This is a genomic window from Microcoleus sp. OTE_8_concoct_300 (genome assembly GCF_031383065.1).
In the GTDB taxonomy this organism is placed as follows: Bacteria; Cyanobacteriota; Cyanobacteriia; order Cyanobacteriales; family Microcoleaceae; genus Microcoleus.
Genome location: NZ_JANMZH010000130.1, coordinates 1 through 45,271, shown reverse-complemented (window position 1 = coordinate 45,271; position 45,271 = coordinate 1). Strand labels below are relative to the sequence as shown.

31 protein-coding genes and 1 pseudogene are annotated in these 45,271 nt (G+C 46.2%); 19 read left to right on the top strand and 13 right to left on the bottom strand.

What is annotated here, in order from left to right; genetic code table 11:
- Positions 1-2,551: pseudogene (locus tag ACUVJL_RS06400) on the top strand (Ig-like domain-containing protein); the annotation flags it as partial.
- Here the strand turns inward: ACUVJL_RS06400 and ACUVJL_RS06395 are convergent.
- Complete coding sequence (locus tag ACUVJL_RS06395) at positions 2,543-6,511, bottom strand: PAS domain S-box protein (RefSeq protein ID WP_445245092.1); 3,969 nt, start codon at positions 6,509-6,511, stop codon at positions 2,543-2,545. The pseudogene ACUVJL_RS06400 and the gene ACUVJL_RS06395 sit on opposite strands and share 9 nt — an antisense overlap.
- 296 nt (positions 6,512-6,807) lie before the next feature.
- On the opposite strand from ACUVJL_RS06395, the gene ACUVJL_RS06390 reads away from it, so the two are divergent.
- Both ACUVJL_RS06390 and ACUVJL_RS06385 read left to right on the top strand, forming a co-directional pair.
- Complete coding sequence (locus tag ACUVJL_RS06390) at positions 6,808-7,020, top strand: hypothetical protein (RefSeq protein WP_445245091.1); 213 nt, start codon at positions 6,808-6,810, stop codon at positions 7,018-7,020.
- Between the two features lie 128 nt (positions 7,021-7,148).
- Positions 7,149-7,736 carry a cytochrome b gene (locus ACUVJL_RS06385; protein WP_445245090.1) on the top strand — a complete coding sequence of 196 codons (588 nt, stop codon included), beginning with the start codon at positions 7,149-7,151 and terminating at the stop codon, positions 7,734-7,736.
- Between the two features lie 85 nt (positions 7,737-7,821).
- On the opposite strand, the gene ACUVJL_RS06380 is transcribed toward ACUVJL_RS06385, so the two are convergent.
- Positions 7,822-11,388 (bottom strand): alpha-mannosidase, encoded by a 3,567-nt coding sequence (locus tag ACUVJL_RS06380; RefSeq protein ID WP_445245089.1) that lies wholly within the window; start codon positions 11,386-11,388, stop codon positions 7,822-7,824.
- 166 nt (positions 11,389-11,554) lie between these two features.
- On the opposite strand from ACUVJL_RS06380, the gene ACUVJL_RS06375 reads away from it, so the two are divergent.
- The 4 genes from ACUVJL_RS06375 to ACUVJL_RS06360 all read left to right on the top strand — a co-directional run bounded on the left by ACUVJL_RS06375 (position 11,555) and on the right by ACUVJL_RS06360 (position 17,993).
- The gene (locus ACUVJL_RS06375) at positions 11,555-13,537 is read left to right on the top strand and encodes a hypothetical protein (protein ID WP_445245088.1); all 1,983 of its coding nucleotides are present in this window, start codon (positions 11,555-11,557) and stop codon (positions 13,535-13,537) included.
- Positions 13,538-14,146: 609 nt separating this feature from the next.
- A complete protein-coding gene (locus ACUVJL_RS06370; RefSeq protein ID WP_039887172.1) occupies positions 14,147-14,263 on the top strand; it encodes a photosystem II reaction center protein I in 117 nt (38 codons plus the stop codon).
- A gap of 398 nt (positions 14,264-14,661) precedes the next feature.
- Positions 14,662-17,190 (top strand): DUF3769 domain-containing protein, encoded by a 2,529-nt coding sequence (locus ACUVJL_RS06365; RefSeq protein ID WP_445245087.1) that lies wholly within the window; start codon positions 14,662-14,664, stop codon positions 17,188-17,190.
- Between the two features lie 131 nt (positions 17,191-17,321).
- The gene (locus tag ACUVJL_RS06360) at positions 17,322-17,993 is read left to right on the top strand and encodes a hypothetical protein (RefSeq protein ID WP_445245086.1); all 672 of its coding nucleotides are present in this window, start codon (positions 17,322-17,324) and stop codon (positions 17,991-17,993) included.
- Between the two features lie 149 nt (positions 17,994-18,142).
- Here ACUVJL_RS06360 and ACUVJL_RS06355 read toward each other — a convergent pair whose 3' ends face one another.
- Positions 18,143-18,658: a phycobiliprotein lyase gene (locus ACUVJL_RS06355; RefSeq protein ID WP_445245085.1), complete on the bottom strand. Its 516-nt coding sequence runs from the start codon at positions 18,656-18,658 to the stop codon at positions 18,143-18,145.
- Between the two features lie 701 nt (positions 18,659-19,359).
- Between ACUVJL_RS06355 and ACUVJL_RS06350 the strand changes: the two genes are divergently transcribed.
- A complete protein-coding gene (locus tag ACUVJL_RS06350; protein ID WP_445245084.1) occupies positions 19,360-21,591 on the top strand; it encodes an outer membrane protein assembly factor BamB family protein in 2,232 nt (743 codons plus the stop codon).
- 281 nt (positions 21,592-21,872) lie between these two features.
- On the opposite strand, the gene ACUVJL_RS06345 is transcribed toward ACUVJL_RS06350, so the two are convergent.
- Complete coding sequence (locus ACUVJL_RS06345; RefSeq protein WP_445245083.1) at positions 21,873-22,295, bottom strand: Uma2 family endonuclease; 423 nt, start codon at positions 22,293-22,295, stop codon at positions 21,873-21,875.
- A gap of 573 nt (positions 22,296-22,868) precedes the next feature.
- Between ACUVJL_RS06345 and ACUVJL_RS06340 the strand changes: the two genes are divergently transcribed.
- From ACUVJL_RS06340 to ACUVJL_RS06325, 4 genes are all read left to right on the top strand, one after another.
- The gene (locus ACUVJL_RS06340) at positions 22,869-23,225 is read left to right on the top strand and encodes a hypothetical protein (protein ID WP_445245082.1); all 357 of its coding nucleotides are present in this window, start codon (positions 22,869-22,871) and stop codon (positions 23,223-23,225) included.
- A 163-nt stretch (positions 23,226-23,388) separates the two neighbouring features.
- Positions 23,389-23,628, top strand: a complete 240-nt coding sequence (locus ACUVJL_RS06335; protein ID WP_445245081.1) for a hypothetical protein — start codon at positions 23,389-23,391, stop codon at positions 23,626-23,628.
- A gap of 167 nt (positions 23,629-23,795) precedes the next feature.
- The gene (locus ACUVJL_RS06330; RefSeq protein WP_445245080.1) at positions 23,796-24,404 is read left to right on the top strand and encodes a hypothetical protein; all 609 of its coding nucleotides are present in this window, start codon (positions 23,796-23,798) and stop codon (positions 24,402-24,404) included.
- Between the two features lie 598 nt (positions 24,405-25,002).
- Complete coding sequence (locus tag ACUVJL_RS06325) at positions 25,003-26,103, top strand: SDR family NAD(P)-dependent oxidoreductase (protein WP_445245079.1); 1,101 nt, start codon at positions 25,003-25,005, stop codon at positions 26,101-26,103.
- A 316-nt stretch (positions 26,104-26,419) separates the two neighbouring features.
- On the opposite strand, the gene ACUVJL_RS06320 is transcribed toward ACUVJL_RS06325, so the two are convergent.
- Positions 26,420-27,976: a hypothetical protein gene (locus ACUVJL_RS06320; RefSeq protein WP_445245078.1), complete on the bottom strand. Its 1,557-nt coding sequence runs from the start codon at positions 27,974-27,976 to the stop codon at positions 26,420-26,422.
- Between the two features lie 220 nt (positions 27,977-28,196).
- Here ACUVJL_RS06320 and ACUVJL_RS06315 point away from each other — a divergent pair, with 220 nt between their 5' ends.
- Positions 28,197-29,216, top strand: coding sequence for an NADP-dependent oxidoreductase (locus ACUVJL_RS06315; protein ID WP_445245077.1), 1,020 nt, complete (start codon positions 28,197-28,199; stop codon positions 29,214-29,216).
- Between the two features lie 228 nt (positions 29,217-29,444).
- A complete protein-coding gene (locus ACUVJL_RS06310; RefSeq protein WP_445245076.1) occupies positions 29,445-30,407 on the top strand; it encodes an aldo/keto reductase in 963 nt (320 codons plus the stop codon).
- A 53-nt stretch (positions 30,408-30,460) separates the two neighbouring features.
- Here the strand turns inward: ACUVJL_RS06310 and ACUVJL_RS06305 are convergent, their stop codons facing one another.
- The gene (locus ACUVJL_RS06305) at positions 30,461-31,378 is read right to left on the bottom strand and encodes an alpha/beta hydrolase (RefSeq protein WP_445245075.1); all 918 of its coding nucleotides are present in this window, start codon (positions 31,376-31,378) and stop codon (positions 30,461-30,463) included.
- A gap of 131 nt (positions 31,379-31,509) precedes the next feature.
- Entirely contained in the window at positions 31,510-32,040 is a 531-nt protein-coding gene (locus ACUVJL_RS06300) for an HAD hydrolase-like protein (RefSeq protein ID WP_445245074.1), read from the bottom strand.
- An 831-nt stretch (positions 32,041-32,871) separates the two neighbouring features.
- Here ACUVJL_RS06300 and ACUVJL_RS06295 point away from each other — a divergent pair.
- Both ACUVJL_RS06295 and ACUVJL_RS06290 read left to right on the top strand, forming a co-directional pair.
- Complete coding sequence (locus ACUVJL_RS06295) at positions 32,872-34,404, top strand: MFS transporter (RefSeq protein ID WP_445245073.1); 1,533 nt, start codon at positions 32,872-32,874, stop codon at positions 34,402-34,404.
- 736 nt (positions 34,405-35,140) lie between these two features.
- Positions 35,141-36,619: an MFS transporter gene (locus ACUVJL_RS06290; RefSeq protein WP_445245072.1), complete on the top strand. Its 1,479-nt coding sequence runs from the start codon at positions 35,141-35,143 to the stop codon at positions 36,617-36,619.
- Positions 36,620-36,658: 39 nt separating this feature from the next.
- On the opposite strand, the gene ACUVJL_RS06285 is transcribed toward ACUVJL_RS06290, so the two are convergent.
- The 3 genes from ACUVJL_RS06285 to ACUVJL_RS06275 form a co-directional block, all read right to left on the bottom strand.
- Positions 36,659-37,909: an RNA-guided endonuclease InsQ/TnpB family protein gene (locus ACUVJL_RS06285; protein WP_445245071.1), complete on the bottom strand. Its 1,251-nt coding sequence runs from the start codon at positions 37,907-37,909 to the stop codon at positions 36,659-36,661.
- A 199-nt stretch (positions 37,910-38,108) separates the two neighbouring features.
- Positions 38,109-40,295, bottom strand: coding sequence for a KAP family NTPase (locus ACUVJL_RS06280; protein WP_445245070.1), 2,187 nt, complete (start codon positions 40,293-40,295; stop codon positions 38,109-38,111).
- A 379-nt stretch (positions 40,296-40,674) separates the two neighbouring features.
- Positions 40,675-40,890 (bottom strand): hypothetical protein, encoded by a 216-nt coding sequence (locus ACUVJL_RS06275; protein WP_445245069.1) that lies wholly within the window; start codon positions 40,888-40,890, stop codon positions 40,675-40,677.
- Between the two features lie 117 nt (positions 40,891-41,007).
- On the opposite strand from ACUVJL_RS06275, the gene ACUVJL_RS06270 reads away from it, so the two are divergent.
- Both ACUVJL_RS06270 and ACUVJL_RS06265 read left to right on the top strand, forming a co-directional pair.
- Complete coding sequence (locus tag ACUVJL_RS06270) at positions 41,008-41,814, top strand: RNA-guided endonuclease InsQ/TnpB family protein (protein ID WP_445245068.1); 807 nt, start codon at positions 41,008-41,010, stop codon at positions 41,812-41,814.
- A gap of 71 nt (positions 41,815-41,885) precedes the next feature.
- Positions 41,886-42,140 carry an RNA-guided endonuclease TnpB family protein gene (locus tag ACUVJL_RS06265; RefSeq protein ID WP_445245067.1) on the top strand — a complete coding sequence of 85 codons (255 nt, stop codon included), beginning with the start codon at positions 41,886-41,888 and terminating at the stop codon, positions 42,138-42,140.
- 47 nt (positions 42,141-42,187) lie between these two features.
- Here ACUVJL_RS06265 and ACUVJL_RS06260 read toward each other — a convergent pair whose 3' ends face one another.
- The 3 genes from ACUVJL_RS06260 to ACUVJL_RS06250 are packed head-to-tail and all read right to left on the bottom strand — an operon-like array spanning position 42,188 to position 43,167.
- Complete coding sequence (locus ACUVJL_RS06260) at positions 42,188-42,385, bottom strand: alpha/beta fold hydrolase (RefSeq protein ID WP_445245066.1); 198 nt, start codon at positions 42,383-42,385, stop codon at positions 42,188-42,190.
- A 10-nt stretch (positions 42,386-42,395) separates the two neighbouring features.
- Complete coding sequence (locus ACUVJL_RS06255) at positions 42,396-42,746, bottom strand: hypothetical protein (protein ID WP_445245065.1); 351 nt, start codon at positions 42,744-42,746, stop codon at positions 42,396-42,398.
- 28 nt (positions 42,747-42,774) lie between these two features.
- Positions 42,775-43,167 carry a hypothetical protein gene (locus ACUVJL_RS06250; protein WP_445245064.1) on the bottom strand — a complete coding sequence of 131 codons (393 nt, stop codon included), beginning with the start codon at positions 43,165-43,167 and terminating at the stop codon, positions 42,775-42,777.
- A 1,218-nt stretch (positions 43,168-44,385) separates the two neighbouring features.
- Here ACUVJL_RS06250 and ACUVJL_RS06245 point away from each other — a divergent pair.
- The gene (locus ACUVJL_RS06245) at positions 44,386-45,144 is read left to right on the top strand and encodes a transposase (RefSeq protein WP_445245063.1); all 759 of its coding nucleotides are present in this window, start codon (positions 44,386-44,388) and stop codon (positions 45,142-45,144) included.
- Positions 45,145-45,271 lie beyond the last annotated feature (127 nt).

The following is a 45,271-nucleotide window of genomic DNA, read 5'->3' as shown; positions in this document are numbered from 1 at the left end:
CATTTCCCTGCGTCCCAGAGGCATCGCCCTCACAAATTTAGATACAACAAACGGCAGTTGGCAGTATACGACAGATGGCACAAGTTGGAATAATATTACTACTGTTCCTACGACTGCAACTGCACTGTTGTTAGCAGCCGACGCGACAACCCGCCTCCGCTTCGTTCCCAATAGCAACTACACCGGAACAGTTACTAACGGCATTACCTTCAATGCTTGGGATAGAATTACCGGCACTAACGGCGGCACGGCTAATGTCACAACAGACTTAACAACTAACGGCGTTTCTAGTCCTTTTAGTACCGCCAGCGAAACTGCCAGCATTACAGTTAGTCCTTTACCTACTATTACTAATATCACATCAACTCAGGCAAATGGAAGCTACGCGATCGGTGCAACAATTCCCATTACCGTCACATTCAATCAACCAGTTACTGTTACAGGCGCGCCGCAGCTTACCTTAGCCACAGGCGGTGCAGGTACTGTCATTAATTATGCCAGCGGCAGCGGCAGCAATACTCTGACATTTAATTACACAGTAACAGCCGGCAATAGCAGTCCCGACTTAGATTATATCTCCACAACTGCCTTATCTCTCAACGGCGGTAGTATTAGGAATTTGACTAATGCTGATGCTGTCTTGACTTTGCCGAATCCGGGTGCTGCTAATTCCTTGGGCCAAAATAAGGATCTTGTAATTGATGGCATTGCGCCAACTGTAAATCCGACCACTATTGCTGATATTACGGCGGCGGGGGGAACCAGTCAAAGTTTTAGTGTTACTTTTAACGATAATAGTGCGATCGATGTTACAACTCTCGACAGTTCTGACTTTTTAATCAATTGGTCAGGCGGTGGTATTCCTGTTAGCTTTGTCAGTGTTGATACTAATACTAATGGCTTGACGCGAACCGCGACTTATTCATTTACTCCGCCTGGGGGAAGTTGGAATATTGCAGATAATAATCCAACTTACAGTATTAATCTGCAAGGTAACCAAGTTAAAGATACTGCTGGGAATCCTGTAGATGCTACGACTTTAGGAACCTTCCGCGTTGATATCGCGCCAAGTCCGACTACGACTCCGGCTCCGACTCCGGCTCCGACCCCGACTCCGACGCCAACTCCAACGGGAACCCCGACTCCGACTCCAACGCCGACGCCCACTCCAACGGGAACACCAACTCCGACTCCGACTCCAACGGGAACACCAACTCCGACTCCAACGGGAACCCCGACTCCGACTCCAACACCGACGCCCACTCCAACGCCGACGCCCACTCCAACGGGAACACCAACTCCGACTCCGACTCCAGCGGGAACACCAACTCCGACTCCAACGGAAACTCCGACGCCGACTCCAACGGAAACTCCAACACCGACTCCGACGGAAACACCGACTCCAACTCCGACTCCAACTCCAACTCAAACACCAACTCCGACGCCAACGGAAACTCCCACTCCAACGGGAACACCAACTCCGACGCCAACGGAAACTCCCACTCCAACGGGAACACCTACTCCAACTCCAACTCCGACTCCAACTCCAACGGCAACACCTACTCCGACGGGAACACCTACTCCAACGGAAACACCTAGTCCAAGCGGAACGCCGACCCCAACCGGAACGCCTACGCCCACGCCCACTGAAAGCGATTGCATTTGCGATACTATTCCTGGGCCCAATTTCCACCAACAAAATCAAGTTGACAATATTATCAACAGCAATGGTAGCGGTGAAATTCAGTTTGGCACTGCTGGAAATGATGCTTTTTACGGCAGTCCAAATCCGAACCTTTTCGATGGGGAAAAAGGCGACGATAACCTCTACGGCGGTGAAGGCAACGATATCCTTTACGGCAACCAAGGCAAGGATTTTATTGAGGGGAACAAGGGAGATGATATCCTGTTGGGAGGCAAAAATAATGACATCATTGTTGGGGGCGAAGGTGAAGATATCATTTTTGGCAATCGTGGCAACGATTCCATAAATGGCAAGGGAGATAACGACTTAATTTTTGGTAATGAAGCTGCTGATTTTATCCACGGCGGTAAAGGTAATGATTCTGCATTTGGCGGCCAAGGTAATGATATTGTGTTCGGCGGCCAAGGCAATGATCTTCTCTACGGTAATTTAGGCAGCGATACTCTCTGCGGAGGGGCTGGCAATGATTTCTTAAGCGGGAATCAAAGTAGCGATTTGCTAGATGGCTGCGAGGGAAATGATACTATCTTTGGCGGGGCTGGTAGTGACTCTCTCATTGGCGGTTTGGGCGATGACATTTTAATCGGAGGTTTGGAGAATGATAGTCTAGTTGGAGGTCTAGGAAATGACACGTTTGTGTTAGAAAGTAACGCCGGATTTGATGTTATTTCTGATTTCACGAAAGGGCTGGATGTGCTACAATATAAAGGCGCAAGTATTGGGGAATTGGCAATCAGTCAAATTCCCGAAGGCACTTTAATTAGTAAAGCAAGTGGGGAAGGTTTGGTGCTGTTGGTAGGGGTGCAAGCGAGTACGATCGCACTTAGCGATATAATTTCACTTTAGTGAGTAGTCGATCGCCACTCGATCGCGTCCGCCAGACTTAGCTCGATAAAGTGCCTTATCCGCCGCTTCAATCAACATTTTCGGGGAATTTTGACTTTTGGAAAGGCCCGCAACTCCCAAGCTGAGAGTCACACAATCGCTGACAACAGACTTGATGTGGGGAATTGCTAAGGCTTTGACGCGCTGGCGGATTCCCTCAGCAATAGCCTGTGCAGCCACGATATCCGTATTTGGCAAAATTACCCCAAATTCCTCGCCACCGTACCTAGCAGCCAAATAGAGGCGTTCTGCGGGTGCGTTCGTGCAAGCATCCCCGATCGCCCGCGCCACTTGCTGCAAACAAGCATCCCCGGCTTGGTGGCCGTAATTGTCGTTGTAAAGTTTAAAACAGTCAATGTCGCACATAATCAAAGATAGCGGTTCCAAAGAGCTCGACTGCTCCCATTCCCGGTTGATCACCTCGTCAAATCGGCGGCGGTTAGCTAATTGAGTCAGACTGTCCAAATTCGCCAACCCGTCCAACCGCAGGTTAGCAGCAGCTAACTGCTGGTAAAGTAAAGATTGTTCGATCGCGATCGCCACTTGAGTGCCCAACTGACTCAGCAAATCCACGTCAAACTGCTGCCACGGGCGGGGTGCCGAACAGTGGTGGGCAATCAGCAAACCCCACAACTGCGGCACTTGACAAGAAGGATTGCCATCGCGGTGTTCTATTCCCTGCTGGACAATCGGCACTACCAAATTTGCCTTCACCTGACACGCCACCAAAAAATTAATGTGACACTCGGTCAAATTAGAAGCATGAATATCCTCTATGGCGCGAATGCGGCCCTTTAAATACTGTCCGATGTAAGTATTGGCAAAACAGCAATCGTCAATTGCCATCTCCTTTAGTGGCATCCATCCTTCTCCAACCGACTCCACCACCACATCTCCGTTCCAGTCGGGTCGGAAGCGGAAAATCAGCACGCGATCGGTTGCCAAAAACTCCCGCACTTCCGCTACTGTAGTGTTGAGAATATCTTGGAGATCCAAAGAAGAACGGATGCGCGATTGAATCTGTGCAATCAGGCGTTCCCGTTCTATTTGTTGCCGCAGCGCGACTTGGGCTTGCTTACTTTGAGTAATGTCCCTACCTTCCGGCAGCAGCAATACTATTTTGCCAGTTTCATCCGCGACCGGTTTGAGAGAAAAATCAACAGTTGCCGTCCGATTTACACCTTGAACTTCCACTTCATAGCGGACAAATTCACCTTTTGCCGATCGAGAAATCGCATCTTGCAACTGTTGGCGAACTTCCTCAGAATCTCCCCACCACGGCAACAGCCAAAACGGTCTATTTGCCACATCCCGCAGCTTAATTCCCGCGAAATCCAGAGAAGTTTGGTTAGCTTCCAGGAGAGTGCCGTCCGGTTTCAACAAGCTCACAAATTGGAAAGAAGAATCAAAAATTGCCCGAAAGCGCCTTTGAGAATCTCCCAACATTGCCGTCACCTTTTTGCGAGAGGTAATATCGCGGAAGCGCCACACCCTGCCAATAATATTATGTCCGACTCTAATCGGCTGCGTGTAGCGCTCAAAAGTACGGCCGTCTTTAAATTCTAGAATATCGCAGCCTTCGGACTCCGCATCGCTATAAATTTCTTTAACTCTCTGCAAAAAAGCGCTCGGATCTTTAACTTGCTTGGTGAGAAATGTCAGCCGCACCGTTCGATCCATTGAGTTTCTAACTTCTTCATAAATTCCCCACATTTGGACTAACTTTTCGTTAAAACTAATCAGTTCTCCGGCGGTAGTAACGGCGAGAATACCGTCTGCCGTTGCTTCCAAGGTAGCGTGTAGTAGAGAGCGCGATCGCTCTAATTCTGCTGCGATTAATTTGCGTTCCGTGAGGTCTCGCACTGCTTTCACCTGCACTAAACGACCTTCCCAAAATACAAATTTGCTGCGCACGTCAGCGGGAAAAGTAGTCCCGTCTCGCCTAATAAAAATCGTTTCACAGACTGTATTGCTAGCTGCAGAAATCATTTGCGGCGCCTGTTTGTATGATTTCGGCGACAGCAGTTCCAGCAAGCTCATTCCCGCCATGGACGCAGGTTCGTAACCGAACAGTTCGGCAAACTTGCTGCTGACGCTCAAAATTGTGTCGCGGTCAGCCACGGCAACTGCTTCAAAATAATCTTCGCATTCGAGCAAGCGCGCTGCTGAGCTGCTGCTGCCATTTTCGCCGGAATAGCTGTTGTTAATTAGCTGTTGTAATTGCGTATTTGCCGAGTACAAAGCGGTCATGGCTTGCCTGTACATAGCAGTGCGCTTTTCGACTTTTGCTTCAAGTCTATTGCGATATTCTCGCAGTTTTTTTTCTACTCTAATTAAATCAGTAATATCTACTGCAAACACGATTACACCAACGACTTGACCTGTTTCGTCGCGGTAAGGTATTTTATCTGTCCGCACCCAGCATTTTTGGCCCGAGACAGTTGGCAGCAGTTCGATTTTGCCATGTTTGGGAAGACCGGAATGGATTACTTCCAAATCTTCTAAATAATATTGCTCTGCTTCGTCGGGATAGATTTCATAAAAAGATTTACCTTCTAATTGAGCTGCGGGCAAACCTCTCGAGGCAGCGGCGGCTTTATTAATTCGCAGCAGACGGCTTTCGGTATCTTTGTACCAAATCATCGCCGGCACGGAATCAAAAATAATTTGCTGTTCTTGTTGCTGCCGACGGATTTCTGCTTCGGCTTGTTTTCTTTTAATTATTTCTTTTTGCAGTTTTTGGTTGGCTTTTTTAAGTTCAGCAGTGCGTCTGTCTACTCTTTCTTCTAGTTGATCGTAGTATTGGGTCAGCAAGCTTTGCTGCTGTTCGCGTCGCATTGCTTCTAATTTAAAGCTTTCGCTATCTAACAAACTTGAGGATACAAAGTCGGCTAATATTTGGGTTAATTCCTGTTCTTCTTGAGTCCAATCGCCGTCGGAACCGTGGCGTTCAGCGCTGACTATTCCGGCCATTTGACCTGCCAGCACAATCGGTACGTTTAACAGGGAAGTCGTGTCCCGATCTGCCAAATAAATACCGACAAGTTCTTGTGTTCTCGGGTCAGTTTCTGCGGCCACTGTGGCGATCACACTTGCGGATTTTAAAGCTTGAAAATAGGCCGGACAGTCGGCGGCTGTGATGATTATTTGTACGGAATGGAGTTTAGTATTTTGTTCGTAAAGGTCGATACAGTGAAGCTGCGTTTTGTCTTCACCGTACAGCCAAATACTAGCTCGATCGCAGTTGACAATACTGACAGCAGTTTCTGTTACTTCGCGGATGAATTGTTCTATATTGTTGCGTTCTTTAATTTGAATTTGGGCTAATTTTGCGATCGCCAAAGTTGGACGGCACCAATTTTCTCTCTGTTTGGACGGCGCCGATAGCGTGGATGACTGCCAAGCGGGCTTAATTTCTTCGCAAACTAACAGTACAGCCGGCCCTTGGAAATTGGGAATTGAGCGACCATTAGTATTTTTCTCTATTTTCCACTCTACCGCAGGCATTGCGCGCGCGGTTGCTTTTACCGTGATAATCCTGCCGTCTTTGCAAGTCAAATAACCTTCCCAACAGGCAACTTTTGGAGTTGACGTACCGTTTTCCGACAGGGCTAATCCGGCAAATTCTGCCTGCATTTTCCCTTGATATTGGCAGTAAAATATGTTAAAAACTGAATGACAAATTAATTCCTGCGATTTGTAGGCGAGGCGAGACTCGCCGAATTGATTGAGCGAAAAAACTCTTCCCAAAGCATCTAGGACGAAGTAAATGCCAGGAAAATTGTCGTAGAGAGTTCGATACCAATCCTGTGGGACTTGTTGGCTGTACGAAAGTTTTGCTGCCGCGAGCTCGTCCTCCGTGCCGGTTAAGTAAGAATTGTTGGTTTCTGGGTTGCTTGAATGACTTTTTTTAGCAAACACTTTTATCTTAACTCGACTGTAATTAATTTTACTTTCTGGAATTTAACTTCCTTGTGAAACTAAATTAAACCTGTTGTTATAAAAAAGTTACAAGTTGTAACAAAATTACAACTTGCCCAGCACCCTTCTTTTCGCTTCCGAATGCAACCACTGTGTTTGTTTGTAGTTGGTAGACCCTCTGCAGGCGATATTTCCCGCTAGTTGCAATGCCAGCAGGTTTAGCTGCAATTACCCAGTCTGTACTTTGAGCATCCTAGACAATGGAAAAAACCGACTATCCCTGATTTTAAGTATATATGATAACACTCAAATATTTAGTATTGGGAGTGACCTACTTGGGATTCGGTTTGGGATATTTGCCCGGGCTGCGGATGAACCGGGTGGCGGTTGCAATTGTTGGGTCAGCTTTTGCGGTGGTTTTGGGGATACTCGACCTGAAAACTGCTTGGCGGGCGATCGACCCCAGTACGATGTTTTGTGTTGGGAATGACGATCGTGAATATAGTTAATTTGACTGTTTAATAAATATTTGCAATATTTAAGTTAAGTATATCTTATAATGCACAATCGGTCACGGGCTTTAGTCCGATAGTTTTTACTTAATTTTGTCCAGCAAACGCTAAGGAGGTAAGGAAGAATGATCACTCAACCCGCTGCGAAACCCAGACTTAATTCTGCGTTCAAACAACTGATGTCTTTACACTGGGCGATGGCAGCTTGCTATTTAGTGCTGTTTATTACCGGTCCGTTTATGTCTGAATTGCCGAGAGAATTCTTTATCCGAAATCCGCTTTACGCTTTTCACAAATCCGTAGGGGTGCTGACAATGGCTTTCCTGACGTTGCGAATTTTGACTCTGCTGCGGGTATGGTGGAAAAAATATACAAAACGCCTGCCAAAGTTTACCAAGGAATGGTACAAAAATTTTGCTCTGCACGCAACTTTGTACGTTTTTATGTGGCTAGTTCCGGTTGCTGGTTTCTTACTTTCTAACTCTATCAGAAATAAGAATGTGCCATTTTTCGGAATTGTTGTCCCGGATATGTTTCCGAAGAATCCCGCAATGGTTGAGGTGGGAAGGAGTTTGCATTTTTGGCTGTCGTACACGTTTTTAGCCTTCGTAATTTTGCATCTTTTAGATCAGAAGAAAGTTGTGAGAGCTAATTGGCGCAGGTTGACAAATTTTGTTGGCACTAAGTTCCCCAAGTCTCAAAAGGTTGGATAAATTTGCGATGGGGTATTATTCTGAATTGGTAGCGGTAGGTGCAGGCTGCCTACCGTACATAATTAGTTGATACGTCCAGGACTATTTATGATAAATTGACTGCAAAACTCGCTATTTTCCACGGTGATATTCTGAAACTTGCCCCATCGTCTGACTTTTGGGGCAAATTTATGGGTTGTTCTAATAAATCGACGGGGTGACTAATCGCCAAACCCAAATGGCTCTTTAATTGCAACTTCGCCTCTTCACCGTGACACTCGTAACACCGCAAAATCCAGACATTAGAATCATCTTCCGATTGTTTGAATGCCATCAGCACTAAGTTTTCGGCGGACAAATCCAAAAACTTGCCAACTGCGGGCAGAGTCTTGTGGCCATTTTTCTCTAACTTGGGTAAAACCTTTACTAGCAGTGGTAAATTCAACTCGTACCCCTGTCGAACAGTACCTGCCTCCTGCCAATTTCCGCTGTGGGGATAGACTGCACAAGTAAATTCGGAAACTCCTACATCTGCTTGTTCATCCGGCCAAGTCGAACCCCGAAGCAATGTCAGGCGAATTTGATTTGGTTGAAGGTCGCAACCGTATTTGCAATCATTGAGTAAACTCACTCCAAAACCGTCATTGCTGATATCAGTCCAGCGCAAAATCGGCACTTCCCATTTGGCTTTTTCGGCGGGTGTTTGCGGCTTGGTTGTGCGATCGATCGCACCTGCGGGAATTTCGCAAGTTGCAAAATCTGCTTCTACATTTAACCCAAAGGCTGCTTTTACTAAAACGTGACTTTCTTGCCAATCTGCAACTGTCTTGATTTTCAGCAGCGGCGAACCTATTTCTACTATATAATCTTGGCAAAACTCCGATTTGCCAATTTGTCGGACTACGCGCAAACTCTGCCGCAATTCCCCCTGCTCTACCCAAGAAATATCTTTGAGTGTGGGCGCGGGTAATTGATGTTTTTCATAATTTGGATCGATGTTCCAAGCATCCCAATATTGACCGCTGTCTTGAAATGCTTGCAGTTGATTGCCGCCTGCTGCATTCAGGACTTCTCTGTTATTTACTTTATCCCAAATACTGGATAAATCCCCGGTTTTTCCGTCTACTGTTGCCCGAATAAATTCATTTTCTAAACATATTTCTGCGGCTGCAAAATGCGTTTCTTGACAAGGTGTATTTTTTTGTGCTATACCGTATGTAAGTTTTGATAAATCTGTCTTTTTGTCGGTTTCTGGACTCGCGCAGGCATTATCCACAGTTTGAGCGTCTTCGTGACAGAGCCAAAACACCTGGTAGCCAACGGCGGGGATATTATTTGCCGAAAATAACAGTGTAGAGTGCGATTGCGGTCGATCGCCCCTGACAATCTGCGACACCAATCGCCGTCGGGAAAAATCGTAGATTTGCCAAGCTGAATCAGTGGCATCGGGAAGGGGTACGGCGACAACCTCAGAGCGCGACCAATTGAGGGTATTGAAAATCAAAATTGGTTGAGCGTCGGGCCCAGGAGGGGAAGGGAGAGAAATTTGAGCCGAGATTGCATCCAAAGATTTTATCAGGATTTCGCGACAAGTGCGATCGACCTCGGCAAAGGCTAGATTAGCATCCGCATAAACTTGGGCGATCGCAGAACCGGGCAAAATATCGTGAAACTGGTTAAACAAAATTTGTTTCCAAGCTGATTCTAATTCTGATTTCGGATAAACCGCACCAGTACAAATCGTTGCCAGGGAAGACAGCAACTCTGCTTGGTAGAGCAATTCTTCGCAGCGGCGGTTTTGGCGTTTTTGGTCGGCGCGAGTCGTGTAGCAACCCCGGTGGAATTCTAAATAAAGTTCATCTTTCCAAACAGGGAGAGTGCGGGGAAGAGTTTTGAGTTGTGAGAAGGGAGGATTTGCATCCTTCATTGCCGACAAGTTTGAAACTTCTAGCGCCCGCAAATTCTCCTGATTGTCGGATTCTGGAACATCCTTTTCAGAGGAACTTTCCGCAACTTGAGGTAAAAACTGACTCTCAATCAAAGACAAATAATCAACCGCTTTCGCAAACTCCAACCTTGGGAAAAAAGGCGACATTTTCCAGCGTTTCGCCACCTCCAACATATCACGAGTCGGGCCACCGCCGTGGTCGCCAACCCCAGGCAACCAAAGAGCATCTTGCAAATTAGTTTTAGCTTGCCATTCAAAAGCATGACTTGCCATTTTTACAGATTCTATGCCTTCACCAATGGGAGAAGACATCATGCTAAATATTTTAGTACCGTCCAACCCTTCCCACCAAAACGCACCGTGGGGAAATTCCGTTGTATCGTTCCAACGCAACTTTTGCGTCACAAAATAGTCAACTCCGCCTTGCCGCAAAATCTGAGGTAACTGCCACCCAAAACCGAAAGTATCCGGTAGCCAAGCTACCCGCATCAATTCTCCAAATTTTTCTTTTGCGTAACGCTGGCCGTAAAAAACTTGCCGCACCATTGATTCAGCGGAAATCAAGTTTAAATCCGGTTCTACCCACAACCCGCCGACAACCTCCCAGCAACCCGCCGCCACCTGTTTTTTAATCGCAGCAAATAAGTCCGGCCGATGTTCTTCCATCCAAGCATAAAGGGCCGGAGTTGAATGGCAGAAAATCAAATCAGGAAACTCCGATTGCAATTTCAATACCGACTCAAAAGTTCGCTCTGCCACTTGCCAAGTTTCCGGGACAGGCCACAGCCAAGCTAAGTCTAAATGAGCGTGACCCACCAAATAGATTTTACCTGTATATATAGATGCCAGAGCACCAAGTTCCCCTATATATATAGATGTAGCATTGCTATTTTCTCCCACCTCAAAAACCTCATCGCTTCTTCCTCCCTCTGTGGTCTCTGCGCCCTCTGCGGTTCCCTCATCTAAATCCCCCGAAAAAGCCCGCAGATATCCCAATAAATTGTGCCGCAAAACAGACAGCGAGCGATCGAACTTTTCGCGATCGCACACCACCGACCAATCGATCAAACCAAGCGCCAAATCAATCTCAGATTTCAGCAATTCCCCCTTGACAATAATTGCGCTATCGCCTATTCTTTGAGTGGGGAGGTATTGGGAATTTAAATTTTCTTGATTACCAAACAGCGAATTCTGCAAAATCTCTAATTCGGCAGCCACAAAACCCGGATCGAAACAAGAAGAGTCAGCAGCTTCGTACAAACAAATCGATCGCACTAAAGCACCGCTATCGTGACCCGGACTTACCAACCGCAAAATTACTAAAAATTCATCTCCGGGATTAGCCGACGAACTCAACAAAACTCGATCGACCGAATCAAATAAATCTCCCTGTCCGACTAACTCGCCGCCCACAAAAATTTGAGCATCTTCTGCCCACCAAGCCAAGCCCAGCAGCAACCGCAAACCAACCACAGGATAGCCGTGCAAATTGTCAGGAATTACAAATTGCTGGCCCAAATACAAAACTTGCTTCCCAGACGGCCAAGCAATATGTCCTTTGCCGTTAAGTTCGGCAACAGGCCAGTTACAAATATTTACTGAAGATACAGCAGAGTCGGAATCGCAGTACCTCCAACCAGACTGAACCTCCACTTGACTGAGGCGGCGCAACTTTTCGACAGTGGCAGAAATATTGTTGCTAGCAGGTGACACAGAAGCGCTCATATTTCGCTAAAATAAAACTTGTGTAGGAATCAAAGATCGGATTGAACCGCGAAGACGCGAAGGACGCGAAGAAATAAAGGTTTCAGAGGGTTTGAAGCGGAGATTGAGATCTCGCTTTGATTTTACAGCAATATTTAGCAATTCCCTGAATTCAATAATTAAACTTATGTCCGACGGTTACTACGGCCCATACCAAAGCCGACTATTAAATTTTATATCGAAACAGTCCCGCCAAATCGCTGACAATTGCGATCGAACTTGGCGTCAAATTAAAGAAGCAACTCTCACGGCTACCCAAATTCTGCTTTATCCAGCTTATTTGCTGGTGCAAAGTTCCCGAATGCTGGGCCGACAGTTGCGGGAATCAAGTCAAAAAGTAGATTTACCGGAACTACAAGAATTTGGCGGTGACGAAAATCCCGATTTGCCACAAAATTGGTATCAGGGCGAAACTTCCGAGGAAAGTTCGATCGCCGAAATTTTGCACCTGGCGGAAAATTTACTAAACTCGTCGCAAACTGCGAAAACTTTAGCCAGCTTCCCGCTGTTAATAAATCAGGGAAATGCTGCTAACAATTTACATCCGGCAGTAAATTTTAGCCCAGAAACCGCAAAGCATCAAATAACTTCAGTCTTAGAACACCCGCTTGCTAAAACTCAATTAAACACTACGTCGGCAATTGTGGGCCAACCGAAAGTTCAGGGAATCGCGAGTTTTATCCCAGCCCGCACTTTAGTATTGGTAGGAAGAGAAAATCAGATATTAGATATTCTGACACCAGAACAGCAGGAAATGCTCGAAGGTCGCATAACTTGGGAAATTGCCAACTCCGGACCAGGGCGGCGGGAAATTGCCCAAAAAGAATTAAAATTTAATCTCGGTTTGGAGTCGGCGGCAAAAAAAGCGCAGTTGCCGCCGGTGCGTCGTTTTTGGGAATTGATGGCATGGGTTCAGACGAGTCCGGTTGCTCTCAAAAGAAATCAGTTTGGAGAATCAATCCTCGCAGTTAAAAAAGCGATCAACCGCAATTCAATCCTAGCCCAAACAGCCAGCGCGCCACTCACATCAAAACCCGCACAGCAGTCGATTGCGGCATCGAATTCGATCGACCACAATACCCCAAAACTCGAAACAAATTTTAACAGTAAGTTCGATCATCGAATCAGCAATCCTCTCTCCTTTGTTACATTACTCGATCGCGCCGCCGTCAACCTCGAAGAACTTACCCTACCGCCATCGGCAAAAACAACCGCCACACCAACAGCAGCCCCCGGAGTAAAAATTAATACATCCGGCCCAGAAGCCAATTCAGATTTGTCCGCCCGCGAAATCCTCGAAAAATACGCTCGAAACATCGAAGGAATTATTTGGTCGTCAGTAGACCACCTCCTAGGTAAAGAAACAGCAGCCAGTGATAATACGGAGAAAGCAGTTGCAATTCAGTATTCTTTGAAACAGCGACGAGAACAAGAAAACACGCAAAAAAGCCCAGAGGTCGATCGACCGTGGCTCAACTGGCAAGACTTATTCGGGGAAGCAGCACCTGGGCATTTAATCGACGGAAGTTCCGAACCCCAGGCAATAGCTCAAAGCCACATATCACAAGCTAGCCCAAAAGTCAAGCAGGAAATGGCAGAATTAGGAGAATTGGCAGAAGGTCGATCGATGCCAGTATCAATATCCCCTTACCCAGAAGCAATTCACCGCCTGCTGGCGCAGCTCAAACAGAGCTTGATTACAAAAGTGTCCTCAAGTCAACCCCAACCAGCACCAAATTCAGCACTTACTCAAAAAAATAGCTCTGCACTCACAGCAGAATCAACCCTAGGGGGCGCGCCGGAAACCCAAGTGTCAAAAAACACAAACCCGAACACCGCAAAAAACAGCCAATCCCCAGCAGCAATCACCGCGCCAACCAGCAGATACACGGCCCGACAACCAAAAAACCAGAGCGCAGGCGTCCAACCAGAGGGCGACTACTTAGAAACAAAAGCAGAATCGATGGGATACATTAAGCACCCGCTAGAACAAGTGCTCGAATGGCTCGATCGAGTCATGCTGCGGCTAGAAAACATCGCGGAGCAACTCTGGAATTGGGCAAAAAGCAACTTGCCAAAAATCCTCAAAAACAAAGAGAAAATTGACTAATCTTTAGCTTATAAGGAATACCCTGAAAACCCCGTGACTTCAGTCCGGGGATGAAAGGGCGTTGCAGGATAAATCCTGCCTGTTCTCTTCACCTCAGTCATGAACCCAAAATCCAATCTTTTTAATTCAATAAACTTCCTTAAAAAGCTTTGGACAAAACGGGACAGTATGGTAAACTGAAACAGTCAGGGTTAAACTCCCTTGCCCGAAGTGAAACAGGACATGAGACACACTTTTAGGCATAAACTGGGGGACAAAGTGCGACGAAAACACTATAAACAGTCGAAACCGAAAATGTAGGTTTCAATCCAGCAAATAAACTTTTTTACTGGGAATTGTTAAGTAGGGTAGGGCATACCCAAACTCTAGGGAAATATCCTAGTACGCTTTTGGAGATAGACCCGCTGGGATGCTTCTGAATTAGGCTCGTCAATTGGTGGTATCCCCACGGTTGAAAGGTTTAAGTATTGCCGTAAGGACAGAACATTTTAAGGTCAGTCGCTGAATTAAGAATCCCCTCGGCTTCAGCCAGGGGAGTGTCAAGATAAAAAAGTTGCCGCAACAGCAGCAAATCAGCTCAGTATTATGCCATCTTTGGAGACTCCCACAGTGCTAACCCTCAAAATCGTAGTTAATGTAGTTGTTTTATTTTTTGTTTCCCTGTTTATATTTGGATTTTTGTCCAATGACCCAGCTCGGAACCCGAACCGCAGAGACATGGAATAAACAAGTTATAGCCTTTATCAGTAACATGAGGTGCTCATAGGGCATAGGGCATAGGGCACAGGCATAGGACTCGCCCCATACCTCACTTTCTAGAGAACCGCTATATCTCGGCCACTTGCTGGGGGCACGCCACTTCTGCCCCCCAGCAAGCCCCCAAACCCGCAAAAATTAGTCGAACAAAACTTGACCTCGCACCATCCGCGAGGTTATCTTGTGGCGGAAGCAAGTTTAGAAAGCAGTTATATTCCGGCGCGCCAAAGCCACTGCAAATTTCAGATGTCAGATTAATGTCTAAACAGTTGCCTTTTAGATGCAAAAATTTTAAATAATTTGCACCCTATAAAATCTAAAATCTAAAATCTAAAATCTAAAATCGGATGACTTAACCTGTTGTAACTATGCCCTATCCGGTACCGCCGCCAGAACCCCCTGCCATCATCTACATCGCCAAGCCAAAAAAAGTGGCCCTCACTGTGGCGGCCGGCGATGGAGACACCCGCAGCAACCCCGCAGAAATACCGGAACCAAGCCCAGATATCGTTCAGGCAGAACCCACACCAGCCCCAGCACCCGCAGCCACACTCCTCGGCACCACCCCAGCCACGGATCAGCCTCCAGAAATCGCCGACCCCCTAGCCTCCGTGGAAAATGGCGAGGCAGTGGTGGGATTTCAGCGTCGGCTTCCTGTCAGAGAACCCGAAACAGCAGCACTTCAGCAAGATTCCTCGTTTACGACTTACCAATTGGGTTCGGTAGAAAATGCCATTGCCATTCGGAATCGGGAACGAACCGCAGAGGCGCAGAGAAAACAAGAGAGAAATCAGGCCCGAAAGCAGGAAAGTTGGTATCAGGCCCAAGGCCGGCAGTTAGAAGATAACTCTCCCGAACCTGCTGAAATTCCCGTTCCCGAACCCGCGTTAGAACCAGCACCCAGCGGGCAACAGGAGTTCGACATTCCCACACCAGGAATCACCCCCGCACCCACAACCCCCCCTGCCCCGACACCGAAACCTAAACCAGCCGGGCCGCCGGGAGTCCGCACCCCCCCCGCAGGGCGGACGGTGCCTTTTCCGGTGAGTCCGGCCGATACTATCGAAGTTAAGGCCGACAGCCAAGAATTCGACGACAAGCAGCAAATTGTGACGGCGGTTGGTAATGTGGTTGTCCGGTTCCGGCAAACAGTGATTGATGCCGATCGGGCGATCGTCAACTTAGTCACCCGCCAAGTGGTAGCATCCGGCAATGTCGCCTATACCCGCGGCGAACAAGTAGTGCGCGGCCAGCGGATGGAGTTCAATCTCGGCCTCAACGCAGGCGCCGTCGAACAAGCAAGCGGCGAAATTTTCTTGCCCACAGCAGGTAGCGAATTGACCCCCACACTGCCGACGGATATCAGTGCTGGGAGGATTCTTGAACAGCCGCTGAGCGATCGAATTACCAGCCAGCAGCCCCTGCGCGGAGTCAAATCCCCCGGAGCTGCTACAGTGACTATTGGCGGCGGCGGACAGCTAACAGCCCCCCAAGTTGTCGGCGCCGTCAACCGCGTCCGCTTTGAAGCAGAACGCCTCGAACTGCTGCCAAACGGCGTGAGGGTAGCAACTAACATTCGGATTACTAACGACCCGTTTTCCCCGCCGGAATTTGAATACAGAGCCCGGACGGCGAGGATTACAAGGATTTCGCCCACGGCTGAGGAATTGGTCACAACTAAACCCCGCTTGGTGTTCGACAACCGGGTGAAAATACCCGTGTATCCCCGCAGGCAAGTGTTTGACAGCAGGCAGCAGAGTGGCCCGTGTTTGACCTTTGGTTACGACGGGGGCGAGCGCGGCGGTTTGTTCGCCGAGTGCGGTTTTGAGGTGTTGCAAAACGGGCCGGTGCGGCTGACTCTGACGCCCCAAATTTACCTTCAGCGCGTCGTCGAAAAGCACGGTGGCAATCCGTTTTTTCCCGACAGCTACGGGCTCAAAGCGAGGTTGCGCACTACTCTGGGCCCGCGCACCAGGCTCGACGGCTCGGCAATCTTTCTGAGTTTGGAAGATTTCCCGAATTTGCCGGAAAACAGCTTTCGGGGCAATTTGCGCCTGGGCCAGTCGATCGGCACTCACTCTCTGGTTGCAGAATACAGTTATCGCGATCGGCTGTTTAATGGTTCTCTGGGCTTTCAAACCGTGCAGAGCAGCCTCGGGGCAGTCCTCACTTCCCCAGTCATCCCACTCTCTGGCACTGGTATCAATCTCAGCTACCAAGCCGGGTATCAATTTATCAATGCTGACACCGATCGACCAGACTTGCTCGAACCAGTGCGGGAAAACAACCGTATCGATCTGGGCCGTTCCCAAGTCAGCGTCGCCTTGAGCCGCGGCTTCAACCTGTGGCAGGGCGAACCCCTGCCCCGGACTCCCACCCAGGGTTTGAGGTATACGCGGACGCCGGTGGTTCCTTTCGTGCAACTGGCCTTGGGAGTCCGGGGAGTTGGCACTTCTTACAGCAGCGGCGATCGACAAAATTCGATCGCCAGCAGCGTCGGCATTCAAGGGCAGTTCGGTCATTTCTCCCGCCCTTTCCTCGATTACACTGGGTTTAACGTGACTTATACCCAGGTGGGGCGGGACGGTATATCTCCGTTTTTATTCGATCGCTTAGTAGATTTGAGAGTCCTGTCTTTTGGACTTGTCCAGCAAGTTTACGGAGGCTTTCGAGTCGGATTTCAAAGTGCTATAAATTTAGAAAGCGGGGAAACAATCAGTACGAATTATACTGTAGAATACAGCCGCCGCAGCTACGCAATTATTTTGCGTTTTAATCCTGAGCGTCAAGTCGGCAGCCTGACTTTTAGAATTAGCGACTTCAACTGGAATGGCACTCCCGAACCTTTTTCCGGGGACGTGCGAACTGTAGAAGGAGGCGTGCGTTTATCCGATTAATTCAATTGGTAATTGGTAATTAGTGATTGGGAATTGGTCATTGGGAATTTGCAACCAACAGAAAACAGTCAACAGTCAACAGTCAACAGTCAACAGTCAACAGAAAACAGTCAACAGTCAACAGACAACACATGACAGAAGTGACCGCAATATCTGCACAAGCAGCGGCTCTGCTGGTTCACTACGGTTTTGACCTAGGTGGCAAAAAAGCCGAGAAATTGGCGGGTGAATGGCTAACCAAGTATCCCGGCTATTGGCTGCGTTTAGCAGTGGTTGAAGCGCTTTATCAAGGGCGCTACAAGGCTGTTTCTGTGGGACAGCTATTGAGTATGTGGCACCGGATAGGTGAACCTCTCTATCATTTCAATCGCGAGTTTGAACGCTTGGTCTGCAACAATTTTCCTCAAAATTTAACCTTGAAAATTGGTGATCAAGTGCCGCAGGAGGATATACTTTTATCGAACCCGGAATCGCAAGTCGGTGTAGCCGAGTTAGATTTGCTATTGCCGTCAGAGGCGCAACTCGATCGGGCGCTTGATGCAGAAGTCCCGAACACAGAAGCCCAGGAAACAGGAAAATTGCCCGCAGCCGATGATGGCACAAAAGAAAATACAGAAGTTGTAGTTTATGAAGATTTGGCTGTTACCGCCCTGGCCGATCAAGCTGAAGCCGATCGCAAATTAGCGGACAAACCTGTGACCATATCATTCCCAGTTGTCAAACACACAGATTTTCACACCAAGTTAAAAGCCATTGCCCGAGAAGGCCGAAGAAAGAAGGGAGAAAGCAGAAATAGGGTGTAAACTTTGGCAACTATAGCGGTTCGATCGCGTGGTGAGGTATGGGGGCAAGTCCTATGCCCTATGCCCACGGAGGCCTATGCCCTATGCCCTATGCCCTATGCCCGCCAGAGCATCTCATGTTACTGAGAAAGGCTATAGATAATTATTTGTCAGTTTTCATTTTTGGCACTTACTCCCATCCGAATTTCCGAACAAAAAGATGCTTGTTCCGTACCGTTAGCTTGCTTAACAACGCTAGTCCGCAGCCGCAGGTTGGGCATGAGATACCACAGCCTTTCTTCGGCATAGAGGGTGTCTGATTCTGTAATTAATGTCAGCACGTCGTCGCCCATCACGTAGCGAGTGTTACCCTTGTCTTGAAACACTTTGCCAACGCTTGGATTGTCGGGATTAGGTACGATCGCTAGTATGGTAGAACCGATTTGTTTAGCTTGGTTGCGATCGGGAATACCTTCCCAAGTAATCCGAACGCTGGTTAGCCCAGTTGAGGCAGGGTTAATCGAGTGTTCTTGGCAAAGTTTGACGACTGCTGCATCGCGCGAGGTCAGTATTTCTATGTTGAGGTCAGATTTACCTGCCTGCAATTCCCCAGAATTGAGATTGTGTACGGTGCGCTGGGAAAACCATTTGCCTGCACTTAACTCGAAAAACTCGATAACATCCATGAAATTTGTCTCTAAAGTCAATACTGCTTTATTTGCGATCGTGACTTGCGCGCTATGGAGTCAGAAACCCCGTTTCTTCCTACGTACCTAGCGGTCAAACCAATGATTTTGTCTAGAAACCCGGTTTAAGAGCGCAAGTCCTTTACTATATTTTAGAGGAAGGGGGCGCGCCTGCAAAGCTTTCGGAGAGCTTTGAGTGAAGCAGATTGCAGATGCGGTTGAGGTACAAAACCCCACCAGGGGGACATCTGCCTCGCTAATGCGACGGAATTGACAGAAAATTAGAGCATCTAGAATCGTGTTTCGTTAAAAAAAGTCTTCCACATCAAGTAGGATTGCGATACCTAAAAATTTTTACCTTGACTGTTTTTATCTCACGACAATCATTACCCTGCCTACCGGCTATGTTAAGAAAAACAACGATATATGTCAGCTTTTGTCGCTCACTCGGTAAATTGGGCGTTACTGAGTTGAATTAGATGGGCGACGATTTATGGTAATTGCACTCCTTGAGAATTCTCAAAGCAAACTCAGACTAAAAAACGAGCAATTCATCGAACCATAACCAAACCGAGAACAGCAGCCCGTAGCACATAGCATTCAAATATGTCATGCTAAGTCAAGAGAAAAGATTCTCGCTCGGGTTTCCGGCAGGGTAGAGATAGCGATCGCATACATTTTAAAAAGACATACGTAAATTTATGAGCGAGTTTACACAAGGGCTGGATAAAATGCAGCCCTCAGAACAGACGCACTACCTGGGAATCCTGCCCCATCAGCTAGCAGCGACTTCAGACTCCGAGAAATTATACAGCTTACTAACAGATTACAATTTTATTGAAGCCAAGCTGTTAGCATCGGGAGTACAGGCGCTAATAGAAGATTACGATTTAGCAACAAATCCCGATATTATTACCTCAGACCAAAAAGCCGACCCAATAAAATTAATCCAAGAAGCAATTCGGCTGTCTGCCCACATTCTAGCCAAAGACAAAACCCAACTAGCCACCCAACTAATTGCCCGCTTGATGCGCTTTGAAAGTCCAGAAATTCAAGCACTGCTAGCACAAGCAAAACACCAAAAAAAACCCTGGCTGCTACCGCTAACGCCCAGCTTTACTCCTCCAGGCGGGAGATTGCTGCGCACCCTCACCGGACATACAGATTGGGTACAAGCTGTAGCAATCACCCCCGACGGCAAGCGGGCAGTTTCTGCGTCCTCCGACCACACTCTCAAAGTTTGGCACTTAGAAAAAGGAGAAGAACTTTCAACCCTCACAGGTCATCTTACCTACGTCAATGCTGTAGCTGTCACACCCGACGGCACCAAAGTAATTTCCGGTTCTTGGGACAATACTATTAAAATTTGGGATTTAGAAACTGGAACAGAAATATTGACATTTGCAGGCGAGACTTTTGCAGTAGAAGCAGTAGCAGTAACTCCGGACGGCAAGCGAGTAATTTCTGGTTCTTGGGACGGCAGCATAAAAGTTTGGGATGTGTCAACAGGGGAAATAATTTTTAACTTCAAAAGTCATAGCAGTTTTGTCCAGTCCGTAGCAGTAACTCCTGATAGCAAGCGGTTGATTTCCGGGTCCGGGGACAATAGCATTAAAGTCTGGAACCTAGAAACGGGAAAAGAACTTTTTACTCTCACCGGTCATGCAGACTGGGTAAAAAGTGTAGCAGTTACTCCCGACGGCGAACAAATAATTTCCGGCAGTTACGACGGAACAGTTAAAGTCTGGAGTTTGTCAGAAAGAAAGAAACTTTTCACTTTAGGAAAACACGGCAGTTTCGTTCAAGCTGTGGCAGTCAGTCCCGACGGCAAACGAGTAGTTTCGGCTGCCGGCGACAAAACGCTGAAAGTTTGGAATCTGGAAACAAAAGAAGAACTTTTCACTTTTACCAATCACATCGCCCCAGTGAATGCTGTGGCTGTTACCCCCGACGGCCAGCGGATAGTTTCTGGTTCCTCTGACAAAACTCTCAAAGTTTGGCGCTTAGAAATAGGCAAAGAAAATTTATCATTTGGAGGTCACGATGACTGGGTAAATGCTGTAGCAGTGACGGCGGACGGTAGTAAAGCGATTTCCGGTTCTGGAGACAACAGCATTAAAGTCTGGAATCTCAAAAACGGACAGGAAATTTTTACTATTGGGGGACATCAAGAAGGGGTAAAAGCGATCGCAACAACAGCGGATAGCCAGCGATTAATTTCGGGTGCAGGCGACAAAACTGTGAAAGTTTGGAATCTAGAAACCGGAAAGGAAATCTTTACTTTCACGGGTCATACGGACTGGGTAAATTCTGTGGCCGTGACTGCGGACGGAACAATGGCGATTTCAGGTTCGGGAGACACAAATATTAAAGTTTGGAGTTTAGAAACAGGAGAGGAACTTTTTACTTTTTCAGGTCATGAGGACGGGATAAAAGCTGTGGCAGTTACTCCCGACAGCAAGCGGATTATTTCGGCCTCTGCAGACAAAACTCTGAAAGTTTGGAGTTTGGGGCAAGAAAAGAATATTTTGGCAAATTTGTGGAATTTAGGCGCCAAAAATCTACTTTTCACTCTCAAAGGTCATGAGAGTTTTGTGAATGCTGTGGCAGTTACGGCGGATGGCAAATGGGCGATTTCGGGCGGCCGGGAAAACACTCTGAAAGTTTGGAATTTGTCAAGTAGAAAAGAAGTTTTTACTTTGGCAGGTCATGACGATACGGTAACATCTTTGGCGACTGTGGGAAATAGGGTGATTTCTGTTTCAGATGACAATACTCTCAAAGTTTGGGATTTGTTAAGTGGAAAAGTAGTTGCTAGTTTCCGGGGAGATAGTGCGTTGAAAGCTTGCGCTATTGCACCGGATGGGGTGACAATTGTGGCGGCGGAAGCTTCGGGACAGGTGCATTTTTTGAGGTTAGAAGAGGGGAAATAGTCATTAGTCATTGGTCATTAGTTCAGTTATGTAGGGTGCGCCCCGCTTATCAAGAAACCGGGTTTTTTACCCGGTTGCGGGCTACAATCAATTAAACGCCTGCAAAAACCCGGTTTCTGAAGCCGGTGCGTCCAGGACTGATGTAGGGCTAAGCTGTTCGGGATTTAAATTGTATGTCAAAAAATAATAAAACTCTTGTGGGGTGGGCGTCCCGCCCGCCCCAAATATGCAATTTAAATGCGCGACAGCTTATCGCCCGATCGGTCTTTTCCCCCTCTAGTTTACAATTGTTGCGGGTCAATTCCCATCGATCGCAGTCTTTCTGCTAGCACAGCAGCCCGCTGTTCGGCTTGTTCCAAACTGCGAGAAACCTCCTCATAACTTGCAAACGGTTCGCCGTCATGGCGATAAATTTGCAACTCTTCACCCGACAAATCAAAGCGAATTCCCTGTCGGGGGCTGACCCAATTTTCGAGTGCATCAATTACGTGCAAACGCCCCTGTGAACGCATCCAACCACTGAAATCGTTGCGTTCCGGGTCGTACAGGTAATATTCCTCTACCCCGTGGCGATCGTAAAATACCTGTTTTTTATTCATTTCTGTTAGCCTGTGACCGGGAGAAAGAGTTTCAAACACTACTTGCAGCGCCCTATTTTCTTCTTCCCACTGCTTGTAAGAACCCCTAGCTAGAAAAACTAACAAAGCTCTCTAAGATAACCTCTTGGGGATCTTTTTAAAGATGAAACCGTTTTCCCTAAGAAAAAATTTCTTATATCATGTCCGATCGATTGACCATAATATCCCGGCCGGGCGGGTTTTTGAGATTGTCAATTATTGGCAGATATTGTTAGTGAACCCCCCCTACCTGATTTCGGGCGAAGCGAAGCGGAGGGAAGCGGAGGGAATCGACCGGACATGATATTATTCGTTTTCCCCATAAAAAAGTTTAATTCACTAAAAAGCCCTCTACTAAACTTTAATGCTGTTAGTTTGTCTAAGGGCCTACCTAAAGAAAGTACATAATATTAACCGAGTTGAAGCTTTTCTATACAAGAGCTTGAAATACAGCGCTTTATTTAAAGTACCTCTTAGGTAAGTGGTACGCATCAAAATGAATCCATAAAATGATGGGAAATCTATACACTCTCAGCGGAGGACGATCGCGTCGTTGAATTGGGTTCCTAGTGCGTTTCCTATTAATTTTCATTGAAACGCTTCCTGTATGGCTGATGTGACCGTTAACGCATACGTTATTATTATTGAGGATTGCGCTTTATGGATCCAAAACAACTGAGTGAGAAGCTGCGTCAAGGAAAGAACCCTCACATGACCGACCGCCCTAGGCGCAACCCTCTGTTACCAATTGCAATGGGTATCAAGCTCGTGTTGGACGGGGTGACCAATGTCGAGTTAGCTCGTGAGGAGTGGAACGAGAACAAGGCGTTTTGTGAATACTGCCGGCGTTGCGACGGTTTGCTCCATCGTGTCCAGAATACTCGCAGTGCCGGAGGTTGTTACCGCTGTTGGCACCCTCCTGGGACGCCGTGGCCAGGACACCGGAGTACAGGGCAACACGGGGTAATCGATACAACGCCCAAAAGTACCGATTTTCTACAGCGGTATTGGGCGTAGAGCAAATGTTAAGCTCGATCGTGTTTTCACATACCTTGTGCAATCATTTTCGATTGAAATTTCCTCTAGAATTAGTGGTATAGCCAGTCCTCTCTGAGGATAGAGTACCTACTTAAAGCTGAATGATAGTGTTGTAGAGAAAAGTGAAAAAGAGGTGCAAATCATGACATCAGATCATCCTCAAGACAATCGACAAGATGACGCAAAATATGACCCTCAAGATAATCCTGGAACCCAAACAAGTATATCAACAACAGAAGAGGGTAACACTCCGCTTGATGAGAGATATCGCATGACCGGTCAAGAATCCGGCACTGACCTTCGTCCCGGTAGTGAACCTGAAGCTCCTGGAGGTTCTGGTAAGGTAGTTTGCAGTCCAAATCAAGGAACTGATTCTCGTTAAAAAGATTCTTAAAAATTGTGCAAATTTTTGCTTAGGATGAAGTGCGGGTCAACAGATAAGGTGGATCCAGACACTGCCTTATTTGCAAATAATGTGGGTCAAAAGTCGCCTGGAAAGCGGGTGAGTACAGGTATTAATCAGATTATTTAAACCCAGGATAACTAAACATGGTTACAAAGTTAAAGGATACAAAACGGCTGGCGATGGCCGAAAGATTGGCAGACCTGAAAGCCTTTCAAAATTTAATTATCTCGAAGGATCAAAAGCTAATAGATGCTTGCCCTGATGAAGAGGTTCGCAAGCGTCTCCAGAATATGCTGGAGGATGACCAGAAAAACCTGGGCATTATAGAGGCGGTGATCGTTCAATACGGCATTCAAGCTGAACCTAGTGCTGCGACCAAGATATTTATTCCGCAGTTTGAGCAGATGATGTCAGGCAATGAGTTTACGTATTATCAGAAACTCATTTACCACGAACTGATGAAGCATGGTCAAGCCATGAGTGGAATCGTTATTCACAAAGCGGCTCAGAAGGTGGGAGCTGATATTGAAGTGGCAATTGGCCCATTGAATACAGTCAACTTTGAGGGTCGCGCTCACCAAGAACAACTTAAAAGGATCCTCGAAATGGATGTGGTTGGCGGTCACATCCCCAAAGAAGAATTCACCATGTTCTCGGCGATTGACAACAATTACAGCCACGAGCAAAAAGACCCAATGGCAAGCGAATTCAAAGCTGCCAAGAGCAAGGTTCAGCAAGAAATGCCAGCCTAATTGCAATAACACCTAACCCTCTCATTACAAGACAAAGCATTGCCCGGTAAGTGGCTTGATGGCTTTTTCTAGAGGGGGGGGTTGATTGTGCAATAAGAGAATAGCTTTTTAGCCCGCACACTCTAGCAGGTCGCGATCGCCATAACAGCAGCTTCTAAACAGAAGTTCTCTATTGAGGGCAACTTGTGTTTAGAATAAAAATAGTGTTGCTAACAACTTAAAGCGAAGAGGTAGATAGGTTTTGCTAATTTTAATGGATACAAATAATATCAATTCCGGTTACACCGGAATGATGGGGAGTGGGGAGTCGGGAGTCGGGAGTCGGGGAATATGGAATTATTGACCTTGACTTTATCATTCCCATGCAACCGGAAACGATATAAGTCGCTGAGGCAATTGAACTGTCAGCGATTAAAAAACAAAAATTTGTATTTTAAATGAGATTTAAACTTAACATTAGCTCTCCTATTAGACACAGCATTAGCTCAAATATCACAACCTCTTAGTCAGAGGAGAGGAGAAGTTTAGGGTTTTAGTATCAGGTTCAGGCAATAAGGTAGACTGCGCTTCACAATACATCAGCATTTGAGTTTTAACCATGAATTCCTATATAGATAATCAGAATCCTCTTATTCTTTTTGCAGTTGGCGTGGGCGCTTTGTTCGTCCTGCTTTGGGTGGTGCGATCGTGGCGCGAACGTCAATACGATCTCACAGGCAAGACGGTGCTGCTTACGGGTGGTTCACGTGGACTTGGTTTGGTTATGGCACGACAGTTGGTGCAGCAAGGAGCGCGTTTGGCAATTTGTGCCCGCGATCGCGCTGAACTCGAAAGGGCGCGTGTCGAACTAGAGGAGTGCGGTGGAGAGGTGCTGAGTGTTCCCTGTGATGTCACCGATCGTTCCCAGGTTGACCAGATGGTGCAGCAGGTGCGCGATCGCTTCGGTCAGATCGACATCCTCATTAACAACGCAGGCACCGACCTTGTGGGGCCAATGGACGTATTGACGATCGAGGACTACGACGATTTGATGAAGCTGCATTTCTGGGCACCGCTATACACTACTTATGCGGTTTTCCCGGAAATGCGTCAACGACAGGCTGGACGCATCGTTAATATCTCTTCGATCGGCGGCAAGGTAGTTTCCCCGCATATGTTGGCGTATTGCGCGAGCAAATTTGCCTTAACGGGTTTCTCCGAAGGGATGCGGACAGAACTGGCAAAGGACGGGATTGCTGTCACAACGGTATGTCCGGGTTTCATCCGCACAGGCGTGATAGACCACGCTATGTTCAAAGGTCAGCACCGCAAGGAGTTTACCTGGTTCAGCATTGCTGATTCCTTGCCCTTAATCTCGACGAGTGCCGAAAAGGTTGCTCGTGAGACGATTGCTGGATTTCGACGCGGTGATGCAGAGGTAATTGTGCCACTTTGGACTTGGTTTAGTGCCAGACTCTATCCTCTTTTTCCAGGACTTTCTACTACTGCGATCGGTTGGTTTAATCGGTTGTTACCTGGAACAGGTGGCATTGGTACTGAACGCGCTTTTGGAAAAGACAGCCACTCATCTTTATCGCCTTCGTTGTTAACTTTTTTGAGCGACAAAGCGGCACGGCAAAACAATCAGATGGGGAGCGAGAAGGCAAATGGTGCGGCAGCAGATAAGCAGGTTGAAACTGGATCGAATGGACACGTATAAGCACAACTCTCCGCTAAAGAGGTTCAGTCCTCTGGAATCACGGCACAAATGCCAGCGCCTGAACCAGCGATTTCAGTGATGCCGCGCCCAATAATCCCTGTTCCACCGAATACTGCCAGCTTCTGCATCGCTTTGACTGCCTGTTTTCGCGATCGTTAATATAAACAGTATCAGAGGAAGTTCATTGTGCCTCTATCCTTGTGAGAAGTAAAAGGACAATAATCTCTGTGCTACCAAATACTCCTAACTGCTGCATCATTTTTACTGCTTTGTTAGACAGCTAGTGCAACTACTTTTCCTTTGTTTCTTCAGATAATCATCCTAAGTCACCAAAGAAGCTGTCATAGACGCTGTCTAAATATGGATTCCTACAATTCTCCTGAGAGGATTTTCTGGAATAGTAATCTCTGAAATCCATCCTGTCTCCTTCTGTATCAAGTCTCTTTTCTTTCAAAGCATCCATTAAATTTATGCTAGCAATGCCTAGAAAGTATTCTAATTCTTCTACTGAAATACTATGCCAATGAAAGCTCTCAGGAATAGTGGGGTATAGTTGTTGTCGTATTTCGTCCCTTAAAGATGAATTTACAAAGTAAGGTCTATCATAAGTAACAACTAATCTTTCAGTTATTTCAATCCCATCTAACCAATCGGGAACAGTACATAAACCATTTCTTCTGTCCTCCTCAAATTTCCACATTTGATGCACACCAGCACCAATATTTCGCTTAAGGTCGTCCTTAATATCGCCTAGCTGCCCCCACGTCTTAGCAGGTAAATAAAGACCTGACTGCTTCACTTCTATCAAAAGAGCAGTGCCATTTTGAATAACAAACCAGTCTGGTGTATCTTTGGGATCTTTTTTAACCACATATCTCCATTCTTGTTGGACATTTAATTCTCCAACTGCTTTTTTTAAGAGCAATCCAACATACTCCTGAAAGACCTCTCCGAAAGTCTTTCTAAACGGTTTTTTGTTGTTCTCTTTGAAGTAGTCTGATAAGGTAAAGTAAAGACCTGTAGTTACTCGTCTATAAATTAAAGCTGGGATAGGTGTTATGTAAACTTGCGAAGAATCTGGCTTAGGATTGCAATCTGGGATGATTGCAGGCTTGAGCCAAAGCGGATTAAACCTAAATTTTTCATAGTCAATAGTCGGTGGCATATCTGATATTGAGAGATAGCGAAAATCACTATATTTACATGAAATCCAATTGGCAAATGCCTTTTGCTTATTGATATCAAAATAGGATTTTAGGGTATCAGGATACTGCTCTAAATCTTCAATTAGGCGGAAAAATCCATTCTTGGCTCTACGCGAAAAAGCCAAGCTTAATACTAATGTTTCCTGTAAATTTAACCCAGAAAAGCTCTTAATCGCGTTGGCTATATCAACTTGATTGCAATTTCCACTTTTAGTCCATAAATTTTCGTAAATGAGCAGAGTTCTTGGAAGGAGGTGACGAGCTTCACGATCATAGTCTAATTGAGAAGCTCCGAATCTTATGAGAAAACCTTGTAGATTATCGCTGTCCTTTTGAAATGGATCGGGAAGCCCAAAATACATATCAATAGCTTTCAGTAAATCATCTACAGTCATATCTTTACTGTGAGGATCGTCGTTAGAGCTTTCGATTAATCGCATGGATAAATAAGCTAGAACACCATCAAAAACTGGTATATTTTTGATTTTGTGTAATCCTTTATTTGACTTAAATATTTCATAGGATAACTCTCCAATCAGCCTAAGAGCATCATTAAGCTTAAATTCCCTTAAATATTGTCCAATGTCATTGGGAGAGTATTCTTTCCCTCCTATAGAATCGTAAGTGATTATATTTTTTCCAGCCACATCACCTTCAACTCTACTCATATCCTCTCCCGATCTAAAACTTAAGCTAGCTTTGTAGTACAGTATAGCACATTTGTCTGTATCACCATCACGTTTGGTAACGCTCTCTAATTATGTCTGATGAAAGATGTTGAGCCAGTGATTATCAACTCCAATGGTTAGTAAGCTTGTTGAGATGATTGTCCAGCCTGGTACAGCACTAATCGATGCTCAAAGCATTGGAAGAAAATAGGAATCATCAATGCCTAATTCAACTAACAAACAAATCTTACTCAAAAGCCGCCCAGTTGGGGAACCAAAAGAGAGTGATTTCGCCCTAATCGAAACCCCAATCCCAGAACCAGGGGAAGGCGAAGTTCTCAACCGCACGATTTACCTGTCCCTTGACCCCTATATGCGCGGACGCATGAGCGATCGCGAATCTTATGCTTCTCCCGTAGAATTGGGTTCCGTGATGGTCGGTAGCACAGTTAGCCAAGTGGTGAAATCCAACCATCCCCAATTCAGGGCAGGAGATTTTGTGCTCGGTTATGACGGTTGGCAAACTTATAGCGTATCGAAAGGCGAAACGTTGCGCAAGCTTGACCCCAATCAAGCACCCATCTCCTATGCCTTGGGCATAACGGGGATGCCGGGAATGACGGCATATTTTGCGCTGCTTGATATTGGGCAACCACAAGCAGGCGAAACAGTTGTCGTTTCTGCTGCCTCTGGCGCAGTCGGTTCTGTAGTCGGTCAAATTGCTAAACTCAAAGGCTGTCGGGCAGTGGGGGTGGCTGGGAGTGAGGATAAATGCGATTACGTAGTGAAAGAATTAGGATTTGATGCGTGCATTAACCGCAAAACTCAAGACCTCAGTTCAGCACTGAAAGCCGCTTGTCCTAAGGGAATCGATGTTTACTTTGACAATACGGCGGGTCCAATTTTAGAAGCCGTTTTGCAGCAGATTAATCTTGGGGCCAGAATACCACTGGTTGGTTTAATCTCGCAGTACAACGCAGAAACTCCTCCTCCTGGCCCTAATTTGATGCCACTGTTGGTTAAACGAGCGTTAATCAAAGGTTTTCTTGTGGGAGATTACCAACACCGTCAGGCAGAGTTTGTAAACGATGTTTCTCAGTGGTTGCAGTTCGGGAAGCTCAAGTATAAAGAAGACGTTGTAGAGGGTTTGGAAAATGCTCCCCACGCCTTCATTGGTTTACTGCAAGGGAAAAACTTTGGCAAGCTGATTGTTAAGGTAAGTGACGATCCAACGCGATGAGCGTGGATTATGAAGCAGTTGAGATGCCCGACTTCTCTAAGAAGTGGGGCATCTCCTCTTCACGAGCGATCGCATAACGCATCAACTCAACCATGTACCTCACACCTCGTAAATTGCCAATACTCAGTTCTAGTGTGTCTCAAGCAAGATGTTGTAAACGTTTCCTTGCGTTTGAATTTGCTCATAGCTATATACACTTAAGCAATAGCTGCAAAACAAGGAGAACAGATGTCACAAAGTACGTCAAACTCAGAAATGGTATACCGAACTCTTGGCAGCACAGGAGAGAGGGTTTCTGCGATCGGATTGGGTGGTTGGCACATCGGATTGAAGTATGTTGATGAGCAACTGGGTATCCGGATTGTTCGCAGTGCGATCGACCGTGGCATCACTTTTATGGATAACAGTTGGGATTACAACGGTGGAGTCAGCGAGATTCGCATGGGGAAAGCTCTCCGCGATGGCTACCGAGACAAAGTATTCCTGATGACGAAAATCGACGGCCGTTCCAAGAAAGAAGCCGCAAGACAGCTAGACGAATCACTGCAACGCCTGCAAGTTGATTGCATCGATCTGGTCCAGCACCACGAAATCCTCCGGTTCGAGGACCCGCATCGAGTTTTCGATCCAGAAGGGGCAAATGCCGCCTTAATTGAGGCGCGGGAAGCTGGCAAACTCCGATATATTGGCTTCACCGGACACAAAGACCCCCAGATTCATTTGCATATGCTGGAAGTTGCAGCCAGTTATGGGTTTAAGTTTGATGCGGCTCAGTTGCCGCTGAATGTGATGGATGCACACTACCGAAGCTTTGCGAAGCTGGTTGTGCCAGAACTGGTTAAACAGGACATCGGCATTCTTGGCATGAAAAGCATGGGAAACGGGATTTTGTTACGGTCAAATACGGTAACGCCAATTGAGTGTCTGCACTATGCGCTGAATCTACCTACATCGGTTGTGGTTACGGGAATTGACAGCATGGAGATTCTCGATCAAGCGTTTGAGGCGGTGCGGACGTTCCAGCCAATGAATGACGAGCAGGTGCGATCGCTGTTAGCAAAAACAGCAGAAGCAGCATCGCGCGGCGAGTTTGAGCCATTCAAAACTTCATCAATTTTCGACAGCACTGCCCAGAATCTAGATTGGCTGGGAGAGGAACCACAGCGCATCCAGCAACTGATGCCAACGTGATCGAGAGAGCTTGAGCAACAGTAAATAAATTTAGATTGGACGAGGATACCCTGCTACGCCGTGAACCAGTCTAGTGCAGACTCTATAATCGCAGGGGGAATTGTGTGGGGGCCGTCGAATTCCCGATAAACCACATCGTAGCCAGCACCCCGCACCTGTGGCACTATCTTACGGCTACAAGGATCGATCGGTAAAACCGAGTCTCGCGTGCCGTGCGAGATAAACAGACGCGGTTCGCCAACCTGTGAAGCTGGTGCCATAAACCCCGGCGAGAACGCTATGACATAGCTGAACAAGTCGCCGTTGGTGATGCCGACACTTAGGGCATAGGAAGCCCCATCCGAGAAGCCCTCGATCGCAATGCGGGTAGAGTCTACAGCGTAGCGGCTGAACGTCTGCGCCAGTGCCTGGTCAATCAAGGCGATATCGGGACCGTACCCACCCACCAGCACATCCCACGTCCGGCCGCGCGAGGCAGGTGCCAGCAGGATGAGTCCAGTGGCATCGGCGAGGTTTTGGAACGGACTCAGACCGCCGGGTGCGTCGCCACCTGCTCCGTGCAGCATCACCACCAGTGGTGCGGGTCGGGAAGCTTGGTAATTTTTAGGCACGTAGAGGAGTCCGTCGCGCTTGGTGGAAAGTCCCAACGGTTGCAGACCGCTTGGTGCCGTTCCCGTAGGCTGCGTTGGTCGTGCCAGCAGGCGTCCGTTTACAGATGCCCGATCCTGATTCTGTGGTTTGTCTGTTCTCATTGATGTAATTCTCTCCATAGAGTTGGTGGTACAGGCCGATCCCATCGCCCCAGTGATGCCTACGAAAAACATTCCAAGTAGGTGCCTTCGCGTTAAGCCCGAAGCTATGTGGGTTTCTGCTTCACGTCTGATCAGAGTAGGACGTTTCCCATTCGCCCTCCAGCTTGACCCGCACCGACTTTGCCCAATCACTGGGCGTACAGACAAGCCAGTAGCCATCTTCTTGTCCTTTAACCTGAGCCGCATTTTAGTTTTCTGCATTGTGGGAAATCCCAGAATAGGCTTGAATAGATATTTAGGTAATGCCCTTGCTATCTATAATTTCCGTTTCATGAATATCCGGTCAATTACTATACTTCTGTAAGGTTGGGGACGATCGCCTGTTGATGTTGCTCGATCCAGTCCCATGCCCATTGAAAAGGGACGCCTGCTCGTTGGGCGGCTTGTTCATCTTCCGGGCGATCGCCCACATAAAGAGAATTTTGCGGACTGTGTTTGTGTCTGACCATTGCTAATTGCAACATACCCGATCGCGGTTTGCGGTACTGCCCAGACCACTTAGTTTGGCTGTGGTTATAAACATTGTGACCAGTGACGCGGAAACACTTTTTACCCTCAAAGTCGGGGCAGTAGATTTCTCTCAACTCTGGGAATAACTCAAGCGTGTATTGCTGTTCCTTGATGCACTCTTGCATAGACTTATGACCTGCGGCAACTCCACCTTGGTTGGTGATGCCGGCAATTATCCAATCGTCTTTGTAGGCGCGAAGGGCAATGTCGGCACCTTCAATAATGCGTTGATCTTTGGGATGTTGGAAGTATTGTTGTCCGCTGAGTGGTTCACGGAGCGTACCATCCATATCTATTAGTAATAAGCTCATCGTTCCCTAGAAAATTTCCTGTTTTATTAAACATCCTAAGCTGCGATCCATTTCCTCTCCTCTAGCTAATGGAATGTACTGCAGCGGGCGATCGACCTATCTTGAAACGCAAGGGGTTGCTGCACCGCCAGAGATACAAATCTCGCCCATCAAGGAATTTAGCCGCACCTCACTCTCAGCAGAGACAACCGCTTCCTTTTGCCCCTCCTTACTGAAACAAACTTGATGATTGCCTCAAGCCCGATGCCTCTCCAAGCCCAACAACAGCAACCACCTGGTAATTTATTGGCTTCAATCGAGCCTACTCCTTAAAGTCCTCATTAAAAATTTTGCCGCTTGAAGATGAAATCACTCTAGGAAAGTTTTATCTAGTTGAAATGTACGAGCTCAACTTCTAACTCCAAATACCTTAGAGCTAGCATATCTGCATCCTCCTCAGAGTTTAGAAAGAAGTCTATCTTGAGAAATAACCTCTAATGATTAACTCTAAAATAATTTAAGCAAATATTGTTGTAACTAACCGCTTAAAGTTTGTTTACAAAAAATAATAATAATCTATAAAAATTTTTGTCAATTTATTAAAGTTCTACTATACTAGAATACAGAAAGTTATTATATAAATTCTGTATAAAAAAACCTGGTTGTTTGGGACAGGTTGTGGCTATATTTCCGAAATACTTTATGGCGTTTACTAGTTAACGCTCAGCAGGTAAGAAATTGCCATTGCAGGATTTAAATAAAGCATTCTTTAGAACATTGGTTTTGAGACCTACACTCAGAGCAAAGCAGTAAGGTAGTTCCGATTAACTGTTTAAATATTGTCTAGATAATATGTTGCATCCACAACAAGATAGCATTTTAGTAGAAACGAGTCCTCTGGCCCCTCTGGTCATTGAGGAAATCCCAGATAATAAGGCATTATCAGAGCCGATACTTACTACAAACCCGCATCTTAAAATTCCCAAGCGAGATATTCGGAAAAGCCTCAAGGCATTAACTACCGAAGGTGCTTTTGCTACCGTATTTTACAGTATTATTGGCGGCGCGTTGCTTAGTAATTTCTTGTTGGATCTCGGTGCCAGTACAGTGGAAATTGGTCTGCTCGCCTCAATCCCTCAGCTAACGAATTTGCTGCAACCGGTGGGAGCCTATCTGGGAGACCACATCAAGAGCCGCCACTGGTATTCCCTGGTGATTTTCGGCTCGTCGCGGCTGCCGTGGTTGCTGATTGTGCCGGGGATTTGGTTGGTGGGCACATCTCGTATCCAGCCACGCCAGTTGGTGCTGTTTACATTGGCAATTATCTGCCTGAGTAATTTCATGGAAGCTTTGGGTCGTGCTTCCTTTCTTAGCTGGATGGCTGTGTTAGTACCAGACCGATTGCGGGGGCGGTATTTTGGCTTCCGCAATAGTATTGTGACCTTCACCAATCTCATCGGCGTGCCGCTGCTGGGCCTAGCGGTATCGAAGTGGCCGGGTGGTTCGCTCTGGGGCTTCGGTGTCGTCTTGGTTGTGGGAGTTGTGTTCGCAATACTCAGTCTGATCTTTCAGTTCTGGATAACCGATGTCAACCCGCAGCTAGTACACGCCGCCGATTCGGATACAGACCACGGCTCGCCCTTGAAGAAAGTTTTTAGCTTCCTCAAAGATGCCAATTTTTTGAGGTTTTTGTTTTACTCATCCTTCTGGAGCTTTGCGGTTAACATCAGCGCTCCCTTCTTTAACCTCTACTTGCTGGGGGACCTCAACCTAGATGTCAGCGTGGTAACGCTCTATAACAGCTTGGGGGCTGGTGCTAACTTGCTGATGCTGATGTTCTGGGGCAGACTGGCTGACCGGATTGGCAATCGCCCACTGATGATAACTGTGGGAATCTTGGTGGCTCTGACGCCTCTACTGTGGCTACAATCTGGAACTTCTCCCATTTTCCTTTGGGCTTGGTTCCCCTTGTTGCACATACTCGGCGGTGCGACTTGGGCAGCGATTGACCTGTGCAGTGGCAATCTGATGATGTCGGTGACACCGCTACGCAATCAGTCGATTTATTTTGCTGTTGCTGCGGCGCTTCCTGGAATCACTGGGGCGATCGGAATCACTGTTGGCGGCTATGTCGCGAGTCTGACTGATTTTGGTGGTTTGCCAATGGCGTTTGCTCTCTCAGCCGTCTTGCGGCTGTTGGCCCTCCTGCCCTTGGTGTTTGTTCACGAGCAGCGAGCTGTGCCTGTGAGTGAGCTAATGCGAGTTTTGATCCCAACACTCAAGCGTCAAGCAGCGGCTATTCAAGCAGGACGCACCAGTTTAAAACCATTACCATTAATAGATGATCTTGAGGATGAAAGCCCACCAGCAAGCTCATCCACTTAGTCTTGAGAGGGCGAAGTGACGAACCCTCCCCGTGAACGGGGAGGGATTTTTATTCATAGTTCATGGCAATCAGTCAGTCATCTCGTTTCCGGCAACCGGAAACGAGATAAGAAGATTCAAGGCGGTTTTAACCGCCGTCTCGTTTTCCTCTCTAAGCTCAAGCCACGCTCGGAACCCACTTACCGAGTGTTTTTTTATGAACTACTGCGGAAGAGTATGCTTGTGCAATTTCAGAAATTTTAAGTATAATTGCTTATAAAACATTTTTTTTTACATATCTATCCTAGTGGGGATGTAGCAAGAAACGGAATAAGGGTGGTTTTTCGGTTTATCATATGTTAATGTAGCGAATATTACAAAAAACGCTCGTCAGGAACCTCAGCCTAAAGGCATGAGGCTTGAAGGAGGAATCTAACAAGCCATTCTGACGGGCCTTGCGTCTTAACTGACTACGTTTTTTGAGTCACGATACCCGCTTGATGCGTAGCTAGTCCGTTGCTCTATCGTTGAGAGTTAAACAGTTCGGTATGTCACGCTCAACAGTGCTTTCAGCTTAACAAGCTCATTAAACCTTGGCGAAGTACAGACGACCTGGCAGGTCGTCTCTTCTACTCCGAAAAGAGATTGAGGCAACCATACCTCACCTCTGGGGCAAGCATACCCCTCCACCCCGCGAGGGGATCCAATTCAATGTAAAGCCGTCCTAAAAGGACGGGGTTTCAAACCCATAGTTCTGATGAATCCTCTACTGACAGGATTACTAAACTTGCAAGTAGTCGTTGAAGATTTTGAACACACTGACAAAGATTTACTATTAAAAGTCGAACCAGAGAATAGGGCATTATCAGAGACGGTATTTCCTCCAACGCCGCCTCAAAAAATCCCCAAGCGAGAAATTCGGACAAGCCTCAAGGCATTAACTACCGAAGGTGGCTTCGCTACAGTCTTTGCCAGTATCATTGGCGGCGCGTTGCTTAGTAATTTCTTACTGGATCTCGGTGCGAGTACAGTAGAAATTGGTTTGCTAGCCTCAATTCCTCAGCTAACCAATTTGCTGCAACCGCTGGGAGCCTATCTGGGAGACCGCATGAACAGCCGCAATTGGTATTCCCTGTTTATTTTTGGCTCGTCGCGGCTGCTGTGGTTGCTGATTGTCCCAGGGATTTGGTTGGTCAGTTCATCTCGTATGGCTGGACATCAGTTGGTAGTGTTGACACTGGCAATTATCTGGGTGACTAATATCATGGAAGCTTTGGGGCGTGCTTCCTTTTTTAGCTGGATGGCTGTGTTAGTACCAGAGCGATTGCGGGGGCGGTATTTTGGGTTTCGCAATAGTGTTGTTACCTTAACCAATCTCATCGCTGTGCCGCTTCTGGGTCTAGCAGTATCGAAGTGGCCCGGTGGCTCGCTCTCTGGCTTCGGTGCGGTATTGGTTCTGGGAATCGTGCTGGGGATAATCAGTCTGGTCGTTCACTTCTGGATGACTGATGTGAATCCAAAGCTTTTACAGGGCACCGATTCGGATACAGACCACCTGTCGCCTTGGGAGACTGTTTTTAGCTTCTTCCAAGATGCGAATTTTTTGAGGTTTCTTCTTTACGCAGGCTTCTGGAGCTTTGCGGTTAACATCAGCGCTCCCTTCTTTAACCTCTACTTACTGGGGGATCTCCACCTCGATGTCAGTGTGGTAACGCTCTATAACAGCTTGGGAGCTGGTGCTAACTTGCTGATGCTGATGTTCTGGGGCAGACTGGCTGACCGGATTGGTAATCGCCCGGTGATGATAATTGTGGGAGTTTTGGTGGCTCTGACGCCTCTACTGTGGCTAGAAGCTGGAACTTCTTCTATTTTCCTTTGGGCTTGGTTCCCCTTCTTACATATAGTGGCCGGGGGGACTTGGGCAGCGATTGACCTGTGCAGTGGCAATCTGATGATGTCGGTAACGCCGCTACGCAATCAGTCGATTTATTTTGCTATTGCGGCCGCGGTTCCTGGAATCACTGGGGCGATCGGCATCACTGTTGGTGGCTATGTCGCGAGTCTGACTGATTTTGGTGGTTTGCCAATGGCGTTTGCTCTCTCAGCCGTCCTGCGCCTGTTTGCCCTGCTGCCCTTGGTGTTTGTTCACGAGCAGCGTTCTGTGGGTGTGGGTCAGCTAATACGTGCCCTATTCCCAGCCAGACAACCAATAGAGCTGATTGAAGCAAAGGATTGACACTCTGGGCGCGTAAAACGCACGGAGATTCTGAAGAAACTACCAAATGGCAATTCTTGAGGGCGCTGTCAAGACACCTCTACCAACTCCGTCAAGGTCAAGCCTTAACATTGTCGCTACTTTTCTCAAAATGTTGGCTGCCCCATTGCAGTCAGCATTGATGTACCAGTTTTTCGCACCCGTCCGGTACAAACCGCGTTTTACCCGCCTACCCGCTTCCTTCCACCCATCAGGTTTTTCACCGATTGTAGGTAGAAAGTCACGGTCTACAAATGATGCTTTAGACGTGTAACTTTCTTCAGTTTCGACAAACTTAATGCCGTGCTGTTCGCACAGTTGAGCGATTCGATTCTTTAGTCGTGCCGTAGGGATTTGAACAAACTTTTGATTTGTCTTTTTGCCCATATTGGCAGAATCTTTCTGTTCTTTGTTCCACCCAAAAACGATAACACCGATTCTGTTCTCGATACAGTGATTGACGACTAAACGAGCTACTTTATTCACGGCATCGCGTATCTGACGGTTTCGTTTTTCGGTTAATCGCGCCAATTGATGCGACCAAAAACCATTATGTTTGCCCTCCATCAAAGTTGCCACCCGCTTGTTGTACCACTGGTTGACCGACTTTAAATGCTTGCCATCAATAATAAAGCTTGTCCCTGAGTTACTGACGCAAGTAAGCCAGTTATCAATACCGTGATCGATGCCTAAAGCTTTTTGATTGTCTACGACACCTTGGACACTGATTGACTTGTAAACAAATTCGGCGTAAAAACAGCCATTTCTGGGGAGAATTCTAATTTCTCGAATATTGGCATAGTCTAAGTTGGAAGGCATTGGGACTTGAAAATTCTTCAGTCCAAACCAAGCTTTTACTTTTTGTCCGAGAGGGATTGAAATTTGACCATCAATCAACTTTTTCCCAAGCGCTTGCTTCGGATAAGCTACCAAATGAAGTCCGCCAGTAGTACGGTAATTTGGGAATTTTGGTTTAAATTCAAGCTTGTCTTCCCGAAATAACTTGATCAATCCTTTGAAAGATTTTACCGATTCACCAACAGCACCACAAGTCTGTTGAGCAGCTTGAGCGCATAAAGCCCCGTAATGAGGATTGCGCTTTAATGCGTTAATTACGTCAAACGGACGAACGTAAGTATGAGCCTTGAAGTATATTTGACGAGCGTAATAAACCGCACAATTGTGTAGTTTGTTTGATTCTTGGCAAATATATTCTAGAACCGCCTTGAGTTCTTTGTCAGGCTTGAGTAGTATCTGTTGACACCCAAACATTTAAATGCTCATTTGTTATATGTTGATTATACACTGTCAATCAACAGAGTCAAGCGCTCTATTAGGAATAAATTTAGGAACTAGCCCTGCTTGCTTCGCTGAACGATGAGTTTCTAACGTTCGTTGCCAGTCAGTTGCCTCATACCATCCACGTCATTTGGATTACCCGATCGAGGCTCTAGCACTGCTATTCGACCCTCTAAATCCTTGCCTGATCCGAGCCTTGTCCCTGCTGCTGCATCTCATATTCTTGGATAAATTGGGCGATCGCATTTTTCCGATCTTCTGTTAACTGGCTCGTTTCGCCAAGACTACTGATTCGCTCAACGATCGCGGATGGTTCGAGATAGGGTTCGAGCCAGCTAAGGTCAAGTTTGTAGCCTGTCTTTTGAGTTTCGTTCGACCCATCCTCACTAAAATCTTTTGGCAGCACATTCTCCAAGAAATTAACTAGCCCTTCGTCATCCTCAATAATCTTTTCAACCCATTGCTTGACTTCCTCTTGTCCTGCCCAACTTTGCCAATAGTGTAAATTTTCAGATAGCTTTGGGGTTTGCAGTAGGGAGTTTTGTCCTGCACCATCTCGCAGCCGCTTCAAGGCTATTCCTTCAAGTTCTTTAAGGTGTTCTACACTCTGGAGCCATTCCTCTGCGGGGATAGATTCCTCCGCTCCATACTTACCTTGTTCCTGACCTAAGGCTGCTACTTCGCGCACAATTATCGATAAGGCGTTACCATTTGACATTGCCTCTTTCAAGGTTTCAAACCGTGCTTGTTCGTCAATCCGACGCAACAATCGTGAGATCAGGCGTTGAATTCTAATGTCATTGGCAAAATCAAACATTCCCTGCGGTTCGTCTTCCGGAGGCAAAAGCTGGTCGCCGACATCAAACAAAGCTTTCACAATTGAAGGAATGCAATCGGTAGGAATTTCTTTTTCAGGGTAATCCTCAAGCCGTTCGAGAAATACCCGAACTTGCGTCGTGCCATCAGAGCGTTTTTGATGAGCGAGTTCTACAAGATTTTCCCCCAATGCCTTTGCATCTTTTGCCACGGCAAAAATTGCTTTAATCTCAGCATCCGAGAATTCATCTTGTGTTAATACTAAACAGAAGTAGTTGGGAAATATATCTAAGCTACAAATCCGTAATTGTTTGCTCCATATTGATTCATCTTGTGCAGGGGAATAGGTATTATGCCAAACAGCTTCTAACTTAGGAAAAAGCTGCAATAGTAACCGTTTAACTGGTTCTTTATCCTCATCATCTTCAAACTTAGTCACCCACGAATCGTGAAAATCTTTGATTTCGTCCAATGTTGGAATTAGAGAACCTTTCCCATCCACATTTCCCGCAAAGAATTTAGGATTTTTGCGGATTATGTCATATATCATTGGGCGAAAGGCTCGCAGGGACTCAATAGCAATGAAATCAACTGGGTTCACTTCATCTTTCACCGCTGGGTATGTCACGGTTAAGAGGTTGGTCAGACGAGTAATGTCGCGAGGGTTGGTAATAAAGTGGTCTATCCCTTGTAAATAAACATTGCCCCAGCGATTTTGATTGAGGAGTGGCCTTGGTGCGTCAGCCAGTATGCCATTCAGTTTTTCAAAAAGTAGCTTGCGGAGTGAGGTTTTATCTGGGAGAGGTAACTCAAAAGAAGCTTGAACAATCTGATTGAGGTAGATTTTTCCGGGTAGAGGTTGTGTATCTGCGAGGGTTTTGATGACAACTTCTTGATCGAAAACGAGCAAATAGACAACGTTAGTAAAGTTGGGAATTGATTTAATAAGATAAAATAATTGACTAATCTCTTCAGCGGAGAGCCTGTCAATATCGTCAATCGTTACTACGATTCGCGGATGCTGCTTTTCTAGTGTATCTTCGACTTCTTCTTTTAAGTCGGAAGTCTCCTTTTCTTTATCGTCAAATAATTTTACAAGTGCCTTGCTAGCTTGAGCGTAAGGAATAGGAATTTCAGAAACTGCTTTAGCCAGATTGGTTATTCGACCTAGGATGCCTTTGGGGACAGCTTTAAATTGGCTCAAAACAGCCTGTAATTGACCAATAAAGCGCCTGGTGATGTCTTCGCCCCCAGAAAATAACCAGGGATTAAAAGGGACAATAATAGGTTGTTCGCTCTCTGGCTTTTGCTGGAGATAGTACGTTAAAAAGTTCAATAGTGTGGATTTGCCAAAACCTGAGGCACCGTAAACTGCAATAACGAACCCTTCAGGAAAGTTCATTTGGCAAATACTGTCTGCCAGATGTTTGGCGAAGGGTGCATATCCTAATCGGTCTTGTTTTGGCTCGAGTAAAGCGTTATCTGCGGATGAGTCACTAAAATCCTCCGGCAAGATTTCTGAATCGTTGTTTGTATGAGCCATACAGCCTCTCTCTTTGTTAGCTAAGGTAATCTTGCCGTTCAAGGTTTGTTTTAATTAACACCCCACTTGCCTGCTGAGTTGGGGGTGTTGAATTACTTCCTAATTATGCGATTGCTTATCTTTATAGATGCTCATAGAATAGCATCAAGGAAGCTCGGTTCTTGTCTACTGTTAGATGGATATTAACGTTAAGCTAGCTTGTGTAGAAGGCACAGAGTTACCAAAGTTAAACACCCGTTTGCACGCGCGCCTAAGTGGGCGATCGCACCAAACAAAAGCATCCTGGTGAGGCAGAACACCAGCATCGGTTTTTCTACGATCGCACCTTAAGCCAATCGACAATAGTGGGAGGAAGGTTTCGCTGGACTTTAGTGCTGACTTACATCCCGATGTGCCCAACCGGGAAGGAGCGCAAAGTGTAGTCTGGGCTAGCAATGTATGTCTTAAGAGCTAAGGAAGATGCTGGAGGAACGAGATGATATTGCTCGGCGTAAATGTTCAAAATCGGGATGCGGATGTTTCCCAGATCCACTCGCTTGTTGCCAATCTCGACCTGACCTTGGATCAGTTTGTTTCCCTGATAGAAATCTTTCATCAGAAATTTGGGCGGAGCGTAGCGGAGGGTTGAAACCCCGTCCTTCTAGGACGGCTTTACAAAGATTTTACATTGAGTCGAGCATTGATATCACAATCGAAGTGTTAGACTGTGAGCATGACGCTCAAAGCCTTCAGCTATCGATTCTACCCAACTCCGGAACAAGAGAGTTTGTTGCGACGGACAATGGGTTGCGCTCGTTTAGTATACAACCGTGCCTTAGCCGTAAGAACCGAGGCATGGTACAAAGACCAAAAACGGGTAGGGTATGCTGAAACCTCTTCAATGCTAACCGAATGGAAGAAAACAGAAGAGTTAGATTTTCTGTCGGAAGTTAGCTGCGTACCGTTACAGCAATGCTTGCGACATTTACAAACGGCTTACACCAATTTTTTTGATGGGCGGGCGAAATATCCCAACTTCAAGAAAAAACGCAATGGTGGTAGCGCAGAGTTTACCAAATCTGCTTTCAAGTTTAAGGATGGACAAGTTTACTTAGCAAAGTGTGCCGACCCGTTGCCAATTCGTTGGAGCCGGATGCTACCTGTCGGTTGCCGACCATCAACCATTACGGTGAAGCTTTCACCATCTGGTAGGTGGTCAGTTTCCCTGTTGGTGAATGTTGAAATTGAAGCATTACCTCATTCAGGCAGTCAAGTTGGTATTGACTTGGGCATTACAAGTTTACTCGCTCTTAGCACTGGTGAAAAAATTGCCAATCCCAAAGGATTTAAGGCAAAATATCGCAAACTTAGAACAGGGCAGAAAGCTTTAAGCCGGAAACAGAAAGGGTCAAACAACCGTCACAAAGCACGACTCTTCGTAGCGAAAGTACATCAAGAAATTGCTGATGCAAGAAAAGATAACCTTCACAAGTTAACAACGCGGTTGGTGCGCGAAAACTTGCGCCATCGCCGCCCTTGAATTTGGCTGTGAAGAACATGATTAAAAATCCCAAACTTGCCCTTGCCATAAGTGATGCAAGTTGAGGCGAATTGGTCAGGCAACTTGAATACAAGTGTGAGTGGTACGGTCGTACTTTAATTAAGATTGACCGATGGTTTCCGAGTTCAAAACGGTGTGGCAATTGCGGACACATCGTTGACAAGATGCCGTTGAATATCCGGGAATGGGATTGTCCTAATTGCGGGACGCACCATGACCGAGACATCAACGCGGCAAAGAATATTTTGGCGGCAGGGCTTGCCGTGGAGCGTCTGTGGAGCGACCGTAAGACCCGAACAGAGTAAATCTGTTAAGGCAGGTGCGAAACCCCGTAAGGGACAGAAGCAGAAACCTAAATCGTGAGGTTTGGGAATCCTCGCCGTTCTACGGCGGGGTGGATGTCAATGATGTGAAAATCGACGGGGGTGACCATAGTAATCAGGTTTTTTACCTTCTCTGAGTAAAGAGAACTGTAGCAAAGACTAAAGGTTCCTCCCTGACAAATGCTTAACAGGTTGATTTGCTCTAAGTTGTGACGATCGCGTACCACATCCACACAGTTATTGATATAGCCTATTGATGTAGTCGTCAAGGGTTAACCAGCGATCGCCTCGACTCGGATAGCCCCAGTCAATCAGGTAAACATCCAAACCAAGCTCGAGCAAATTCGCAACCAGCGATCGCCCCTCCTGTAAATCGACAATGTAGGGACGGTTAACCATAGCGTAAACAATGAGGATGGGAATATTCAGCGAATGCTCAACTTTCGGCGAGAAGCGGTACAGCAATACCTTATCTTCCCGGTATACTTCTTCCCTGGGAGTCACCCGAACCTGAATATCTTCCTCCCGCAGGCGGGTAAAAATCTCAACGCCCTTGACCAGCTTTTGGATTAGCTCTCTGGTTGCCATATTGATATTCTGAATTCATTGCGAATAGTCACTCCAGAGGTGGTTTAGTCTCATGGTAGGAGTAGAGAAACAGACCGAAGAGAATCGAGAACACAAGGTCGATCGCACCCGGAACTAGATAGAGTGGGTGAAGATTGCCGATCGCGGTGTGATAAGCCAACACGGGGAAAACCGAGGATTGGGCGCAGATTCCAAGTTTCACGATATCCTGGCGGGAAAGGTCATTACCAACCCACCAATAGCCAATCCCGAAAATGAATATCAACACAATAAACATATGTAAATACTCGGGATTGGTCAGGGGTTTCAGATTAAGCAACTGGCGAATCCATTGGTCGCCAAACAGTAACCTCACAGATTCAACGCAATTTATTACAGCCTTGCCCAAAAATACGTACTTCCACGTCATCGAATTTTTCATAGTTCATACTTCAACCTTTTATCTTATCCCACTTCTCCCAAAGTCTGCTACAATAGTATGAGAGTTTAAAGATAGTTATATGAAAGTAAACTACCAAGAAAAAATTGAAGAAACCACTACTGAGTAAAAAATAATTATGGCTCGAGCCAGAGCTGTAACTCGCTAAACAAAAAGTTCAGGCACTTTATTTGTTAAAATCAGAGTCACGCCGCGAGTATTACACATATAGCTGAACTTTTAGGGGTACATATAATCACCGTACAAAGATGGTTAAAGTAATATAATGATGGCGGTGTGCGATCATTATTAAAGCTGCGCCATTCGACTGGGAGACCCCGAGTAATTCCCTCAGAAGTAATAGCAGGAATCTCGACAAAAATCAGTGAGGAATCCTGCGAGTTTAAGAGTTACAAAAAATTGCGGCATGGGTCGAAGATAACTATCAAGTATCCGTCACATATCAAACTTTACACAAGCAACTGCACGGCTTCGCATGAAAGCCAAGTTAAAAGTACCAATGCCTTTGAGTAAAAAAAAAATCCGGCGGCAGCAATCGAGTTTAAAAAAAACTATAATAAAAATTGCTGAAAGTTTTCTTATGGTTGGAGTCCACTACCGCTAATCTAGCAAAAAATGGTCTTAAATATTGGTGTCAAGATGAAACTAGAATCGGCTTAAAAACCAGGGTAAACGCTTCTCAATTAAGTTGACAAAAAATCATATTTGTGCATAACTTATTGTCTGAGAAAACCCTTCTTAAAAATCTTAAATCTGATGCAATTAACCAAGTTAAAATCGAGCTTTAAAAACTTCTGAATTCTCAAAGCTGAATCAATTTAGATCAGGAATCCGTTTTATTTTTCGAGCGTTAGCTGGCAGAGTCTATAATTTGAACTAAATAATTATTATCCATTCCCGCCAGATACCGCTTCATTTTTAAACTTCCTTTACATCCTTTTTCCTGTTTCAGTAGACCTCTTGCGAAAGTCTCAGGCGATATTTAATTTAGCCTTTAAACAATACTCCGGACAGTTTTTAAAGAGGGATGCGATGGCTTCGGCAAGCAACGCTTACGCAATAAATCACAGAAGCGAAAAAAGTGAGTGCAATCTGAACCCAAAATGAACAGAAAAAAAGGCGCTCTTTTAGGTTAAGCTATAAAAACACACAAGCTTAACAGATTGCCTTAGGAAGATTATTGAATCCATCTTACAACAAATGCCAGGGATTAGTCAACCCCAAAAGAAGTTTTTAATCACTTTATTCTCAACTATTTTGCTTGTTTATGGCAAGGTCAACTTCACCAATCTCAGTCGTTATAGTTGTTTGAGCGAAAAAACCTACCGTCGTCACTTTCTCAAAAGCTTTAACTTTCCACAATTCAATCAATATTTCCTTGAAAAAGCCTTAAATCCTGAACACACCGTCATTGCTGTTATTGATTGTTCTTTCTTAACAAAAAGTGGCAAAAAAACTGACGGTAAGGCTTATTTTTATAATAGTGTAGCTGGGAATTCGGAACAGGGATTGGAAATTTCTGTGATTTCTATTGTCGAAATTGAGACTCGTTTATCTTATAGCTTAAGCGTGCAACAAACTCCATCACGTCCTCAAATAAAGCCCGTGAAAAAACTGCCACAAAAACCGAAGAATAGCTGGTCAAAAAAATCTAGCAAAAAACCGGAGTCTCAAAGCTCAACGCCTGACATCACAAGAGTTGATGACTATGCAAAACATCTAAAGAATACTCGTTGTTACTTCCCAACTTCTGTACGTTATTTGGTGGCTGATGGCTATTACTATCGCTCTAAATTCTGGGATGCTGTGCGGGACTTAAATTTAGACTTTATTGGCAAGTTAAGAAGTGATGCTAACCTGCGCTATTTCTATACAGGTGAACAAAAGAAGCTGGGAGCTCCACGTAAATATGATGGTAAGGTTGACTGCCATGATTTGAGTCGTCTTAACGGGACTTAAACAAAAAATACGGTAAAAATACGTTATAATGCTTGCATAGCAAGCATATAACGTTAAAGAATGACCAATGAAAGAGACAACCCCTGCCGCGATGCCCCCCTGCTTCGATAGATGGTGTCAAAGATTT

Coding starts and splice junctions, on each gene's coding strand:
- ACUVJL_RS06360 (WP_445245086.1), top strand. CDS start 17,322: ATGACAGAAGTGACCGCAATATCTGCACAAGCAGCGGCTCTGCTGGTT.
- ACUVJL_RS06330 (WP_445245080.1), top strand. CDS start 23,796: ATGGTTACAAAGTTAAAGGATACAAAACGGCTGGCGATGGCCGAAAGA.
- ACUVJL_RS06280 (WP_445245070.1), bottom strand. CDS start 40,295: ATGGCTCATACAAACAACGATTCAGAAATCTTGCCGGAGGATTTTAGT.
- ACUVJL_RS06245 (WP_445245063.1), top strand. CDS start 44,386: ATGCCAGGGATTAGTCAACCCCAAAAGAAGTTTTTAATCACTTTATTC.
- ACUVJL_RS06290 (WP_445245072.1), top strand. CDS start 35,141: ATGAATCCTCTACTGACAGGATTACTAAACTTGCAAGTAGTCGTTGAA.
- ACUVJL_RS06285 (WP_445245071.1), bottom strand. CDS start 37,909: ATGTTTGGGTGTCAACAGATACTACTCAAGCCTGACAAAGAACTCAAG.
- ACUVJL_RS06295 (WP_445245073.1), top strand. CDS start 32,872: ATGTTGCATCCACAACAAGATAGCATTTTAGTAGAAACGAGTCCTCTG.
- ACUVJL_RS06275 (WP_445245069.1), bottom strand. CDS start 40,890: ATGAAAGATTTCTATCAGGGAAACAAACTGATCCAAGGTCAGGTCGAG.
- ACUVJL_RS06250 (WP_445245064.1), bottom strand. CDS start 43,167: ATGAAAAATTCGATGACGTGGAAGTACGTATTTTTGGGCAAGGCTGTA.
- ACUVJL_RS06305 (WP_445245075.1), bottom strand. CDS start 31,378: ATGGCTACTGGCTTGTCTGTACGCCCAGTGATTGGGCAAAGTCGGTGC.
- ACUVJL_RS06300 (WP_445245074.1), bottom strand. CDS start 32,040: ATGAGCTTATTACTAATAGATATGGATGGTACGCTCCGTGAACCACTC.
- ACUVJL_RS06335 (WP_445245081.1), top strand. CDS start 23,389: ATGACATCAGATCATCCTCAAGACAATCGACAAGATGACGCAAAATAT.
- ACUVJL_RS06310 (WP_445245076.1), top strand. CDS start 29,445: ATGTCACAAAGTACGTCAAACTCAGAAATGGTATACCGAACTCTTGGC.
- ACUVJL_RS06315 (WP_445245077.1), top strand. CDS start 28,197: ATGCCTAATTCAACTAACAAACAAATCTTACTCAAAAGCCGCCCAGTT.
- ACUVJL_RS06340 (WP_445245082.1), top strand. CDS start 22,869: ATGGATCCAAAACAACTGAGTGAGAAGCTGCGTCAAGGAAAGAACCCT.
- ACUVJL_RS06355 (WP_445245085.1), bottom strand. CDS start 18,658: ATGGATGTTATCGAGTTTTTCGAGTTAAGTGCAGGCAAATGGTTTTCC.
- ACUVJL_RS06380 (WP_445245089.1), bottom strand. CDS start 11,388: ATGAGCGCTTCTGTGTCACCTGCTAGCAACAATATTTCTGCCACTGTC.
- ACUVJL_RS06365 (WP_445245087.1), top strand. CDS start 14,662: ATGCCCTATCCGGTACCGCCGCCAGAACCCCCTGCCATCATCTACATC.
- ACUVJL_RS06385 (WP_445245090.1), top strand. CDS start 7,149: ATGATCACTCAACCCGCTGCGAAACCCAGACTTAATTCTGCGTTCAAA.
- ACUVJL_RS06270 (WP_445245068.1), top strand. CDS start 41,008: ATGACGCTCAAAGCCTTCAGCTATCGATTCTACCCAACTCCGGAACAA.
- ACUVJL_RS06325 (WP_445245079.1), top strand. CDS start 25,003: ATGAATTCCTATATAGATAATCAGAATCCTCTTATTCTTTTTGCAGTT.
- ACUVJL_RS06375 (WP_445245088.1), top strand. CDS start 11,555: ATGTCCGACGGTTACTACGGCCCATACCAAAGCCGACTATTAAATTTT.
- ACUVJL_RS06320 (WP_445245078.1), bottom strand. CDS start 27,976: ATGAGTAGAGTTGAAGGTGATGTGGCTGGAAAAAATATAATCACTTAC.
- ACUVJL_RS06255 (WP_445245065.1), bottom strand. CDS start 42,746: ATGGCAACCAGAGAGCTAATCCAAAAGCTGGTCAAGGGCGTTGAGATT.
- ACUVJL_RS06350 (WP_445245084.1), top strand. CDS start 19,360: ATGAGCGAGTTTACACAAGGGCTGGATAAAATGCAGCCCTCAGAACAG.
- ACUVJL_RS06390 (WP_445245091.1), top strand. CDS start 6,808: ATGATAACACTCAAATATTTAGTATTGGGAGTGACCTACTTGGGATTC.